This window comes from Candidatus Formimonas warabiya, assembly GCF_002777255.1.
Taxonomy (GTDB): Bacteria; Bacillota; Dehalobacteriia; order Dehalobacteriales; family Dehalobacteriaceae; genus Formimonas; species Formimonas warabiya.
The window spans coordinates 115,344-173,014 of record NZ_CP017634.1; the positions used below are offsets into that span (position 1 = coordinate 115,344).

At 43.7% G+C, this 57,671-nt stretch carries 55 protein-coding genes and 3 pseudogenes (2 of these 58 cut by a window edge); 46 read left to right on the forward strand and 12 right to left on the reverse strand.

The genetic code is table 11. The features are described 5' to 3' along the window. The 17 genes from pyk to DCMF_RS00580 all read left to right on the forward strand — a co-directional run. Positions 1-686, forward strand: partial view of a pyruvate kinase gene (gene pyk, locus DCMF_RS00495; RefSeq protein WP_148132616.1) — the 3' portion only. 655 nt of this gene lie to the left of the window's left edge; only the last 686 of its 1,341 coding nucleotides appear in the window; the start codon falls outside the window, past its left edge; the stop codon is at positions 684-686. A 455-nt stretch (positions 687-1,141) separates the two neighbouring features. Beyond that, on the forward strand, positions 1,142-2,185 hold the full coding sequence (locus DCMF_RS00500) for a tripartite tricarboxylate transporter substrate binding protein (RefSeq protein ID WP_148132617.1): 1,044 nt from the start codon (positions 1,142-1,144) through the stop codon (positions 2,183-2,185). A gap of 36 nt (positions 2,186-2,221) precedes the next feature. Further along, on the forward strand, positions 2,222-2,686 hold the full coding sequence (locus tag DCMF_RS00505) for a tripartite tricarboxylate transporter TctB family protein (RefSeq protein ID WP_148132618.1): 465 nt from the start codon (positions 2,222-2,224) through the stop codon (positions 2,684-2,686). A 14-nt stretch (positions 2,687-2,700) separates the two neighbouring features. Further along, the gene (locus DCMF_RS00510; RefSeq protein ID WP_214658990.1) at positions 2,701-4,188 is read left to right on the forward strand and encodes a tripartite tricarboxylate transporter permease; all 1,488 of its coding nucleotides are present in this window, start codon (positions 2,701-2,703) and stop codon (positions 4,186-4,188) included. A gap of 20 nt (positions 4,189-4,208) precedes the next feature. Next, a complete protein-coding gene (locus DCMF_RS00515; protein ID WP_148132619.1) occupies positions 4,209-4,697 on the forward strand; it encodes a tripartite tricarboxylate transporter TctB family protein in 489 nt (162 codons plus the stop codon). Positions 4,698-4,718: 21 nt separating this feature from the next. After that, complete coding sequence (locus DCMF_RS00520) at positions 4,719-6,209, forward strand: tripartite tricarboxylate transporter permease (protein WP_148132620.1); 1,491 nt, start codon at positions 4,719-4,721, stop codon at positions 6,207-6,209. Positions 6,210-6,262: 53 nt separating this feature from the next. Next, the gene (locus DCMF_RS00525; RefSeq protein ID WP_148132621.1) at positions 6,263-7,255 is read left to right on the forward strand and encodes a tripartite tricarboxylate transporter substrate binding protein; all 993 of its coding nucleotides are present in this window, start codon (positions 6,263-6,265) and stop codon (positions 7,253-7,255) included. Positions 7,256-7,402: 147 nt separating this feature from the next. After that, a complete protein-coding gene (locus tag DCMF_RS00530) occupies positions 7,403-8,659 on the forward strand; it encodes a nickel pincer cofactor-dependent isomerase, group 22 (RefSeq protein ID WP_148132622.1) in 1,257 nt (418 codons plus the stop codon). 59 nt (positions 8,660-8,718) lie between these two features. Continuing rightward, entirely contained in the window at positions 8,719-10,503 is a 1,785-nt protein-coding gene (locus DCMF_RS00535) for a sigma-54-dependent Fis family transcriptional regulator (protein WP_236860152.1), read from the forward strand. Between the two features lie 352 nt (positions 10,504-10,855). Beyond that, positions 10,856-12,313, forward strand: coding sequence for an NAD(P)/FAD-dependent oxidoreductase (locus DCMF_RS00545; RefSeq protein WP_148132624.1), 1,458 nt, complete (start codon positions 10,856-10,858; stop codon positions 12,311-12,313). After that, positions 12,310-13,557 carry an NAD(P)/FAD-dependent oxidoreductase gene (locus DCMF_RS00550; protein ID WP_148132625.1) on the forward strand — a complete coding sequence of 416 codons (1,248 nt, stop codon included), beginning with the start codon at positions 12,310-12,312 and terminating at the stop codon, positions 13,555-13,557. Before DCMF_RS00545 ends, DCMF_RS00550 begins: the two co-directional genes overlap by 4 nt. Continuing rightward, positions 13,554-13,919 (forward strand): DUF1667 domain-containing protein, encoded by a 366-nt coding sequence (locus tag DCMF_RS00555; protein ID WP_148132626.1) that lies wholly within the window; start codon positions 13,554-13,556, stop codon positions 13,917-13,919. Before DCMF_RS00550 ends, DCMF_RS00555 begins: the two co-directional genes overlap by 4 nt. Before the next feature lie 264 nt (positions 13,920-14,183). Beyond that, positions 14,184-15,698, forward strand: coding sequence for a CoA-acylating methylmalonate-semialdehyde dehydrogenase (locus tag DCMF_RS00560; protein WP_148132627.1), 1,515 nt, complete (start codon positions 14,184-14,186; stop codon positions 15,696-15,698). 83 nt (positions 15,699-15,781) lie between these two features. Beyond that, positions 15,782-16,726 (forward strand): NAD(P)-dependent oxidoreductase, encoded by a 945-nt coding sequence (locus tag DCMF_RS00565; RefSeq protein ID WP_214658991.1) that lies wholly within the window; start codon positions 15,782-15,784, stop codon positions 16,724-16,726. 31 nt (positions 16,727-16,757) lie between these two features. Further along, positions 16,758-18,419, forward strand: coding sequence for a dihydroxy-acid dehydratase (gene ilvD, locus DCMF_RS00570; RefSeq protein WP_148132629.1), 1,662 nt, complete (start codon positions 16,758-16,760; stop codon positions 18,417-18,419). Between the two features lie 80 nt (positions 18,420-18,499). Beyond that, positions 18,500-19,870 carry an FAD-binding oxidoreductase gene (locus DCMF_RS00575; RefSeq protein ID WP_148132630.1) on the forward strand — a complete coding sequence of 457 codons (1,371 nt, stop codon included), beginning with the start codon at positions 18,500-18,502 and terminating at the stop codon, positions 19,868-19,870. A 12-nt stretch (positions 19,871-19,882) separates the two neighbouring features. Next, the gene (locus tag DCMF_RS00580; RefSeq protein WP_148132631.1) at positions 19,883-21,124 is read left to right on the forward strand and encodes a (Fe-S)-binding protein; all 1,242 of its coding nucleotides are present in this window, start codon (positions 19,883-19,885) and stop codon (positions 21,122-21,124) included. A gap of 184 nt (positions 21,125-21,308) precedes the next feature. Here DCMF_RS00580 and DCMF_RS00585 read toward each other — a convergent pair whose 3' ends face one another. The 3 genes from DCMF_RS00585 to DCMF_RS00595 are packed head-to-tail and all read right to left on the reverse strand — an operon-like array spanning position 21,309 to position 23,886. After that, a complete protein-coding gene (locus DCMF_RS00585; RefSeq protein ID WP_148132632.1) occupies positions 21,309-21,581 on the reverse strand; it encodes a hypothetical protein in 273 nt (90 codons plus the stop codon). A gap of 23 nt (positions 21,582-21,604) precedes the next feature. Beyond that, positions 21,605-23,185 (reverse strand): glycoside hydrolase family 57 protein, encoded by a 1,581-nt coding sequence (locus tag DCMF_RS00590; protein WP_148132633.1) that lies wholly within the window; start codon positions 23,183-23,185, stop codon positions 21,605-21,607. Further along, positions 23,185-23,886, reverse strand: a complete 702-nt coding sequence (locus DCMF_RS00595) for a DUF4912 domain-containing protein (RefSeq protein ID WP_148132634.1) — start codon at positions 23,884-23,886, stop codon at positions 23,185-23,187. Before DCMF_RS00595 ends, DCMF_RS00590 begins: the two co-directional genes overlap by 1 nt. 187 nt (positions 23,887-24,073) lie before the next feature. Between DCMF_RS00595 and DCMF_RS00600 the strand changes: the two genes are divergently transcribed. Continuing rightward, on the forward strand, positions 24,074-24,784 hold the full coding sequence (locus DCMF_RS00600; RefSeq protein ID WP_148132635.1) for a CPBP family intramembrane glutamic endopeptidase: 711 nt from the start codon (positions 24,074-24,076) through the stop codon (positions 24,782-24,784). Positions 24,785-24,793: 9 nt separating this feature from the next. Here the strand turns inward: DCMF_RS00600 and DCMF_RS00605 are convergent, their stop codons facing one another. Together DCMF_RS00605 and DCMF_RS00610 are read right to left on the reverse strand one after the other, a co-directional pair. Then, on the reverse strand, positions 24,794-25,870 hold the full coding sequence (locus DCMF_RS00605; protein ID WP_148132636.1) for a hypothetical protein: 1,077 nt from the start codon (positions 25,868-25,870) through the stop codon (positions 24,794-24,796). Between the two features lie 16 nt (positions 25,871-25,886). Next, positions 25,887-26,498, reverse strand: a complete 612-nt coding sequence (locus DCMF_RS00610; RefSeq protein WP_148132637.1) for a hypothetical protein — start codon at positions 26,496-26,498, stop codon at positions 25,887-25,889. Between the two features lie 146 nt (positions 26,499-26,644). Between DCMF_RS00610 and rlmD the strand changes: the two genes are divergently transcribed. The 20 genes and pseudogenes from rlmD to DCMF_RS00710 all read left to right on the forward strand — a co-directional run bounded on the left by rlmD (position 26,645) and on the right by DCMF_RS00710 (position 41,302). Next, positions 26,645-27,994, forward strand: a complete 1,350-nt coding sequence (gene rlmD / locus DCMF_RS00615) for a 23S rRNA (uracil(1939)-C(5))-methyltransferase RlmD (protein ID WP_148132638.1) — start codon at positions 26,645-26,647, stop codon at positions 27,992-27,994. Between the two features lie 79 nt (positions 27,995-28,073). Next, positions 28,074-28,544, forward strand: a complete 471-nt coding sequence (locus DCMF_RS00620; RefSeq protein WP_214658992.1) for a VanZ family protein — start codon at positions 28,074-28,076, stop codon at positions 28,542-28,544. A gap of 85 nt (positions 28,545-28,629) precedes the next feature. Next, positions 28,630-29,055 (forward strand): VOC family protein, encoded by a 426-nt coding sequence (locus DCMF_RS00625; RefSeq protein WP_148132639.1) that lies wholly within the window; start codon positions 28,630-28,632, stop codon positions 29,053-29,055. A gap of 3 nt (positions 29,056-29,058) precedes the next feature. Beyond that, entirely contained in the window at positions 29,059-29,421 is a 363-nt protein-coding gene (locus DCMF_RS00630; protein WP_214658993.1) for a DUF2200 domain-containing protein, read from the forward strand. Positions 29,422-29,953: 532 nt separating this feature from the next. Further along, complete coding sequence (locus tag DCMF_RS00640) at positions 29,954-30,337, forward strand: GntR family transcriptional regulator (protein WP_148132640.1); 384 nt, start codon at positions 29,954-29,956, stop codon at positions 30,335-30,337. Further along, a complete protein-coding gene (locus DCMF_RS00645; protein WP_148132641.1) occupies positions 30,330-31,193 on the forward strand; it encodes an ABC transporter ATP-binding protein in 864 nt (287 codons plus the stop codon). The genes DCMF_RS00640 and DCMF_RS00645 overlap by 8 nt, the downstream gene beginning before the upstream one ends. Continuing rightward, on the forward strand, positions 31,186-32,886 hold the full coding sequence (locus tag DCMF_RS00650; protein ID WP_148132642.1) for an acyltransferase family protein: 1,701 nt from the start codon (positions 31,186-31,188) through the stop codon (positions 32,884-32,886). Before DCMF_RS00645 ends, DCMF_RS00650 begins: the two co-directional genes overlap by 8 nt. Before the next feature lie 202 nt (positions 32,887-33,088). Then, the gene (locus DCMF_RS29945; RefSeq protein WP_250645165.1) at positions 33,089-33,145 is read left to right on the forward strand and encodes a hypothetical protein; all 57 of its coding nucleotides are present in this window, start codon (positions 33,089-33,091) and stop codon (positions 33,143-33,145) included. A gap of 321 nt (positions 33,146-33,466) precedes the next feature. Continuing rightward, positions 33,467-33,784, forward strand: a complete 318-nt coding sequence (locus DCMF_RS00660) for an ArsR/SmtB family transcription factor (protein WP_148132643.1) — start codon at positions 33,467-33,469, stop codon at positions 33,782-33,784. 7 nt (positions 33,785-33,791) lie between these two features. After that, positions 33,792-34,307, forward strand: a complete 516-nt coding sequence (locus tag DCMF_RS00665; protein WP_214658994.1) for an SRPBCC domain-containing protein — start codon at positions 33,792-33,794, stop codon at positions 34,305-34,307. Between the two features lie 167 nt (positions 34,308-34,474). After that, the gene (locus tag DCMF_RS00670; protein ID WP_214658995.1) at positions 34,475-35,092 is read left to right on the forward strand and encodes a TetR/AcrR family transcriptional regulator; all 618 of its coding nucleotides are present in this window, start codon (positions 34,475-34,477) and stop codon (positions 35,090-35,092) included. 44 nt (positions 35,093-35,136) lie between these two features. Beyond that, positions 35,137-35,523 (forward strand): VOC family protein, encoded by a 387-nt coding sequence (locus DCMF_RS00675; RefSeq protein WP_236860289.1) that lies wholly within the window; start codon positions 35,137-35,139, stop codon positions 35,521-35,523. Positions 35,524-35,572: 49 nt separating this feature from the next. Beyond that, complete coding sequence (locus tag DCMF_RS00680; protein ID WP_214658996.1) at positions 35,573-35,716, forward strand: DUF1905 domain-containing protein; 144 nt, start codon at positions 35,573-35,575, stop codon at positions 35,714-35,716. Between the two features lie 10 nt (positions 35,717-35,726). Beyond that, entirely contained in the window at positions 35,727-35,891 is a 165-nt protein-coding gene (locus DCMF_RS30395) for a DUF1905 domain-containing protein (RefSeq protein ID WP_418219637.1), read from the forward strand. 103 nt (positions 35,892-35,994) lie between these two features. Beyond that, on the forward strand, positions 35,995-36,498 hold the full coding sequence (locus tag DCMF_RS00690; RefSeq protein WP_148132649.1) for a pyridoxamine 5'-phosphate oxidase family protein: 504 nt from the start codon (positions 35,995-35,997) through the stop codon (positions 36,496-36,498). A 263-nt stretch (positions 36,499-36,761) separates the two neighbouring features. Beyond that, a pseudogene (locus tag DCMF_RS29475) lies at positions 36,762-37,307 on the forward strand (MFS transporter); the annotation flags it as partial. Between the two features lie 190 nt (positions 37,308-37,497). Further along, a complete protein-coding gene (locus DCMF_RS29480) occupies positions 37,498-38,004 on the forward strand; it encodes an MFS transporter (RefSeq protein ID WP_236860290.1) in 507 nt (168 codons plus the stop codon). A 139-nt stretch (positions 38,005-38,143) separates the two neighbouring features. Then, a complete protein-coding gene (locus DCMF_RS00700) occupies positions 38,144-38,614 on the forward strand; it encodes a flavodoxin (protein WP_148132650.1) in 471 nt (156 codons plus the stop codon). Between the two features lie 341 nt (positions 38,615-38,955). Next, positions 38,956-39,569: pseudogene (locus DCMF_RS00705) on the forward strand (response regulator transcription factor). Then, the gene (locus DCMF_RS00710; protein ID WP_148132651.1) at positions 39,566-41,302 is read left to right on the forward strand and encodes a sensor histidine kinase; all 1,737 of its coding nucleotides are present in this window, start codon (positions 39,566-39,568) and stop codon (positions 41,300-41,302) included. Before DCMF_RS00705 ends, DCMF_RS00710 begins: the two are co-directional and overlap by 4 nt. Before the next feature lie 154 nt (positions 41,303-41,456). Here DCMF_RS00710 and DCMF_RS00715 read toward each other — a convergent pair whose 3' ends face one another. From DCMF_RS00715 to DCMF_RS00745, 7 genes are all read right to left on the reverse strand, one after another. Next, entirely contained in the window at positions 41,457-42,080 is a 624-nt protein-coding gene (locus tag DCMF_RS00715; protein WP_148132652.1) for a DedA family protein, read from the reverse strand. A gap of 100 nt (positions 42,081-42,180) precedes the next feature. Beyond that, on the reverse strand, positions 42,181-42,798 hold the full coding sequence (locus DCMF_RS00720) for a hypothetical protein (protein WP_148132653.1): 618 nt from the start codon (positions 42,796-42,798) through the stop codon (positions 42,181-42,183). A 12-nt stretch (positions 42,799-42,810) separates the two neighbouring features. After that, complete coding sequence (locus DCMF_RS00725) at positions 42,811-43,134, reverse strand: PadR family transcriptional regulator (protein ID WP_335582378.1); 324 nt, start codon at positions 43,132-43,134, stop codon at positions 42,811-42,813. Between the two features lie 426 nt (positions 43,135-43,560). After that, positions 43,561-44,328 carry an ABC transporter permease gene (locus DCMF_RS00730; protein WP_148132655.1) on the reverse strand — a complete coding sequence of 256 codons (768 nt, stop codon included), beginning with the start codon at positions 44,326-44,328 and terminating at the stop codon, positions 43,561-43,563. Continuing rightward, on the reverse strand, positions 44,329-45,090 hold the full coding sequence (locus tag DCMF_RS00735; protein ID WP_148132656.1) for an ABC transporter ATP-binding protein: 762 nt from the start codon (positions 45,088-45,090) through the stop codon (positions 44,329-44,331). Positions 45,091-45,103: 13 nt separating this feature from the next. Then, positions 45,104-45,970, reverse strand: coding sequence for a pentapeptide repeat-containing protein (locus tag DCMF_RS00740; RefSeq protein WP_148132657.1), 867 nt, complete (start codon positions 45,968-45,970; stop codon positions 45,104-45,106). 14 nt (positions 45,971-45,984) lie between these two features. Then, the gene (locus DCMF_RS00745; protein ID WP_148132658.1) at positions 45,985-46,314 is read right to left on the reverse strand and encodes a PadR family transcriptional regulator; all 330 of its coding nucleotides are present in this window, start codon (positions 46,312-46,314) and stop codon (positions 45,985-45,987) included. A 346-nt stretch (positions 46,315-46,660) separates the two neighbouring features. Here DCMF_RS00745 and DCMF_RS00750 point away from each other — a divergent pair, with 346 nt between their 5' ends. The 8 genes and pseudogenes from DCMF_RS00750 to DCMF_RS00785 form a co-directional block, all read left to right on the forward strand. Continuing rightward, the gene (locus DCMF_RS00750) at positions 46,661-46,981 is read left to right on the forward strand and encodes a PadR family transcriptional regulator (RefSeq protein WP_148132659.1); all 321 of its coding nucleotides are present in this window, start codon (positions 46,661-46,663) and stop codon (positions 46,979-46,981) included. After that, positions 46,974-47,225: a DUF2812 domain-containing protein gene (locus DCMF_RS00755; protein ID WP_148132660.1), complete on the forward strand. Its 252-nt coding sequence runs from the start codon at positions 46,974-46,976 to the stop codon at positions 47,223-47,225. Before DCMF_RS00750 ends, DCMF_RS00755 begins: the two co-directional genes overlap by 8 nt. 23 nt (positions 47,226-47,248) lie before the next feature. Further along, the gene (locus DCMF_RS00760) at positions 47,249-47,848 is read left to right on the forward strand and encodes a putative immunity protein (RefSeq protein WP_148132661.1); all 600 of its coding nucleotides are present in this window, start codon (positions 47,249-47,251) and stop codon (positions 47,846-47,848) included. A 374-nt stretch (positions 47,849-48,222) separates the two neighbouring features. After that, positions 48,223-49,431 carry a macrolide efflux MFS transporter Mef(A) gene (gene mef(A) / locus DCMF_RS00765; RefSeq protein ID WP_418219615.1) on the forward strand — a complete coding sequence of 403 codons (1,209 nt, stop codon included), beginning with the start codon at positions 48,223-48,225 and terminating at the stop codon, positions 49,429-49,431. Positions 49,432-49,681: 250 nt separating this feature from the next. Next, a pseudogene (gene ppsA, locus DCMF_RS00770) lies at positions 49,682-52,293 on the forward strand (phosphoenolpyruvate synthase). A 161-nt stretch (positions 52,294-52,454) separates the two neighbouring features. Continuing rightward, positions 52,455-56,270: a helix-turn-helix transcriptional regulator gene (locus tag DCMF_RS00775; RefSeq protein ID WP_148132662.1), complete on the forward strand. Its 3,816-nt coding sequence runs from the start codon at positions 52,455-52,457 to the stop codon at positions 56,268-56,270. A 257-nt stretch (positions 56,271-56,527) separates the two neighbouring features. Continuing rightward, a complete protein-coding gene (locus tag DCMF_RS00780) occupies positions 56,528-56,887 on the forward strand; it encodes an acetolactate decarboxylase (RefSeq protein WP_148132663.1) in 360 nt (119 codons plus the stop codon). Between the two features lie 215 nt (positions 56,888-57,102). Continuing rightward, positions 57,103-57,671, forward strand: partial view of a carcinine hydrolase/isopenicillin-N N-acyltransferase family protein gene (locus DCMF_RS00785; protein WP_148132664.1) — the 5' portion only. Its footprint extends 565 nt past the window's final position; 569 of the gene's 1,134 nt are visible here — the first part of the coding sequence; the start codon lies at positions 57,103-57,105; its stop codon lies off the right edge, out of view.

A 57,671-nucleotide genomic window follows, 5' to 3' on the forward strand; every position in this document is an offset into this window, starting at 1 on the left:
AACAATACAATTCATTAAAAAATCTGGATGAAATTATAAAAGCCTCCGACGGCATCAGTATTGCGCGAGGAGATCTGGCTGTCGAGCGCCCCCTGGAGGAACTAGGGCTGATTCAAAAAGAAATCATTAGGCGATGTAACATCGCCGGTAAATTTGTGATGGCTGGTTCCGGAATATTACAAAATCTTAGAAAAAATTTATGGCCTACGAGAGCAGAAGTGAATGATGTTACGGCACTTATATTTGAAGGAATCGACGCGATCTCGTTTTCCGATGAGACGGCAATTGGTGATTACCCGGTGGAAAGCGTTCGTACCTTGGCAACTATTATCGAAAGTGTAGAAAAGGTGATCCTCACTCATCATACGGCCTCAGATAGTTTTTATCGAAACATAGATGCAAATTTTACATATGTTCAGGGGAAAGAGAGTCTGGTTTTGTGTACCGATACTTTGGAGCCGGTGGTGAAATTAGCAAAAATGCATTACACAGCTCCTCTTTTAGTAGGCACCAAATCCTCAAATGAGGCAAATTATCTTTCGAATTATTGGGGCGTGTATCCTATTTACTGCCCACCGGAATTAATGGGGCAGGAGATGTTTGACTATGTGGTCAATAAAGCAATTGCCCTGGGAATTATTGATAATAAAAACCCGATCATTAATTTGAATAATTATTGGGGTTGATATGATGGACTAATGCTCTTTTGGCAGCGGATGACATCGGCTGGAAAAATCAGAATTTATCATAACATAGAAAATTCCGACAAACCGGAGGGTTCCGAATATATGGAATCGCCGGCAAATATTTTTAGTAAGGTATGTGCGGAAATATGTTGGTATTACTGGAATAGAGGCTTCAGGGCCAGCGGATTGTTATCTGGCACGCAAATTGCATAGTATCATGAGTAACCAGTCTAACCTGCTTAAATGAAACGGGTTAGGCAAAACAAATTATAAAATTTTAAAATGGTTAAGGAGATGGTGCATGATTTTATAAAGAGATAAATTGATTTGATTCAGGCGGTTTAGTAGAAAAGACTGTATACTGTATTTCTCTATCAAAAAAAACGTGCAAAGGGAGAATATGTAAAATGTTGCTTTTATGCTCGATGGATTAATAATAATTGGGGGGTAAAGTAATGTTCAGAAATAAAAGGAATTTCCTGTTTAATTTTATAGGGTTACTGACATTAATTGCTTTGATGGTATTGGTTGCCGGATGTGGCTCGTCTGAGAAATTGGAAAATGAAGCAGAGCAGCAGCCGGAAGCTCAAGCGCCAGCTCCCGAGTTCCCGACTAAACCAATTACATTAGTTGTCTCTTGGGGGGCTGGCGGCGGTAACGATATTGTAGCCAGGTCTATTGCCGCTATAGCAGAGAAAGACTTAGGGCAACCGGTTAATGTCGTTAATGTTCCAGGTGCCGGTGCTGAGATTGGCTTCACGCAAATTGCCAAAGCCGAGCCGGATGGTTACACAATCGGCATGATTGCCACCCCAACTATTGGGCTGAATACACTAGACCGAGAAACAACTTATAAACTGGACGACTTTAAAATATTATTGGGACTGGCTTCTGATCCCCGCGTTATTGCGGTAGCAGCGGATAGTAAATTTCAAACGATTGAGGACCTGATCAAATATGGCAAGGATAACCCGGGAAAATTGCGCATAGGTCACGGCGGAGTTGGTACCCATGCCCAATATGCCGCCCTTGATTTCGGTGAGAAAAATGGCTTAGATATTATTGATGTTCCTTTTGAAGGCGCAGCAAGTGCGATAAGTGCCGTACTGGGAAAACATGTAGAAGCTTCTTGTCCTGCGGTTGGTGAAGTTTTATCTAATGTAAAGTCAGGTCAGATGAAAGTCCTCGTCGTTCTGGAAAATTCACGTTCTCCGGAGCTTCCTGATGTACCGTGTGCCAAAGACCTAGGCTGGGATATGGCCCATACTTCTGTCCGGGGTTTGATGGGCCCCAAAGATATGCCTCAAGACGTCGCGGATATTCTGACAAATGCATTTAAGAAGGCAATGGAAACAGAAGACTTTCAGAAACAGATGAAGGATGCGGGTGTAACGGTTCAGTATATGACTGGTGATGATTTAACTAAATTAGTACAGGATCATGTTGTGATCTATAAACCTATTGTTGAAGCTGTAAAGGCAAAACAGGAGAAGAAATAGTTTAATCTTAAGTCTTTGAAAGTGGGTTTATAAACGATGCATATGAACAAAGATATCGTATCATCAATAGCACTTTTGGCACTCGGCGCAATTTATAGTGTGTATTCCCTGCAATATAAAATTGGGGATATTATCTATGCGCCGGGTTCCGGTGCCTTCCCCCTTCTTATTGGGATTTTATTAATGCTATTGTCCGCGGTTTTGTTGTTTTTGAGTGTTAAAAAACAAAGAGCCATAAAAGAAAGGGCTGCTAAAGAGGCGCACAAATTTCATCTAAACAAAGCCTTTTGGCTCACCTGCATCGGCTTATTAATTTATACTTTCGTGATGCCTTTAATTGGATTTTTTCTTGCAACAGTTATATTGAATTTTTATTTAATTCGCGTATTAGGCGGCAAAGGATGGTTGGTCCCTTTGGTTATTTCATTAGCCCTTGGAGGATTACTGTATTGGCTCTTTGGCATGATGCTTAAAATTCCGGTCCCAACTTTTGGAATCTAAGGGGAGGTGAAATAATGCTTGAATCTTTATGGGCGGGGTTTGTTAATGTGATGCATCTTACCCCACTTTTGGCCTGCTTCGCAGGAGTTCTTATGGGCACACTGGTTGGTATATTACCTGGTATAGGCCCAAGTGGCACGATGGCTTTGATGCTTCCTTTTACCTTTTCCCTGGATCCGACCTCAGCTTTGATCATGCTGGCAGGTATCTATTATGGCGCCCAATACGGCGGCTCAACGACAAGTATTTTGTTGAATTTGCCTGGTGAGGCGTCTAGCGTGATGACGGCAATAGAAGGTTACCAGATGGCGAAGAAAGGCCGTGGCGGGGCCGCTTTAACCATCGCTGCCGTAGGTTCGTTTATAGCCGGTACGGTATCGATTTTTGGCTTGATTTTTCTCGGCCCGCCTTTAGCCAAGGCCGCATTAAGTTTTGGCCCTCCTGAAATTTTTAGTATCATGGTCCTTGGTTTTGTGATTCTTTCTACGATCAGCGGGGGGTCTACACTTAAATCGGGCTTAATGATCCTGGTAGGGTTGATGGTAGGAACCGTTGGATTTGATAATATTTCAGGGGTTGTTCGGTTTACCTTCGGGTCAACAACTGCCATGGATGGCATCGAATTTATTCCTGTTGTGATGGGTATATTCGGCATTGCCGAGATATTATGGTCATTGGTAGGTAACGAGGAAGAGATTAAGCCTGCCTCAATCCGCCTTAGGGATTTATATCCCAATCGAGAAGAAATTTCGCGTAGTGTTGCCCCTGTATTCCGAGGTAGTATTTTAGGCTTTTTAATTGGATTAATCCCGGGACCATCAGCAGTTATATCGACGATGGTTTCATACGCTGCGGAAAAACGATTATCTAAGCATGGTAATTTTGGACAAGGTGCCATTGAAGGTATAGCGGGACCTGAATCAGCCAACAATGCCACAAGTACCGGAGCACTCATTCCTCTCTTGGTTTTGGGCATACCTTTTGCACCACCCACCGCCATTCTATTAAGCGGCCTGATGTTGCAAGGCATTATTCCGGGACCATTGCTATTTACCCAGCATGCGGATATTTTTTGGGGCTTGGTAGCAAGCATGTATATTGGCAATGTCTTATTGTTGATTTTTAACTTACCATTAGTGGGTGTATTTGCCAGTCTCTTAAGAATTCGCCCTGCTTACCTGAATACACTGATTATCTCCCTTTGCTTAATAGGGGCCTTTAGTCTTTCGAATAGAATGTTTGAGATGTGGATAGTTGTTGTGTTTGGTATTATTGGTTTCCTAATGCAGTATTTTGGCTATAAAGGGGCACCATTGGTGTTGGGAATTGTTCTGGGGCCCATGCTGGAGACAAATTTTCGCAGATCACTAATTATGTTGGCAAATCCGGCGGCATTTTTAGAAAGGCCGATTACAGTAACTATTTTGCTGATCGCGACACTGATTATCATACTTCCTTTTGTTTTGGAGCGGATCAGAAAAACGGGAGAAAAAAGAGCTTAATAGCAGAGGGAGGGCTATATATGAATAAAGTTGTGGACGGACTGTTGTTATGTCTAGGTGCTTACTTTTTCTGGAACTCTAACGCCTTTGATATTAATAACGTTACAGGGGATGTAGGCCCTGCCTTCTTCCCTAAGTTAATGGCTGTATGTCTTCTGATACTGGTAGTAAGTGATCTTTATTTAAATATTCGTAAAGATCGCAAGATGAGGAAAGTAGAAAAACCCCAAAATAAGGACATAAACTTACCTAGTTTTTTACCAAAGGCAAAAAAGGTATATGCTTCATTAGGGATACCGAATGTTACTCTAATTATGATTGCCTTGACCATTGTCTATTTATTGTTATTACCCCTGATGGGCTTTGCCATTAGTACAGTAATATATACAATAGCTATGATGCTTATTTATGGAGTTCATAGTAAAAAGGTTTTATTCTGGGGAGGTTTTTTTAGCATTATAGTTATCTATTTAATATTCAGCAAGTTATTGTTGGTACCTCTGCCATAAAGAGATTAGGAGGTGGACAGTTTGTTGGAAAACTTATTGACGGGGTTAAGCTTAGCCATGCAGTGGGAACAGCTGCTTGCGATAGTAGTAGGCGCAATAGCGGGATATTTTGTAGGTATTGTACCAGGTTTGGGGTCGGCAACAGGAGTCGCTATTATAGTCCCGTTTACCTTTGGATTGGATCCTCTTGTGAGCCTGGCTATGTTAACCGCTTTATACGGTGCAGCTGAATACGGAGGGTCAGTAACAGCGATTTTACTTAATATCCCCGGTGAAGCGTCAGCCGCTGCAACTTGCTTTGATGGATACGCTTTATCTGAAAAAGGATTCCCCGGTAAAGCCCTGGGAATATCAATAACTGCATCGGGATTTGCAGGTGTTATCGGCACAATAGGCCTGGTTGCTTTGTCCGCGCCCCTGGCTAAATTTGCCTTAGCTTTTGACTCTGCCGAATATTTCATGCTTGCTCTATTTGGGATTACCGTAGTAGGCGCACTTTCCGGCGAAAATCTATTGAAGGGTTTTATCTCTGTATTTTTTGGGCTGCTTTTAACAAGTGTAGGTATTGATCAAATTACGGGTCAGATCCGTTATGCTTCTATGCCGGAAATATTTGATGGGATCCCTTTTATTGTTGCATTAATAGGTTTATTTGGCATAAGCGAGATTCTCATTAGTTTAGAAGAAAAGCAAGAGAAAGGAGGACTGCGCACTGTAGGGCAACTTCCAAGTCTCAAGGAAACTATTCATTGCCTGCCGGCTATGACGAGAGGAAGCATAATTGGTTTCTTATTGGGCATATTTCCAGGCGCCGGTAAGGCGGTGGCCTCTTTCATTGCATATAACGAGGAAAAAAGGGCCTCTCGTTATCCTGAAAAATTCGGTACCGGGGTTCTTGAAGGAGTTGCCGCGCCGGAAGCAGCCAATAACTCCGTTGTAGGCGGTGCCTTTGTTCCCCTTTTAAGCCTGGGTATTCCTGGCTCGGGTACAGCGGCCGTTATTCTTGCCGCGTTTTTAATTCATGGATTGCAGCCGGGTCCTTCATTATTTACGAAGCATCCGGATATTGTGTATGGCCTTTTTGCCTGTTTGTTAATCGGAAACATTGTTATGGTTATGATGGGCTTGGGCTTAGCAGGCCAGTGGGGAAAGCTTACTTTGATACCGAAAAATATATTACTTCCCATTGTGATGGTAATCTGTGTTATCGGCGCCTATACTGTGACCAATAATATGGTGGCTATTTGGATTGCCCTTATTTTTGGTATCATTGGTTATTTTTTCCGCAGAGTGGATATACCTGTAGCACCTATCGTATTGGCCCTGGTTTTAGGGTCCATGATAGAAAGCTCTTTCAGGCGTGCTCTAGTATCATCTGTGGGGGATTACAGCATATTTTTTACCCGGCCCATAAGTCTTGTCCTTTTCTTACTAACAGTGCTATCAATAGTTTCTACATTCTTACGCTTACGTAAACAAAGAAGTCGAGAAAAAGATGGAGGTGAGTCCTAGAGATTTTAATGTGTAGACTATGGTGATGAAGAATAAAAGGGAGGTAAAGAGGTATGCGTAAGTTAAGTATGGTTGGATTAACGATTTTGATGGTTTTCGCCTTAGTTCTGACGGCGGCTTGTTCAAGTGGGACACAAGAAGGAAACGACACCAGTCAACCGGCAGAGCCGGAGAAAATTTCCTATCCCGAGAAGCCCATTGATTTTATTGTGCCTTTTGCAGCCGGGGGAGGCACTGATTTAAATGCCCGTGTCATTGAAAAACTTGCAGAGAAATATCTGGGTCAACCTGTGGTAATTGTAAACAAGGAGGGAGCAGGGGGGCAAGTAGGTTACGAGCTAATCGCTCAGGCGAAGCCGGATGGATATACCATAGGTTATCTAAATTTACCCGGTGCCATCCAAATTGCTGCTGACCGGGAAACGAAATATGATCCCTTAAATAGCTATGAACCCATCATCATGCAAGTATTAGAGCCCAAATTGGTAGCAGTACGTAAAGAGGCACCTTGGCAAACAATGCAGGAATACATTGATTATGCAAAAGCCAATCCTGGCAAATCAAAAGCGGCTAATAATGGGCCCGGTAGTGCTAATGAGCTTGCCATGAAAATGTTTGCTGATAAGGCTCAAATTGAGGTAACCCATGTTCCTTATGATGGGGCAGGAAAAATGATGGCTGCTTTACTAGGAGGCCATGTGGATATTGCACCTTTGGGGGTTTCTGAATTTAATACCAATGCGGAACAATTAAGGGTGTTGGCAGTCTTTAGTAAGGAAAGAATTAAAGAATTAAAAGATGCCCCAACTGCTAAAGAGCAAGGGCTGGATTTAGACCTTTCAGCGCGCAGAGGCATAGTAGCACCAAAAGGGACACCCCAAGAAATAGTAAATTTCTTACATGATAATCTGAAAAAAATGTGGGAAGATCCGGAGTATATTCAAATGATGGAACAGATTAACGCCATCCCTCTTTATATGAATGGGGAAGATTTCACGAAACGTATTCAAGAGGAACAAAAAATGATTGATGAATTAGCCAAGTAAAGAAGATTCCATTGTTAAAAGGGCTCCATTTTATCCGTTCGAAATATACATTTATTTATGTGAAAGTAGATATCTTTATGTAATAAAGACTGTCAATGAGTCCTTGTTGACAGTCTTTATTAAACCGATACGTGTGGAGGTTTAATTATGAAATTTCCTTTTTTTTATGCTGTACAGAAATTATTTCGACAGAAACAAATTTCAGACGTAGTTGGAGAATTAGATCAGGCGCTTCAACAAGTGGAATTTAAAAGTATGTTTACCCCCGGAGAAAGAATCGCAATTACTGTCGGGAGTAGAGGGATTGATAACCTAAGTTTAATCATAAATACTTTGGTAAGCAGATTAAAATTGATCGGAGCACTACCTTTTATCGTACCCGCGATGGGAAGCCATGGAGGGGCTACCCCTGAGGGACAATTAGAAGTGTTAGAAAGTTTAGGTATTTCCCCGGAGACCGTAGGTGCTCCCATTATTTCAGATATGGCAGTTGTGGATCTCGGTAAAACAGATAATGGTGCTATCGTTTACATGGATAAGAATGCTTTTGAAGCGGATGGCATTGTAGTAGTTAACAGGATCAAGCCCCATACAAGATTTAAAGCTGAGAATGAAAGCGGCTTAATGAAAATGATTGCGGTAGGCCTGGGCAAACATAAGGGATGCATTGAAATGCATAACTATGGATTATACCCTACTATTGTCAAAGCTGCGCGGGTGGCATTAGCAAAGGCACCTATCAGATTAGGGATAGGAATCGTAGAAAATGCATACGACCGCACGGCGAGAATTGTAGCTATTGCTAACCAAAACTTTGAATCTACAGATGCATGTCTCCTGAAAAAGGCCAAAAGTTTAATGCCATCTTTACCTGTGGATGATATTGATCTGCTTGTTGTGAAAGAAATGGGCAAAAATATCAGTGGAACCGGTATGGATGTGAATATTCTGGGAAGAGTTACCAGCCCTTTATTAAATGATGTTGATACGCCAAGAATTAAGAGAATTGTAGCATTGGATTTAACGGATGCCTCTCATGGAAATGCACTTGGAATGGGGCTGGCCGATATAGTTCCGCGCAGATTAGCAAATAAGATAAATTTCAATGCAACCTATGCAAATGTTGTATCGGCAGGGGTGCTCGATAGGGGTAAATTGCCTGTAGTATTAGAAAGCGATAAGGATGCTATTGAAGTAGCCTTAAAATCAATAGAGAGGCTAGATTATCAAAAGGCACGGATCGTTATTATCCGCAGTACACTAGAGCTGGGTAATCTAATTGTATCTGAGGAAATATATAGAGATATTACTAACTTATCTGATGTTTGTTTAAGTGAAAATAGATTTGATTTGGCATTCGATGCAGATGGAAATTTAAGTAATAAATGTTTTCTAGCGCCATGATATTATTTTGAAATATATTATGTAATAAATGTAAATTTTGTTTGAAAGGGGGTTTTATAATGTTAGTACAAGATGTTATGCGAATCAATCCCGTGGTCCTTTCTGAAGACAATCAAATCCAGGAAGTTTGTAAAAGATTAACTGCTTTGGAGTCAGCATGTGCGATTGTTCTAAATAGGAAAGGTGAAGTAGCCGGAATTTTTGGGGGAAAAGAATTGATTAAAGTGATAACTTCACCAGAATACTTTCTTTTACCTGTAGGCAGTGCAATGACCGAAGTAAGTCCTGCCCGAATCGGGCAATTTGTTGATGAAGTTATACATGATAGCAATGACATTATTCCGGTTGTGGATGATGCTGATCATCCGGCAGGGTTACTTTATAAAACAGATTTGCTTAGAACTCTCTTAAAGCAGGAAAATGATTATTCAGGTGAAGTGCTCGATGTGACAGAATATAAATACATTTTGGAAACAATTGTAAATAACCCTTATGAAGGTATCATGGTTGTTAATGAAAAGGGCTTTATTATCATGATGAATCAGGCTTATGGAGAATTCTTAGGCAGGGATCCCCAAAAAACTATTGGGAAATTTGTTGGGGATGTAATAGAAAATACCCGTATGCAAATTGTATTGGAAACGGGAAAGGCGGAACTTTTACAGGTGCAGAGAATTAATAACCATGATATTGTTTGTAATCGAGTTCCGATTAGAAAAGGCAATAAACTTATTGGCGCATTTTGTCAGGTGCTCTTTCGAGATGTTGTTGAGTTTAAGAATCTGGCTAAAAATATGGATCAACTAAAATTAGAACTGCAATATTATAAAAGTGAGTTTGATAAGCGACAAGGGACAAAATATACCATTGATAGCATTGTCGGCATGAATGCCAAAATAATAAGACTTAAAGAATTACTTTTAAAAGCAGGACGCACTAACTCAACGGTTTTAATTCAAGGTGAAAGTGGCACGGGAAAGGAATTATTTGCCCATGCTCTTCATAATGCCAGCTACAGGAGAATGGGCCCTTTTATCAAAGTTAATTGTGCCGCTTTACCAGAGACACTGCTGGAGTCCGAACTGTTTGGCTATGACACAGGTGCTTTTACTGGTGCTAAAAAAGGGGGGAGCATGGGTAAATTTGAATTAGCCCAAGGCGGAACCATTTTTTTAGACGAAATTGGCGACATGCCTCTTGGTATGCAAGCTAAAATATTAAGGGTGCTGCAAGAAAGAGAAATTGAAAGACTGGGGTCCGGAAATTCTATACCTGTGGATGTTAGGATAATAGCCGCCACTAACCAAAACTTAGAGGAATTAGTTAAGAAAGGTGAGTTTAGGCAAGATCTTTTTTATAGACTGAACGTTGTGCCCTTAAATATCGTTCCATTAAGGGAAAGGCGAGAAGATATTCCTTTGTTGGTAGAATATTTATTGTTGAAATTAGCCAATAAACCGGGGTTTTCTAAAAAGCAAATTAGCCCTGAGGCTTTGGATATATTGGTCAATGGACATTGTTGGCCTGGAAATGTAAGGGAACTGGAAAATATTTTAGAGCGGGCATTAAATTTTATGGGCGAAAGCAGCTTACTTAAGCCTGTTCATCTTCCGCTGGAAATTTTCAGTAAAAACATGAATAGAAAGCATGATTTTACACAGTTTGTTTCTTTAAAAAATAGTTTAGAAGAAATTGAGCATATGCAGCTGGAAAAGGCTCTAATTGCAACGGAAGGGAATACCATTAAAGCTGCAAAGCTCTTGGATATAAGTAAATCCACCCTTTATGAAAAAATTAAGAAATATGGCATTATATTAAAAGATGATCTTTCAAAGATAGGGTAGTAAAGTAATTATGCGCCAAAAGTAAAGGAGTGTCGTAAAATTGCTTCTTTCATAAGTAGTTAACGATGCTCCTTTTCTTATGAAAAATCAGCTTAGAAATTATATAAACTTTGGCTAAACATAATGGGAAATGTCCGTATGGGCGGAAGATTTCCGAATCAATGGAATCATAACCCCAATAATTTTTATAACATAAAACGATCAAAATATGAGGTAAATAGCGGAATAGAGGTTTACTATTTTGTTTGTTTTATAGTGGCACGCAAATTGCAAATGTTTTATGATCGTGGCGATACAAAGTATCGGAAGCCACAAGAAAAAAATTAAGAATGCGGCTATAAAAGGGGTGAGAATGATACAACAATTCGATGTCATTGTAATTGGGGGAGGGGTGATCGGCAGCGCCATTTCCAGAGAACTCTCCCGGTATAAACTGAAAATCGGCGTACTGGAAAAAGAACTTGATGTGGCTTGCGAAACCAGCGGCCGGAACAGCGGCGTCGTTCATTCCGGTTTTAACAACAAGCCGGGGACACTGATGGCTAAGTTCTGTGTGGAGGGCTGCCTTGGTTTTAAAAAAGTAGCCGGGGAATTGGATCTGCCCTTCAAAAGAACGGGTAAGCTGATCGTGGGTTTCACCCGCGCGGACCTGGATCAGTTGGAAGAGATGAAGGAACAAGGGGACCGGAATGGAACGACTGGATTAAGGATCCTTTCTAAGAAAGAGATTAAGCAGATAGAGCCTAACATAGAAGGAGAAGCAGCTCTTTATTCTCCCATGACAGGCATTGTCAACCCTTTTATTTTCAACATTGCCCTGGCTGAAAACGCCTGCCAAAATGGGGTAAAGTTCTTTTTTAACAATGAGGTTCGGCGTATCAAGCGTATTCAGGATTATTATGCGCTTACAACGCCAAGCGGAACATATCGCGCAAAATGGGTTATCAATAGTGCCGGATTATATGCGGATCGGGTAGCAGAGATGGCTGGAGTTACAGGATACCAGATCTATCCTTGCCGGGGTGAGTATTTTGTTCTCGATAAGGAAGCCAGCCAATATCTGAAAATACCGGTTTATCCCGTGCCTAATAGAAAAGCGGGGGGACGGGGGATCCATCTTACACCCACCACAGACGGCAACGTCCTTATCGGTCCCAGCGTAGAATATATAGAGGAAAAAGATGATTATGCTACAACTCAGGATGCTATAGATATGCTGATCAGAGCGGGGACAAAGCTGCTTCCCCGGTTAAAAAAAGAGTATTTTATTAGAAATTTTGCCGGCGTGAGGCCTAAATTAGTAGATAAGGAAACAGGCGGTTCTTGTGATTTTGTCATCATCGAAAAGGATGTCGCCCCAGGCATGATCAATTTGATCGGGATGGAATCACCCGGACTGACCAGTGCGGTTCCCCTCGCCAGGGAAATCGTTGACAGAATCAGACAGAAAGAAATCCTTCTGGAAAAGGATGATTTCAATCCGTGCAGAAAAGGAATCCTTTGCTTCCAGGAGCAACCTGATGAGATAAAAGCGCAGCTGATCAAAGAGAACCCTAATTATGGGGAGATCATCTGCCGCTGTGAGCATATTACCAAGCAAGAGATCCTGGAGGCAGTCCATAACCCCCTGGGTGTGGATACGATCGTCGGCATGAAAAACCGGACCCGGGCGATGATGGGACGGTGCCAGGGGGGATTTTGCCAGTCAAGGATTGCTGAAATCATTCTGCAGGAAAAAGGAAAAAATGCTGACGATATCATGTATGCCAGAACCGGCGGGAAAATGTTTTATGGGAGTGTAAGGCCATGAATGAAATAAATATAGAAGAAAAAGATGCCGTTATCATCGGCGCCGGTCCTGCCGGACTAGCTGCAGCCCTGATGCTGAAGAAAAAAGGAATTAAAAACATTGTGATCCTGGAAAGAGAAAAAAATCCCGGCGGCATTCTGCGCCAGTGCATTCATGACGGATTTGGCCTGGTGCGGTTTAAAGAACAGTTAAGCGGTCCGGAATATGCCCAAAAATTTATTGATGAAATATTGGCTCAGAATATTTCTCTGTACACGGGAGCGGCCGTTACCGGTCTTACAAAAGACCGCTTAGTAACGGTTGTGACAAAAGACGGCTTAAGAAAGTACCAGGCAAAAGCAGTGATTCTGGCCATGGGGTGCAGGGAAAGGACCAGGGGCGCACTGGGCATACCCGGTACCAGGCCGGCGGGAATTTATACGGCAGGTGTGGCGCAAAGTTTCATTAATTTGAAAAATCTGATGGTGGGTCACAAAATCGTCATCCTGGGGTCCGGGGATATCGGTTTGATTATGGCACGAAGATTGACTTTAGAAGGTGCGGAAGTCTTGGCCGTCATTGAAAAGCTTCCTTATCCCAGCGGGCTGCCCAGAAATATTCAACAGTGCCTCAATGATTACGGGATCCCTCTTTATTTACGGCATACTGTTACGGATATAAAGGGCAGGGGGCGGGTGGAGAATGTTACCGTCAGTCAGGTGGATGATGCTGGATTACCGGTACCGGGAACTGAGAAAGAGTATGCTTGCGATACAGTGGTTCTTTCTGTGGGTCTGATACCGGAAAATGAATTAACAAAACAGGCGGGTATTGCTATCGATCCGAGGACAAATGGGCCTATTGTTGATGAAAATATGCACACGAGTGTGGACGGTATCTTTGCGGCGGGGAATGTACTGCACGTTCATGATTTGGTCGACTATGTTTCCTGGGAGGGCGAGAAACTTGGCCAGGCAGCGGCGCGCTATATCACAGGGCAGACTCTGCCGGCCCCTTTGATTAAAATTTTGCCGGACAGCTCTATCGGAAACATTGTGCCCCAGGTCATCAGCGGAGGTCAGGATGTGGAGATTTCTTTAAGAGTGGGCAGGCCGTGGCGTGATCGCGCTATTGTTTTTAAACAGGGGGATGCAGTGATTAAAAAAGTGAAGCAAAAGAGGTTGAATCCACCGGAGATGGTACATGTCAAATTAAAAAAAGATAGCCTAAAGAGCGGAAAGAACATAATGGTGGGAGTGGAATGATGAAGAAAGAAATTACATGTATCATATGTCCGAACAGTTGCGGGATTGCCATCGAGATGGAAGGCAATGAAATAAAAAGCATTGCCGGAGAAAGTTGTAAAAAAGGCTTGGCATATGCACGTCAGGAGATTAGGGACCCGCGTAGAACCGTCACGACACTTGTAAAAGTAAAAGGCGGAGATCTGCCGCTGGTCAGTGTCAGAACGACGAAGCCCATACCAAAGGATAAGATATTTACCGCCATGGCTGAGATAAAAAAAATGGAAATTGAAGCACCTGTAAATATTAATCAGGTGATCATCCCTAATGTGGCCAATTTGGATGCAAAGATTATTGCCACAAAAAACGTCCTCAAGGCTTAAAACATATTCCCTAAAGAAACAGTAATAGTAAGGATCGGTAAAGAAGGTCCGGGTAAGTGGAAAATTCCGAATACATGGAAGTGTCCTTTAAAAATTTTTTCGTGGATACTATGAAATTATTGCGTTAACAGCGGAACCGGTTTAACCCTTTGTTGGTTGTGATTATGGCATGAGAATTGCATGGAGAGTTAAAAAAGGACGGAGTAAAGCAGTCTGATGCTAAGGGAAAAACGTTAAAAAAGAAAATAAGAGGAGGCAATTTAATTGGTTAAGAGGCTGAAATATTTTACAAATGGGGAATGGAAAAATTCGAAAACGGAAAAGTATATGCCGGTTTATAATGCAAGTACCGGTGAATTAATGGCGGAAACTCCCTGTTGTACCAGAGAAGAGGTTAATGAAGCAATACAGGCTGCGCAGGACGCATTTCCTGCCTGGTCTAACATGCCTGTACAAAAAAGAACGGAGATCATGTTTAATTTTAAGCATATCCTTGATAATCATGTAGATGAATTAGCAACAATTCTCTCCATGGAAATGGGCAAAAGCCTAGATGAGGCCAGAGGAGAAATTTTCAAGACCATAGAAGTGGTGGAACTTGCTTGTGGGACCCCCATGATGATGCAAGGAGATTCCTTAATGGAAGTATCCGCCGGGCATGATACTGTTTTATATCGGGAGCCAATGGGTGTATTTGCCGGGATAGTTCCCTTTAACTTTCCGGCGATGATTCCTTTCGGTTGGCTGATTCCTTTATGTATAACGACGGGGAATACTTTTGTATTAAAAGCTGCCAGTATGGTACCACAAACAGGTATGAGACTATTGGATTTGTTGGTGGAAGCAGGATTGCCTGCAGGGGTCGTGAACTTAGTAACATGTAGCAGAAAAGAAGCGGAGATTGTTCTTGAGCATCCGGATATAAAAGGGGTTTCATATATAGGTTCTACGAAGGTGGGCAGACACATATATAAGACAGCTGCGGCAAATGGGAAGAGGGTGCAGGCTCTTTGCGCAGCGAAAAATCATGGTTTAGTTTTAAAAGATGCCGTACTTACCAGGGTGGCACGAGGAATAATAAACTCCGGTTTCGGTTGTGCCGGCGAACGTTGCATGGCTTTACCGGTCGTTGTTGTTGAAGAGGAAATAGCCGATAAGTTCGTATCTTACCTGGTACAATTCGCTAAGGAGCGAAAAATCGGATGTGCTTATGATCCAGAGACGGAATTAGGTCCTGTTATTAATGCTGCACATAAAGAATCTGTCAATGACTGGATTGGTAAAGGGATTGAAGAAGGGGCAACTCTTTTATTAGATGGAAGAGATGTTGTAGTTCCGGGTTTTGAAAAAGGCTTTTTTGTGGGCCCCACCATCTTTGATAATGTTACTGAAGAAATGACAATCGGTAGCCAGGAAATATTTGGTCCGGTCTTATGCATCAAAAGAGTAAAAAATTTTGAAGAAGGTCTTGCCCTGATGAATGCCAATGAATTTGCAAATGGTTCTTGTATTTTTACCCAAAACGGATATTATGCAAGAGAATTTGCGCGCCGAACAAATGGTGGGATGGTAGGCGTTAACGTGGGCATCCCTGTTCCGGTAGCATATTTTCCTTTTGCCGGGCATAAGAATTCATTTTTGGGGGACCTGCATGTTTATGGCAAAGATGGGGTGGCTTTCTTTACAGAAGTTAAAGTCGTTACTTCCCGATGGTTTACGGAAGAGGATATCTATGATATCAAGATTAGTACATGGGAAGGAACTATTACTAAAGAATAAATATTACGACAGCTTAATAGGACTAAATACACGTTTTCCGGCTAATTTTTCAAATTTATGTTGTTATGATAGGAGATTTTGGTATGTCTGCAATGGAGGTACTTATGAAAAAAATAATCGTAGTTTCTGATTTAAGAGATGTAGGATTAGAGATTCTAAAGTTAGAAAATCAGGTTAATTATTGTCCGGAAATTACAAGAGAGGATTTGCTTGCACAAATATGTGATTACGATGCACTTATAGGACGGTCTGTATGTCCTATAGACAAAGAAATTATTAAGAAGGGAGTAAAATTAAAAGCAATAGGTGTGCCGGCGGTAGGTGTAAATCATATAGATGTTGATTATGCCCAAAGTCAAAATATCAAAATCTTTAATGTTCCCGGCGTTAACTCGGATTCGGTGGCCGAGTTTACGATCGGACATATGGTAAACTTGTGCCGCCATATTGGGAAGGCCACTTTTGATACCAAAAAAAAGATATGGGATAAAAATTTCTATTTTGGACGAGAGATTGCCAATAAAAACCTTGGAATTATTGGTCTCGGTCGAATCGGTTCCAGGGTAGCGCGTATTGCTAATGCCATGAAAATGAATGTGTATGCGACGGACCCTTATATTGATTTAGATAAATTTAAAGAGGTAAATGCAGAGAAGTTAACTTTGGAAGAATTATTGGCAGTTTCAGATATTATTACAATGCACGTTCCTTTAACTCAAGAGACAAACAACATGATCTCAAAACTGCAAATTAATCTGATGCGCCAAGGAGCCTATTTGCTTAATCTTTGTCGTGGCGAAGTGCTGGATGAAGAAGCTGTAGCCGATGCCTTAGATTCAGGCCATTTGGCCGCTGTTGCTGCGGATGTGATTATTGGTGAACCAAGGCCTGGGGGAAAATTAATAGCCTCCAGGTTATTACAGACAGAGAATTTTATGGTTACCCCACATATAGGGGCTTGGACTATGGAAGCACAAGATAGAGCAGCAAGTATGGTGGCTGAAGCTATAATTGAAGCATTAAAGTAAAATCTGACTGGAATGTCTGAAGGTGAGTTTTATGAATAAAATTGAAAACTGGCGTTCTCTTAGACGTGAATTGCTCTTCTATTCCATGGGATATACCAAAAGTACTGCTAGAAAGCCGCTGATCGCTATTGTTAATAGCTGGAGCGAACTAAATCCGGGACATTATCATTTGCGGGAGTTAGCTGCGGCCGCGAAGCGCGGGGTTTGGCAGGCGGGAGGGACGCCGCTTGAATTTAATACCGTTTCCATCTGCGATGGTTTTGCTTTAGACAAGCGTTATAATTTGCCTTTTCGCGACCTGATCGCATTTACAATAGAGATGTCTTTACGGGCTCATGAGTTTGATGGGGCGGTATTTTTAACTACCTGTGACAAGAATGTTCCTGCCCATTTAATGGCAGCAGCTAGAGTAAATCTGCCGTCCATATTTGTCACAGGGGGACCTATGCTACCGGGAAGGTTTCAAGGGAAAGATATAGTTTGCTGTACAGATGGTCGACCTATGTTTGGGAAGTACATGACTGGGGAATTAAATGAAGAAGATTTTCAGGAATTTTGTCTGGCCAGTCATGGCAGCGTTGGGGCATGTGGAATGATGGGCACAGCGAATACGATGCAGTGCCTTGTAGAAGGCTTAGGTATGAGTTTGCCGGGTTGTGCAACATCTCATGCTGTCTCTCCTTCTAAATACCGGCTGGCTGAAGAAAGCGGCAGACAAATAATGGAACTGGTGGCTAGAAAAATAACAGCATCTGCAGTTATGACAAAAGAGGCTTTCGATAATGCCATAAGATTATTTATGGCATTGGGGGGGTCGACTAACGGAATTCTTCATCTTTTAGCTATCGCCAAAGAAGCCGGTTGTTCATTACAACTTGAAAATTTTGAAAGCATCAGCAATGAAACCCCATTTTTATGTAATGTTAGACCATCCGGTAAATATACTCTTCGTGACTTTGACGAAGCCGGCGGTATTCCCGTAATGATGAAGCATCTGGAGCCGTTACTTAACACAGAAGTGATGACTGTTACAGGGAAAGCACTGAAAGATAATCTGGCCAATATCAGACCCAAAAGCAATGATGTTATTTCTGGCCTGAATGATCCTTTGAGTAATAATGGTGGAATCACAATACTAAAGGGAAATCTTGCCCCGGGAGGTGCAGTGGTAAAAAGAACGGCTTTTCCCAAAAACAGATTTATCCATAAAGGTAGAGCCCGGGTCTTTGATTCCTTGATAAAAGTTGAAGAAGGATTGGAAAATGGAACCATTACATTGGATCAAAGTGAAGTTTTAATAATTCGGTATACAGGGCCCAAAGGGGGACCGGGGATGCCGGAATTGCATATTAGTCCGATTTTTCATGCAAAAGGTCTGCAAGATATGGTTATTGTCACGGATGGGAGGACATCCGGCAGTACAAAAGGGGCGATGATTCTTCATGTAGTACCGGAAGCGGCAGACCATGGCCCTATCGCCGCGGTTCAGGATGGTGATATGATTGAGTTGAATGTTTACGACCATCGCATTAATGTTTTAATTCCTGAAGAGGAAATACTTAATCGACTTCATTCATTAGGCGACTTTAAAGAGGAAAACGATTCATTTTCCACGGGCTGGATGAGATTGTATCAAGCTATGGTTAGCAGTGCTAGTGAGGGGACAATCATGAGTGTTGACAATGAGAAGTAACATGAATGTAGATATATACGCACAAGAAGCTGACTAATCTAGAGTTAGTCTGGGTAACAATCTTGAGAGGAGATAAGTTAATGGAACAGCGAATTATCAAAAGACTGGAGAATATTGTCGGCAGCACTAATATTATTTTTAAACCAGAGGAAAGAATTTGTTATTCTTATGATGGTACTATTCAAAGAGGCACTCCGGATGTAGTGGTTTTTCCTGACGGCACTGGGGAAGTCTCGGAAATTATTAAGCTGGCGAACCTGGAAAAAATACCTGTTTTTCCCCGGGGCGCCGGAACAGGACTAAGTGGAGGCTCTATCCCGCAACATGGAGGGATTGCTTTAGTATTAACTAGGATGAACAGAATTAAAGAAATTAGTAAAGAGGATTTATTGGCGGTGGTAGAACCAGGCGTTATCACGGGAAATCTGCATCAAGAGGTAGAAAGGCTGGGTTTGTTTTACCCGCCGGATCCGGCAAGCCTGAAAACTTGCACGATGGGAGGAAATATTGCGGAAAATGCCGGAGGCCCCAGGGCTTTTAAATACGGTGTTACCCGCGATTATGTTTTGGGTTTGGAAGTAGTAACGCCAACTGGTGATATTATGCAGACAGGAGGGAGAACCGTAAAAAATGTTACAGGCTATGATCTAACCCGATTATTAACGGGAAGCGAAGGTACCCTCGGTGTGGTTACCCAGATTATTGTCCGTTTGATTCCCAAACCCAAGGACAAAAAAACAGCTTTAGTCATTTTTGATGATCTTGATAAGGCAGCTAGTACCGTAAATGCGATCATATCTGAAGGGGTGATCCCAGCCACTCTAGAGATAATGGATAGGATAACCATTGAGTGTGTAGAAAAAACCGCTCATTTAGGATTACCCATTGATGCGGAGGCTGTTCTTCTCATAGAAGTAGATGGTTCTTTAGCTAAGGTGAGTGAAGATATTCAAATTATTGAAGACATCTGTACGAAAAATAGTTGCCGTGCAATGGAGGTTGCCTCTTTACTGGCGGATAGAGAGCGGCTCTGGAAGGCTAGAAGGGCAGTATCGTCGGCCATAGTACAGCTTAAGCCTACCAAGATATCTGAGGATGCTACGGTGCCCAGGAGTAAAATCCCCGAAATGATCAGGCGTTTGCGCGAAATTTCCGAAAAATATAACTTGTTTTTACCTGTTTTCGGTCATGCCGGGGATGGTAATTTACATCCGAATATCATTGCGGATAAAAACGATAAAGACGAAATGGAGAGAGCGGAGAAAGCCGTAGGGGAAATCTTTAAGGCTGCCTTAGATTTAGGCGGTACCTTATCTGGTGAACATGGCATTGGGGTAATGAAAAAGAATTACCTGGAAGGGGAAATGGGTGCAATAGGACTTAATTATTTGCGCGCTATTAAAAAAGCGGTTGACCCTCAAAACATATTAAACCCCGGAAAAATATTTTAGGTGGTATGGATAATGAATAACTATGCTGAGATTCTAAACAAATGCAGTCGTTGTGGAGGTTGTCAGGCCCATTGTCCCCTTTATACGGAAACAGGCCGGGAGCCCTTTGTGGCGCGCGGGAAGATAGAGCTGCTGGAAAATCTCCAGTCGGGTAATTTAGAATGGAATGATACCCTGGCGGAAATTTTCTCCACCTGCTTACTTTGTGGCTCTTGTACGGAAAATTGTCCTAATGGTGTTAGGACCGATAAACTAATCATGTCTGCGCGGAAAGAATTAGTCGACGCACGGGGTTTGCCTATCATTAAAAAGAATATTTTTCACCATTTTTTAAAATATAACGGCAGGTTAAATAAGGCTGGACAACTGTTGGCAATTTACCAGAAAAGTGGCCTCCAAAAGCTTTTGCGTACTTCAGGCATCTTAAAAGTGTTTCCCATGGATCTGGCCAAGATAGAAAGCATCTTGCCGGAGATTTCAGGTAAAAGCTTCCGAAACAATTTACCTATAAGCAGAGGCATAAGCCATCCTAAACTAAAGGTCGCTTACTTTACCGGCTGTGTAACGAATTTAGTAAATCCCCAGGTAGGCTATAGTATCCTAAAAATTTTGGAGGCAAATGATGTGGAAGTCATCGTCCCTGAACAGGTTTGCTGCGGGATCCCTGCTATTGCCAGTGGAGATTTAAAAACAGGACGGTTTTTGGCGGAAGAAAATATTAAGCATTTTACAGGTCTAAGCGTGGACTATATCGTAATGGATTGTGCCAGTTGTTTATCAACCTGGTTGGAGTATCCGGAATTATTCTCTAGCGATGAAGCGGCCGGGCTAATGCCGAAATTAGTAGATATCAACAGATTTTTGGTGGAAATCCTTGATATTAGAATCAACCCGGAAAATGAATTAGGCATAAAAGTCACTTATCATGATCCTTGCCATCTCAAAAGAACCCCAGGTGGCAAAACCAGCCCCCGGGAGCTCCTGAAGAGGTTATCACCCAGCTATGAATTTGTGGAGATGGACATGGCCGATAGATGCTGTGGCTCAGCAGGCTCTTTTAACCTAACCCATTATGTTTTATCGCAAAAGGTAGCTCAACACAAGATCAATGCCATTCTCGATAGTAATGCTAAAATAGTAGCATCGGCTTGTCCCTCCTGTATCATGCAGTTGCAGCACAGCTTAAAGAATAATAATAGTGATATACAGGTAAAGCATACTGTAGAGTTAGTGGCTCAGTGCCTAAACTCTTAATGTTCCCCGTAGACCGGTTGAGAAGGAACAAGCGGCGCATCATAACGCAACGGAATAATCCATAAGAACGGGCATTTGGCCACTGACGATAAGATCAGGCCGGATGCCCGTTCCGCATTCGCAAGCACATGATGGAAGCACAAGCAGCACGGAGCGAATGGCGGCGGCACAGGATGTGGTGCTTTTAATGCTCCAGACCTGCTGAGTAAGTTAAATGTGGGGAATTAGATTCGTTGAGGCGCTGGTATTTATTTAATAAATCATCGTTGCCGGACATGTTTATCATCTGATTTCTGATCACTGCAATATGCTTTTCCTCCGCCTTGGCTAAATTGGCAAAGAGCAGGGCAGACTCCTGATTCCCGCTGTCCTGGGATATCCGCATATACCGGACATACTGAATGAGCGCCTGTTCCTTTTGATCTAATACCTCCTGCAAAAGGCTTAATGTACCCATTGGTCACACCTCTTTTAAAATTTTTACTGAAATACGTGATAGTCGATAAAGGGGAAAATATTGTTTTCTTGTTCCAGACCGGTGAGATAATCAGGATCAATGCTATTTCCTAAAATTTGTCCGTATAAATTATTGAAATTGTTTAAATGTTTTTTGGTCCGATGCACGGCATATTGGACCATGGAGCCGGTCTTCATGATAAATGCCCAGTCGCTGGACTGTGCCAATAGCAACTCCCGGGCCGCTTGATTTAAGGTTCTTCTCAGGCAGGCATCGGCATGGGGAAATTGGGCCGCCAAAGCCGACATTCTGGAAGCTGCCTGGTGCAAATGGGGGTAAATCCATTGATTGGATTCGTCAAGCCAAACATCATGATATCCTTGATCTCCCCAGCTGGACATACAAGGCTCCGTAATTTGGTTCTTGGGATACATGGCCAGGTAATCTAAAGGAGAAATTAATTCCAGGTTGTGCCCATCAGTGGCAATACTCCGGATCAGGTGCTCTAAAAATTGGGGGCCTTCAAACCACCAGTGCCCGAATAATTCGGCATCATAAGGAGAGACAATCAAGGGCTTCCGGTCCATGAAGCAGCTTAAGTATTCAATTTGTTTTTCCCGGTTGAATTTGAAGTTCCGGGCATGCTGGGCTGCTTTGGCAGATGCTATGTCAGGTTGATACACTTCTTTGTCCATGGTTTTTCCCGTAATACGGTAGTATTTGATCCCTGTATTTAACCGGATGCCTTCCGGGTGGATATAGGGCCAAATATAACCGAAATCCAGATCATATCCGATATCCCGGTAATATTCCCGGTAATCGTAATCCCCCGGATAGCCTTCCGTCATGCTCCACACCTGTTTGGATGATTCCGGGTCCCGGGCAAAAGCCGCCACACCGGAGGGGCAAAAGATAGGGGCATAACAGGCATATTTGGGACGGCGGGAAGCATAGAGGATGCCATGGGCATCAACAAAAAAATACTTAATCCCGTGTGCTTGTAATATTAGATCATCGCCTGGAAAATAGCCGCATTCCGGAAGCCAAATTCCCTCCGGGTAACGTCCCAGAAACTGTTGATGGGTATTTACGGCGGTGGCAACTTGGGCTTTTACTGATTTCCTGCTCTCTTCGGCTAAGGGAAAATAAGCGTGGGTTGCTCCCGAGGTAATGATCTCCAGATTTCCCGCCTCCATATGTTTTTTAAAGCCATGAATGAGATTATGGCGGTAAACATCGCAAAAAATACGGCGGTTTTCCGTAAACTTTTGATGGTACATCAAAGCCAGGTTTAAAAATTGGGGCTGGTTTTTCAACCGGAGTAGTTCTTTTTCCGTTAACTCAATTAACATATTGATATGGTTCTGATAACGCTGCTGCAGCAAGGGGTCGCTGAGCATGGTTAAAAGAGGAGGGGTTAAAGACATGGTAATCTTATAGGGGATAGCTTCATTTGCCAGCCGGTCCATCATGTTAATGAGGGGAATGTAGCAATCCGTGATCGCTTCATGGAGCCAGCGCTCCTCCAAAAAATGCGCATGTTCCGTATGGCGGATATAAGGAAGGTGAGCATGGAGCACAAGAGACAGGTATCCTTTTGCCATTACCTTTCCGTCCTTTCCGGTTCTTTTTGGAGTTCCGAAGAACTCATACCATAGGAGAGGTTGCCGAGACGACCATATATATCGCAGGGGATCCAATTTTCATCGATGATTGTCGAGACACAGGCGCGGGGGGTTTTCACAACTGCTGAGCGCAGAATAGGAACAAATTTTCCTCCCGGAAGTTTTCGCCCCAATTCGATAAAATAATGCTGGTTTTCGTTTGGGACATTGATAAACCAGTTCTTGGCCTGAAGGGAGATCTCGATGTCAAAAAGATGGGAAGGACGGCCTTCCCCATCGTCCGGAGTCACTTGATAAATTCTCAGAGTAGGAAGGGAGAGATCCCATTCTTGGGGAAATAAATTTTGCAACGTCTTTAATCTAGCCGGGGATATTTCCCAATAGGCGTAAAGCCAACGGGGATTTTTCACCATCAGCGTTAACTGATCGTCACCATAGCTTTCCGGGAGTTCCGGGGTTGTTAATTTTTTGTTTAAGGATCCTTTCCATTCATAGGCGATGGAAGAGGCATCTGTGGGGGAAGTGCCGTGGGGAAAAATTTCTTCAGCAAATTCTTCCCCCACTTTCATGACGGGTTTATAGGCCTTGCTTGGGCGAAAAAGGGTTCTCAAGTAGGGAAGTAAGATAATTATTAAACCAATTGCTACTACTAAGACCAAAAAATAAGATATAATTGTCATGGGTAACCCTCCTTTACGGGTAAAATAATTAAAATTGCATCATTATTTTCTTCAAGTATTATTCCCTCTTTTGATCCTACTATTTGAAAAATAATTTTACGGCATGTAGGTAATTAATACCTGGTTCTTTGAATAAAACAATAGAGATCTGGGAATTCGGTGAATAATTTTTGAAAGGACGATTTTTTTGAACGAGGAAAAAGTAATACCCCGGTGGAAAATTTGGGAAGGCATTGTGGCGATTGTTTGTATTGTGTTAATCATGACGGTTTTAGGGTATGCGGGGGAGATATTTACCAGGACCTGGAGTAATCGTGAATTATTTTTTGTTTTTTGGGCAAGTTTTGCCCAAACGGTTTTGATGGTAGGGGCATCCTGGTATCTGGCCGTAGTCAAACACGGTCATTCCGTTCAGGATCTGGGATTTGTGCCCCGGGGCATGTTTCCCGCTCTTCCCCAGGGAATAAAATGGGGCATTCTTCTTTTTCTCTTGGTGATGATTTTGGGGATATTGGAAGCGATCATTTATCCGGTTGAGCCGGAACTTCAGGACTTTGCCAAAATTCTTTTGATGGTTGATACGAATGGGGAACTTTTCTTGGCGGTGATCATGGGTGTGGTTCTGGCACCTATCGGGGAAGAAGTATACTTCCGGGGCTTTCTGTATCCGGCCCTGCGCCACCGGTGGGGCGTCACCAAAGGTATTTTAGGCACTGCCTTGTTTTTTTCCGCGATGCATTTTGATCTCTACCGGCTCATTCCCATTGCCGTAGGAGGGATCGGGCTAACCTATTTATATGAGAAAACGGGAAATATTTGGACCAATATTGTCGCCCACGGAATTTGGAACGCGATTATGATTTCTCTTATTTATGTGACTTATCCGGGGGTAAGTTAAAAAAGGAGTTTAATCGATATAGGGTTTAATTTCCGCTTCGACTAACTCCCGCTCCCCGTCAACACAGTACCAGCGGGAGCCTCCGGAATTTATTTTTGCGGGTAAAGCCTCCAGCTTTTTTTCCTTGGCCTCCGTGCTTAAGATGTTTAAGGTGTTCTTTTCCTCAAAATTGTAAGTAATGAGATGGTTTACAGACACCCGGGGAGAACCGAGGGCATAGTAAACATTGCTTGCCTGTTCCAGATCATAAGAAAACTCCATGGGATGTTTTTCTCCCTTGGGGAAAATGAGTAAGCTGGCCTCCGGTTTGAAAAAGGGTTGGTCCTGCGTGATTTCTCCCAAAGGAATGTTTAAATTCCGTGCTGTGGGACGGGGTTTCCCGGTAATAGGATCGGCATCCAACTCGATCAGGATATGGCCAAAAGCGGAAAAATAAACCTGCTCCTGATCCGTCAGGCAAAAGTAATAATGATAATCATCAAAAGGGAGCTCTTCTTTCAGTATCACATGCCAGGAAGCGGGGCCTTTTTTCCGGAGGGCCGGTGTGGGGCGGGCCTGTCGGATGATGGTCCCCACGGAAACGTTGACGTAACTTGATAAAAAGGCAATGCTGCGTAAGTAGCGGGGAGAAGGGATAATTGAGTTAAACATATGGTTGTCTACCGGATTAATGGTGCTTTTGATTAATTGACGGTAAAAAATCATCACGGCTAATATAGCTGCCATGGGCCATAAGTAAATCAAACTATCCCATTGGAAGGGAGAACGGTAGGTAAGGTAGAGCAGCCAGATCCAAAAAAGCACTTCTAAAGCAATGTTGAGGTTGATGTAGGAAATCACAGTTTTGATGGGCTTTACCGGCAGCATATACTGCATTTGATATTTATAGATCAGGTTTTGAATTTTCACGGTGTTATTGGTTCCCTCATCATAGGACAAGTCCAGCAGTTCCTCCAGGATATCCTGGAGCTGGCTCACCCGGCGTTGAATGATCAAAGAAATAAAGATACCTACTGCTCCCAGCAGGCTCAAAAGGCCGGAGGCTAAGTTCATAATGATAAAGAAATAATTGCTTAATTCAAACATAAAACACTCCTGCTCCTTAATTCTCCAAATTTTGCCGCAGGTTCCGTACCAGGGATTCCACCTCGGTGCAAGAGCAGTCTCTGGCATTTAACTCCCAGACCCGGAAGCCGTGCTGCAATGTTCCGGTGCTTAGCCCAGTGCGGGCTGCTTGTTTGCCCAATCCGGCCAGAAATTCAAAAAATAGTAACGATGCTTGGGTGAGGTTATTTCTGATTAAACAGATGCCTACGGGTTTAGCCATGGCGCTCATATCTTCCCAGATTTTTTCAGTATATGGAAAGGATTCTTTGGTGATAAACAGGAAAATCAAATGGACATACTCAATTACCCGGGAAGTTAAGAGAGATTGATTTCCCGGGTTGATTTTTTTTAAATAGGCCTTCAAAATTTCGTTCATTCCTAGCGTGATATTATCTACGAAAAGGTTTTGTGCTTGCTCAATAATGATATTAAAAGCATCTACCAAAGGATCTGCCGGAGGCAGGCTATTGTCTCGAAGCAGGTGGTCAGGACAGACTTCACCTATCGTATCCAGTCTGATGTAATCGTTTGTTTCGGGCAGATCCCATGGGTCGTCTAAAATCTCTTTCAGGGTAGCCGTGAAATTTTGAATACCGGATTTATGCATGGTTTTCCTCCTGCGGATATAATCAGTCAAGACATCTGAATTATAGTTTGATTGGGTGGAGGGGTACTTATGCAACATTTGACGGTTATTCTTTTATTGGGTACACTTACTTTAAGTTCAAAATTTATGAAGGTGGTATAGAATCAATGGGGCTATCTGTTGCTTTGGGGGATATGATCGAGATTCGGATTGAAGGAGTGACGCATCAAGGATGGGGGATTGGCAGGCTCCAAGGGTTTACCGTTTTTGTTCCAGGCACTCTCCCTGCGGAGACAGTGCAGGCCCAAATTGACCAGGTGAAAAAGTCTTTTGCCGTGGCCAGATTGATTCGCATTACGGAAAGTTCTCCTTACCGGATCGACTCAGTGTGTTCTATCTATCACTCCTGCGGAGGTTGTCATCTCCAGCATGCCGCTTATCAGCATCAACTGGAATTAAAGCGCCGGATGGTGCGAGACGTTCTGGCCAGAGTCGGCCATATTTCAGAAATAAAAGTCCATCCTGTGTTAGGAATGAACTACCCCTGGCAATATCGCAACCGGGTCCAGTTTCATGTGCAGGTTACCAATGGCAAAGTTGAGATCGGTTTTTACCGGCCGGGGACCCGGGAATTGGTTCCCGTAGAAAAATGCTCTCTTTTACCTGGCATATTCAACGATATCCGTTTGTTTTTGGAAAAGAAGCTGCAATCCTATTTCCCTGCCGACGACCTTTCCGGATGGAGACACTTTGTTTTGAAAATAAGCCGGGCCAATCAGGAAATTGCCGCCGCTTTTGTGACCTATCGCCGGGAAATGGCAATCTTGGATGATCTGGCAAAAGCTTTAATGGGCCGTTTCCCTCAAGTCGTATCCGTCCTACAGAATATGAACCCGCAAAATTCTGGTGCCGTCTTTGGACCGGAATGGCGATTGATCGTGGGTAAGGAAAGAATAGAAGATAAAATTGGAAAAGTATGTTTTTCTATCAGCCCCGGGTCATTTGTCCAGGTCAACCCGGAACAGACAGAAGTTCTTTATGGAAAAGTCCTGGATTATGCAGCTTTAAAGGGAGTTGAGACAGTGGTTGATGTATACTGCGGAATTGGGACCATCTCTCTTCTCCTGGCCCTACAGGCGGGGAAAGTGTATGGCATAGAGGAGTTCAAAGAGGCGGTAAAAGATGCGGAACTCAACGCCAGGTTGAATGGAATAACCAATACGGAGTTTTTCGCGGGCAAGGCGGAAGTCTTGTTGCCCAAAATGTCTGCGGCCGGGACCAAACCGGACCTAATTGTAGTGGATCCCCCACGCAAAGGGTGTGATCCGGCCGTTTTGGATGCCATTGCCGGGATGAAGCCAGCTAAAGTGATTTATGTATCCTGCGATCCGGCCACCTTGGCCCGGGATTTAAAAATACTTGAGGAAAAAGGGTATAGAACGGAAGAGGTCCAGCCGGTGGATATGTTTCCGCAGACGAGTCATACGGAAGTATGCTGTTTGATCGAGAAGGCATAAAGCCTTACAATTAAGGAGTGTGATTGATATAAAATCGGAAAAATGAAACACGCTTACGCTCGTGTTATTCGCAGTTTATTTGCTGGCATTAGTTTGGCTGATTCTCTTCAAGCTGCAATTCTCTATCGCGGTAATGGATGAAGGACGAGTCGTCAATCTGATTCCGCTTCTCGGGTCTTTCGATGACAACGGCGTCATTCGCTTCAGCGAAATCAGAGTTAACATTCTCGCTTTCATACCTTTGGGAATCTATATTTGTATGCTGAAAAGCAAATGGTCTTTTGCGAAAAAAGTTCTTGCAACTGTCGTTTTAACTCTGGCTTTTGAGATAACGCAGTTCATTTTCGCAATCGGTAGAGCCGACATCACTGACGTGCTTAGTAACACGCTCGGAGGGATAATCGGGATTGGCAGTTATGCCTTGCTGTCCAAGGTTTTGAAAGGTAAGACAAATAAGGTTTTGAATGTACTCGCTGCGGTATTAACAGCTTTAGCAATATTGTTTGTCGTCTTTCTATTGGTAAATCACCGATGGGTGCGTATCAAATAGATATTATGTTGTACAAAATTCAGCAAGCAGGTACAGGGCAGTTGCTGCCTGATTAAGCCAAAACGCAAAAAAAGGAGAGGAAACCATGATTACACCTTACCTTACATTCAACGGGAACTGCAAAGACGCGCTGAACTTCTACCGCGCCGTCTTCCATTGCGACGAGCCAAAAGTCCTGCCCTACGGTGACTATATGCCGGAGGGGTCAAAGACGCCGCCTGAACTGCTGCGCACTTGGGTTATGCACGCCGAGATGGTCATCTGCGGTACGAACGTCTGGTTTGCCGATGAAGCTACGCCGCCCAAGAACGGCGACAACATCAAACTAACCGCCACGGCACCTACGGGCAAGGAAGCGACGGCTATCTTCGACGCGCTTTGTGTGGGTGGCGAGGTGACGCTCCCGCCGACCGAGACCTTCTACAGCGTGTTCCACGCCGCAGTAACAGACAAGTTCGGCGTGAATTGGAATGTCGTCGCTGAAGAAGCGCCGAAGCAAGTGGAGGGATGAAGAGTGAATAACGAACGTGTATACAAAATGAAAATCTCCGGCGTCTACCCTCTGTATATTCAAAAAGCCTTGCGTAAAGGACGCACGAAAGCAGAAGTCGATACCATCATCCAATGGCTGACAGGCTACGATGAACAGGGATTGCAGTCTCAAATTAATAGAGAAGCGGACTTTGAGACATTCTTTGCCGAAGCCCCTCAAATCAATCCGAACGCTTCCAAAATCACCGGAGTAATCTGCGGAGTTCGCGTCGAGGAAATCGAAGACCCGCTTATGCAGAAGATACGCTGGTTAGACAAGTTGGTGGACGAACTGGCAAAAGGTAAGCCGATGGAGAAGGTGTTGAGAAGCATGCAGTCGCTTTAGAAAAGGGGTGAGGGATTTGGCAAAGAAGATCCTTGTAAATGGAACTGGAACAAATTTACAATCGGGATCTTAATTTCCCGGAATTCGAGGGAATTAAAAATGAGGCTGGATTAGACTGCTTTATATTGTCATAATCTGCCGCCAAGGCCCCACCAGCTTCAGGCGGCATCTTTTTTGTACACTCAAGGCATGTGGAGAGTATAGTTTTGATGACGAATAGTGATTCAAAGGACAAATAAGACGTAAGCGCTTAAATCGCTTACAATAAGACAGGTCAACCTAGTGGTTTTGGGGTAAAAAATAATAATCAAAAAACGGACTGAAAAAGTGCAATTCTCAGTCCGTTTTTTTACCCATTTTATAGATGACATCGGAGACGTTGGGGATAATAACCATTATTTTACACAAACATATAAAATCCAAAATAATTGACACAATATAGTGCGGGTGTTATTATACAATACATACAGTAAATACACTAAAGACAATAAATCAATAAAGACACGTTAGGCGTGGATGAGGGTGATTTATATTGCGGATTATTATTAGAAACACATCTGGAAAACCTATTTATGAACAGATTAAAGAACAAATTAAGGAAGCCATACTCAGTGATGAATTAAATGAAGGAGATATGCTTCCATCCATTAGGCAGCTTGCCAGTGAATTAAAAATAAGTGTAGTCACTACAACAAGAGCTTACTCTGATTTGGAGCAGGAAGGTTTTATTGTAAATATACAAGGTAAAGGCTGTTTCGTTTCTCCGAAAGATAATGAACTGGTACGTGAACAGCTGTTTCGTAAAATTGAAGATGGTTTTGCGGCTGCCATAAATGCCGCAAAGATAGCTAAATTGCCTGAAAAAGAATTATTACAAATACTTAAATCTATGTTGGAGGGAAATCCATATGAATAATGCTATTGAAATACAAAAGCTTTGTAAAAACTATAAAGATTTTTTATTGAATAATATCTCTTTTTCTTTGCCGATGGGCTATATTATGGGATTTGTCGGTCAAAACGGCGCCGGTAAGACTACCACAATCCGCCTGATCCTAAATATGATTAACCAGGAAAGCGGTGAAATAAAAATATTCGGTCTGGATAATGTGCAGGACGAGCAGAAAATCAAGCAGGATATTGGGGTAGTTTTTGATGATATATATTTTGTTGACAGCTGGAAAGTCAGGGAAGTAGAAAGAGCCGTTAAGAGCTTTTACAGCAACTGGAGCAGTAAATTATTCGATCAATACGTGAGCAGCTTTCATCTGCCTATGGACAAAAAGGTGAAAGAATTGTCCCGCGGTATGAAGATGAAGCTGATGCTGGCTGTTGCGATGTCGCACGAAGCCAGGCTGCTGATACTTGACGAGCCGACAGGCGGGCTGGATCCTGTTGCCCGCGACGGGCTGCTTGAAATATTGAGCAAGTATATCGCTGACGGTCAGAAAAGCATTCTTTTTTCAACACATATTACCTCGGACCTTGAAAAGATCGCCGATTATATTACGCTGATCGATCATGGGAATATCTTTTATTCCGGAACTAAAGATGATCTGCTGGAAAGCTTTTGCATCGTCAGGGGCGGCCCGCATGACCTGACGGATTCACTGAAAGAAAAAATCATCGGGCTCACCACAAATATAGCCGGATTTGCGGGACTATTGCCGACTCCCGAGATGAAACATTTAGCTCCAGAGATTGTTACGGAAACACCTTCAATAGATGAGATCTTAGTATCAATAAGCAAAGGAGACAGAAACCATGAGTAACATTCTCAAATCGATAAAACTTGATCACGATATAATGAAGTCGCGTTATCCGATGTTTATGATTGCTTACATTCTCGGGATTTTCCTCGCTGTGATTTCAAAAACACCTATTTTTGGCGCCTTGGTTGTCATGGTCATTTCGGCGCCCCTTACCGGTCAGTACTTTTCCATATATGAAAAAAACAACCTCGAAAAACTGTATGGAGTATTGCCGCTCAGGAAATCCGAAGTCGTCATAGGCAGATATATATACGCCCTGTGCGTCATCGTCATAAACGGGATTATCGCCGTGTTAATTGCATATATCATTTCGTTTTTAACCAACAAGGGCATGAGCAGCGCTGAATCATTGACCTATTTGTCCGCCGCGTTCTTTTATGTCTGCCTGATGATCGCGGTGATATTTCCGCTGTATTTTAAATTTCCATTCTCCAAAGTATATGTCTTTTCCAACCTGCCATTTTATTTGATTTTCATAATCACCTTCGCCTTTACGAGAAAAACGAATGTTCTTCAACATACCGGTCCAGTAGTCCAGTCTCTCGCCTCCAACTTCATTATAGTGGCGATAGGGTTTGGCCTGGGATTAGTCCTGCTGGCTCTTTCAAGCTTTTTATCATGCGCTCTTGTTGAGAGAAACCAAGCGGCAAGCCTTCCGGCGGAAAAACCCGGGCAACGCCTGTACTTTGCCGACAACCTGCGCACGTGGATGGTGATCCTCGTCGTGCTGCAGCACCTGGGCGAGATTTTCGGCTTGTATTTGTTCCTGATGCTGAACCAGGCATACTTCATGGGCCTGCTCTTCCTGCTCTCGGGGTATTTCACGCCCGGGTCGTATGAACGCAAGGGGCCCAGCAAATTCCTTATGGACAGGCTGCTGCGGCTCGGCATACCCACGCTCGTTTACGTCTTCATAATCAGACCCCTGGAGGTCTGGGGAAGCCATCAAATAACGCATAGGCCCATCGGGAATCTGTTCGCCCTGGATCAGATGTGGTTCGTGGTGATGCTGCTCGTATTCGACCTGGGCTACCTCGCGTGGCGGACGATTGTGAAAAACAGGCCGGAGCGCCTGGCGGACGACGCGCCCAAGAAGCTCACGTTCCCCAAGGTCGTCCTCTTCACGCTGGCGCTGGCGGCTGCGAGCTACCTGCTGAGGATCGTCATTCCATACGGCATACCCGTGCTCGAATTCCCGTCGCTTGGGTATCTGGCCCAATACCTGAGCTTTTTCCTGATCGGAATGATTGCCTTCCGGCAGGGCTGGCTCCGGTCGATTCCAGGTTCGCTCGGGCAGCTTGGCTTCGTTTTGGCTGTGCTCGCAACGGTCATACTGTTCCCCACGGCGGTGTTTATCGGCTCCGGCAGCAAGTGGATAGGCTACGGGAGCTGGCAGTCGGCCGTATTCGCTCTGTGGGATTCGATCTTCGCCGTGGGAATAAGCCTGGCATTGATTACTTTCTTCCGTCGCTTCCTAGACGGCGGGAAGAAGTTCGGCCGGTTCCTCTCCCAGCATTCCTTCGCCGTGTACGTCATCCATGTGCCGGTCATCGTTTTCCTGATGCTGGCGCTGTCCGGCTTACAGATGGCGACGCTGCTGAAGTTTGGCCTGGCGGCGGTCGTGTGTCTGCCGGTCTGCTTCGGTATAGCCTTGCTTATACGGAAGATACCGTATGTGGAGAAAATAGTATGAGGAGGCTGTAAAATGGGTTGCGGAAGAAGCGGGGTATTGACGGTGACGAAAAGACAGCGCGGGGCCTGCCGCCGGTAGACGTCTTCTGGTCGATCTCGATGACCGACGCAAAAAACCGCATGGTTTCAAATCCCATCAACCGCACAGCGTCGGCGACCGCTCAGGGCTCGTATAGAACGCCGACGGTTCGATCGACATCTATATCCAGAATACGGCCCCGACCGGCCACGAACAGAACTGGCTGCCGGCGCCGAAATAAGGATGCGGAGAAGGGTTCGGTACCCGCCGGCGGTAAATAAGGCATGTCAACCACTATTTGTAGTGGTTTTGGAACGAAAAACAGGCGAAAATCGGGTTGGAAAAATGCATTTTTTGACCCTTTTTTTGCCTGTTTTATAGATGATATTCGGTATTTTTGAAATGATAGCCCCAATGAGACATCAAGTTTTTAATGGATAACAACCATAAAACGGCATAGTATTTATATTTAAATAAAACAATATTTATAGCGATCCTATATGAATTGACAGTTATATAACCGATGGGTTATAATAAAATTTAGCAGAAGGAGGTGAGGGCAGTGCTCGATACTTATGCTGTGGTTGCAGAGCCATCTCGTCGAAGAATCCTGGACCGGCTACTACAGTCCGATTCCAGTGTCACAGAGTTGGTCAATGATCTCGGTTTGTCGCAGCCCTTGATATCTAAACACCTGCGGACACTCCGGGAATGCGGCCTTGTACAGGTTCAGATCAAGGCTCAGCACCGCATCTATTGTCTGAATGCTGAGCCGCTCGCGGAGATTGATGAGTGGTTAAATGCCTATCGGAAGATGTGGAATAAGCATATTGACGCCCTGACTGAGCACCTAGATCAGAAAAAAAATCATGGGAGGTAATCATATAATGAGTTCACATGTTTCAGAAAATCCTTATCTAATTCAAGAGAACGGGGAATGGATTCTAGTGCTTGAACGGTCTTTGGAACATCTGCTTGAAGATGTCTGGGCCGCACTTACCAAGGCCGAAGAGATCCCCAATTGGGGACCATTCACGGCGGATAGGGATCTGACCACGACCGGAAAGGTACGACTGGCACATATCGATGCACCCGAGGCCGATGAAAGGCAGGGTTATGTTCTGGAAGTCAACGCACCGCACTTGCTCATCCTTCGATGGGGATCCGACATCCTGCGATGGGAGCTCAGTGGCAATGGAGACAAGACTGTCCTGATTCTTCGACACCGCTTTGCAAATTATCAGGACGCGCCTTCCTACGCAGCGGGTTGGCATCTCTGTCTCAAAGGCCTTACTGGAACTTTGGCCGGTGAGAAGATACCCTCCATGGTGGGAGAAAATGCACTCAAATATGGATGGCAGGAATTGTACGAGCGGTATTCAAAGCAATTTAGGAAGAAATAGTAGAGAGTCTTCACAAGCCAGACATGCTAGATATAAGAGGTTGCCATAAAATATTGGGAAAATTGAGCCATCTCAAAAACTTAGGTTTACTTGGGAATTGACAATAGTATATATACATGTTATATTGACATACACGCATGTCAATATAAAAATAGAGGTGAGAAAGGTTGCCACGCACTCCGGATAAAAATGATGCAATACGTAAAAAAAGAATGGAACAGATTATTCAATCAGGAATGCAAGTATATTTGGAAAAAGGCATCCACAGGATGGAGATGGGTGATGTAGCTGAAAATGCTGGAGTAGGACGTGGAACAGTATATCATTATTTTGACAATAAGTATGATTTGCTACAAGAAGTGTTCATCAGAATTATGGAAGATGGTAAAGCAATTGTTGATGATACTCTAATGATAGGAGCAAAGCCTATTGACCGTTTAGAATTATTTTTCAAAAGGCAAGCAATAATAACTGCCAAAAATCCTTTTTTGTTCAGGTTTTATAAGAATATCTTTGAAGATGTTGCATTAGTCTTTGGCGACAAATCAAATAAAATCTTCAATAATTTTCAATCTAATCTGTATGAGCCTGTAATTGATACAATCCGTGAAGCAATAGATATGGAGCAAGTTATATCGATTGAACCGACCAGATTGTCTCAAATACTATGGGGTGCACTGGTAGGTGCTGTAACCACCTATGTAAATACTGATGTTACAAATGATAATTCAATAATAGAGGATATAATTGAAATTTTATTTAATGGTATAAAGGCAAAGCCTTAAAATTACTAATAATATGAGAGGAGCTAATTCGCATATTACAAAAAATTGGACATGTAACCGTACTTGTAAAAAATTATGAGGAGGCAGTAAAGTATTACACAGAGGTACTTGGGTTTGAACTAAAATCTGATACGCCCTTTGGTAATGGAATGAGGTGGGTTACCGTTGCGCCGCCCAAGCAAAAAGAATTGGAAATTGTTTTCGTAGAAGCTAATACCCAAAGTATGTCAGAAAGGGTTGGTAATCAAGCAGCGGAACATGTCTTTCTTGTTCTGGAAACTGACGATTGTATGAAAGATTTTCACACTTTGAAGTCAAGAGGTGTTAAATTCTATGGGGAGCCACAAGAAATGCCCTGGGGAATTGAAGTTGTATTTGAGGATTTATATGGGAACATATATGACTTATTGCAAGTGAAAAGTTTTGAATAAGTATTTTTATTGAATTATATGTAACGAAAAGTTTACGGAGTATATGAACATGAAGAAAGAATTTGAAGCAAAACTCGAAAGGCCGGATGGTGTTGGTACCTGGACATTTCTGGCAATTCCTTTTAATATTGAGGAAACGTATGGTGTTAAATCACAAGTCAGAGTTAAAGGAACAGTGAATGGTATACTATAAAAGTTCCTTAATGCCTAATGGCGACGGAACGTATTTTTTAGTGGTCAACAAATCAATCCGTGATGCCGCCGGGGTAAGCTCCGGGGATAGTGTTCATGTAGTTATGGAACAGGATACGTGCCATCCTTATTTCTCTGTTATGGGGGAAAAACACATGTTTTTATGGTATACTTAATATTAAATTTGCCGCCGGGTAAACGTCTTTTATTCATTCCGTTAGGCCTTTGAAGGAATGAGCATCAGGCGTTTTATTGTTTTATTTTCGAAAGAGGTGCTATATGTTTAGAGAAATGCGTCGCAAAAAACAGGTTTTAACCTTAGAGGAAAGTATTCAAGTTATGAATCGTGGAACGTCGGGTGTGCTAGCTGTATCCGGGGACGATAATTACCCCTATGCTGTTCCGCTTAGTTATGTATATCACGACAATAAGATTTTCTTTCATTGTGCCAAAACAGGCCATAAACTGGACGCCATTGCCAGAAACGAAAAAGTTTCCTTTTGTGTGATTGATAAGGATCAGGTAGTACCAGACGAATATACCAGTTATTTTCGCAGTGTTATTGTCTTTGGCAAAGCCCGTATTCTGGAAGATGAAGCAGAAAAAAGAAGAGCTCTTGAAATTTTAGTTGAAAGATATTCCCCTAACCATGAAGAAAGCCGTCGCTTGCAGGCAATTGAAAAGGAGTTTAGCATTGTGTGCATGATAGAACTTACAATTGAATACATGAGTGGCAAAGAAGCAATTGAATTGGTGAAAGCAAAACGCCTTCAAACCAATTAGGTTAATAAAGATAAACCAAAACACCGCCTTTATGTCCAGAAGGGTGTTGTAAAGTGGATTAAATGAGCGCAGTATTTTATTTGCTTATAGCTGTAGATTCTGAATGACGGTTGAGGCTGCTACAGGTTTTATTATGCGATTAACCACAATAACATACGGTGACAAATTTCCAATTTATAGGTAACAGGGTATTGCAGGTGGAACATATTGCCGCCTGCTCAAAATTAGCAAAAAAATATACCTGAAACCTGGAGAAAATGCTTATGAAGAAAAACCAACAGAATAAGTGGAAGCGGGATTTCCTCACCATAGCCGGCGGGCAGACGGTATCGCTCATAGGCAGCGCCGCCGTGCAGTTTTCCCTGATCTGGTGGCTGGCCAGTGAAACGGCGTCACCTATCATGATGTCAATCGCGGGCGTATTCGCCTTTTTACCTCAGTTGGTTCTCGGCCCCTTTGCAGGTGTGTGGGTCGACCGCCTAAACCGAAAAACCGTCATTATAGCGGCAGACCTTTTCATTGGACTAGTGGCCCTTGTTTTCGCCTTCTTCTTCCTGTTTGGCAATCCGCCCTATTGGTCGGTTTGCTTGGTACTGGGCATCAGGGGGGTGGGCAATGTGTTCCACAGTCCGGCCATTCAAGCCGCGGTACCTATGCTGGTGCCGCAGCAGGAGCTGGTGCGCGCCAACGGCTGGAGCCAGTTCATGCAGTCGGGCGCCTTTCTGCTGGGGCCTGTATTGGGCGCGGCCATGTACACCGCCTTGCCCCTTTGGATCATATTGCTGTCCGATTTGGCGGGCGCGCTTGTCGCCAGCGCCACGGTGGTACTTGTTAAAATACCCGACCCGGAGCGGCAGATAAAACAAAGGCCACGATTTTTCTATGAAATGAAGGAAGGAGCGGCGGCTATTTGCCAGGACAGAAAGCTGTTTATTGTGACGGCGGCCACACTTGTTCGGCATGGTGTTTTACGCGCCTCTGTCGACTTATTATCCACTCATGACCAGCGACTATTTCCGAGCCGATGCCTGGCATGCCAGCATGGTCAACTTTGGTTATGCGACGGGCATGATGCTCTGCGCCATATTACTGGGAAAGTTCGGCACCATCAAAAACAAGTTTCTGGTTATCCATCTGGGACTTTTGGGCATGGGAACATCCTCATTGCTATGCGGTCTGCTGCCTGCGGAGATGGTCTGGTTCTGGGTGTTCGCGGCGTTGTGCGCGCTGCTCGGAGCCAGCAGCAACCTGTACAACATCCCCTATATCGCCTATATGCAGGAAACCATCGCCCCGGAACGGATGGGGCGTGCTTTTTCCCTGATCGGAAGCCTCAGTTCAGCGACTATGCCTTTGGGATTGCTCATAGCAGGCCCAGTTGCCGAAAACAGGGGAGTATCGTTGTGGTTTTTTGTTTCCGGGACCGTACTCCTGCTGCTTACGCTGGTCAGCGCCCTGCTCGTCCTTCCGCAGAAGGTGGATAAGGCAGGAAAGAGTGCAAGTTGAAACCAAGACGGTCAGCAAACAGTTAATTCGAGATATTTTAATGATACAACAAAGTAAGGTCAAATTCTAATTTGTGTGACATGGAATTATTTATAAATAACCGAATAAATTAGAATTCTACGAAAGGGGGATAGTAACCATGAACGATACATTGATTGTTTATTATTCGCTTTTCCATAACACAAAGAATTTAGCATTAGAAATAGCAAAACAGACAGGGGGTACTTTGAGAGAATTAATTCCGGAGAACAATTATTCCTTTGACTATAATACGGCCGCTAAAGAAGTAAGAAATCAAATTACTCGAGGATTTTGTCCTAAGCTAATATTTGGAAACGAGTCAATTGATGATTATCGGACAATATTTATAGGTACACCTAACTGGTTTAAAACAATAGCCCCGCCAGTGTTGAGCTTCCTTAGACAACATGATTTTGCGGACAAAACAGTAATTCCCTTTTGTACTCATGGCGGCGGTGGATTTTGCCAAATTGAAAATGATATCGCTAAAGAATGCTCGAAACCCAGAATTCTACCTGGCATTGCTGTAAATGGTGCTATTGTACCGGAAGAGGTCACAAATTGGCTTGAGGCAATTGGTTACTTATAAAAATCAAAAAATCTAAAGGCATCGGAATCTTTTAAACAGAGAAAGAACAACAAGAATTGAGAGTACCTAAACAATGAGATATAACTGCTTGCTTTTTTATGTTTTTTAAACATACTACAAAGAGAACAGTTAATCGCTACCGGTGAGTGCTGTCAATAACAAACCAAAGCTGTGATGTCAGGCAGCGAATGAGTAGCAATCGGTACTTCGCCAGACAGAAATTTGTCGTTGATGATTGTTTATACCTGCTTCTGTCATGTACCTGGATAGCAGTAAAGAAATAAACCTTACTGAGTTTTACTTTTAATAAGTCAGTAAGGACACAGGATGGCGGTTATATGATGAATAAAATATTGGTTGTTGAAGATGAAGATATTTTACGTGAAGTGATAATGGACTATCTAATCGAGGATGGATATCAAGTATTAGAGGCCGCAGATGGAGAGAAAGCTTTAGAACTGTTTCAATCTAATTCTGTTGATTTAGTTATACTGGATATTGTCCTGCCGAAGCTTGACGGCTGGTCCGTATGCCGCAGAATACGAAAAATTTCCGGTATCCCTATCATCATTTTGACCGCGCGTTCAGATGAGGACGATTCTCTTCTGGGATATGAGCTGAGAGCGGATGATTATCTGATCAGACCATATAACCCTCGGGTCCTTATGGCAAAAGTGAAACGGTTTCTTGAAAAATACTCGGGCACTGCGGATGGAATGCTGATATCGGCCGGCGGTATTGTCATAAATATGCGTTCAAGGCTTGTTTCTATTGACGGAAATACAATTAATCTGACTCATACGGAGTTTGAAATCCTCGCCTGCTTAATGCAAAACAAAGGGATTGTAATTACCAGTGAACAATCAGAAACCTGCGTGCCAAATTGGGCAGCAAAGGCACCTGCATTGTTACGGTTATCCGTTCGGGATATAAATTCGCCGAGGAACAGCTATGAAAAAAAACATTGTTTTTAAATGGGCTGTGCTGATAGCTCTACTATTCTCTACGATGTTGTTGTTCATTGGAATCTTACAAAATTACTTTTTCGAAGAATTTTATATTAATAAGAAATCGGATACGCTCGATACGTATATGAACGAGTACTTAAGCTTGGCAGCGGAAAAAGGAACGGAGGCAGCATCTGAGGATCTCTATAAAAATAACCAGATATGGATCACGAAATTGGATGATTATGGACGTATCTGCGATGTGGAAAATTACTATATTGAAGTGACATTGAAGAATGAATCACAGGATATCATGCGAATCCCAATGTATTCCTTTAAAGGGGAATTCTCTTCCGATGTACTCTCTTCACTAAAAGTCGGCGATGAAGTGATTATTGATACAGTAAATATAGCAGACGAGAGGATACCTTATCAGATACAGACTGGCTCAACGGGAGTCGTAAATTTAAATCTTGCAAGCAAACTGAATGGTCCTAATGCCGATAAGGCTTATAGTCATCTTGAAACTGGCCTGTATAAGGGAACGATAACAAAAACTGTATTTCCGGAACAAATGGAGGATATTTCATTTCCTTACGATGATAGCTTTTTTTTAAAACAGGTAAATGAATTTCAAACAGATCTGTTGGCTGCTAATGCGAACCCCCTTCAGCATACAGAAGAACTCAGTGCGACAGAAAATTTTGCGGAATATAAGATAATCATTAAGCCGGTTGTTGAAAATCGAGTAGCGGGATATATTTTTGCTATGACCTCTCTTCAGCCGGTAGATGAAGCGATATCGGTTATGGGGCAATTCTATCCTTACCTTTTTGGATTTGCTTTTCTGTGTGTTATAGTTTTAGCATTTATTTTTTCTAAGTGGCTGGCCAAACCTTTGATATCTATCAACCAGGTCACGGGGAAAATAGCAAATATGGATTTTACAGAAAAGCTGCCGGTGCGTTCCGATGATGAAATTGGTCAGCTATCCCAGAATATCAATTATCTGTCGAACCAGATGGAGGCGTATATTGGTCAGCTGAAACAGGAGCTTGATAAAGAGAAAAAGCTGGAAGACACACGGAAGGAATTTATTGCCGGGGTATCCCATGAATTGAAAACACCGCTTGCTGTTATGAAAAGTTGCCTGTCTATTTTAAAAGACGGAATCGCGGCTGAGAAAAGGGATCATTACTTTCAGGCGATGGAAGACGAAATACAGCGGACGGACTTGCTGGTTGTTAATATGCTGGATCTGGCTAAGTTTGAATCCGGTACCTATAAGCCTGAAATGGCCCCTTTTGAAATAGACAAAGCGATTACTGAAGTATACAAGTCGCTGGCTCAGCCAATACAGGAGAAAAATCTTTCGGTTTCATTAAGACTTTGTCCTCAGATGGTAGTGGGGCATAAGGGGTTAATCAGCCGCGTTATTACTAATTTTCTCAGTAATGCAATCCAGCATACGGAGAATGAGCATGCGATCGTAATTACCGTAAGAAGCAATGGACAGTCAGCAGAAATCAGCGTAGAAAATCAGGGAAACCCGATATCGAAGGAAGACATGAAAAAGATATGGAAACAATTCTACCGTGTTAAGGCGAGGTCATCCAAATCAGGTACGGGTCTTGGGCTTTCCATATCCAAGGAAATACTGGAACTCCATCATGCGCCTTATGGTGTGGAAAATACGAAAGATGGCGTCCGCTTTTTCTTTTCACTGCCGGTACAGCCATAAAGCATTGGTTATATTTTCTTAAGAAAGATATATCCTTGTTTGAGATACTCATATGCAAATCCGTTGTATTAGATGCTGAATGAATCACTCGATGTTTCATTTATGCTGGACATGGAGAGTGTAGATTTTTTGATCCGGTTTTTTTTAGCTGATGTTAAAGCTTATCTCTTTTAAGAAACCTCTTTTTAACGAAGATTGCAACAATCAAAATAGCAACCAAGGCAAAGAAAGCGGCGGCTATCATCGCATAAATGTCAACATAATGCACTATTGTTTCCCATGCGTTTCCCGCAATCCTGCCGAGGAAAACCAATACCGCATTCCAGATGAAAGTACCGATAATGGTCAGAGTTAAGAACGAACTAAATTTTATTCTTGCGACCCCTGCCGGTATGGATATTAAACTGCGTACAATAGGAATAAACCGACAAAAGAAAATCGCTTTATTTCCTCGTTTCAAAAACCATTTTTCCGCTCTTTCAACATCTTCTTTTTTTAGCTGAAGAAGCTTCCCTAATTTACTGTCAAATAGGCGTTCAAGGCGTTCAGTATGAAAGACTCTTCCAATAACATATAGAATTATTGCACCCATAACCGAACCGGCCGTTGCGGCCAGAATGACACCCCATACTTTCATTTTGGCATAGGTTGTCATAAACCCGCCAAAAGTTAAAATGACCTCAGATGGTATCGGCGGAAAAACGTTTTCTATCGTTATTAATAGGAAAATGCCAATGTAACCGAATTGATTTAGTATTCCAATAATTATCTCCTGCATGAGTAACCCCCGGATGCTTTAATATGTTAATTACATAATATAATTTAGTACATGAATAAAAAATCGGCAACCTTTCAAACGAAAAGTTGCCTTTTCGCAGTTATTTCTTAGATATTAAAACATCAAGCAGTTTGTAAAGGAAAAACAAGCAAAAGAATGCAATACTATATAGTACTAACATGAAACTTGCTGCCAACATTATAAATGGGACTGGGAATATAATATTCAAACACTGTATGATAAGGATAACGCCTACAAAGATTGATACATATCCCAATAGATAATAGTGTGTTGGCTTTTCAAATAAATCGCTGGCCTGTGCCGCTGTAAACTCTTGAACCTGAAAATGGCTGATAGCTTTTTTAACGGCATTTTCGTGTGTATCGCCCTTTTCTTCCAAGTCTTTTACAAAGTCATTTAGATATTGGATAAGCTCAATTTTTTCGTCTCTTTTCATTGACATATGCTCGACAAAGACGGTTAAGTCATCATGTCTTTGGTATATTGTATTGAGCCTCAAATGACTGATATAATTCAGTATACTCCATATCAGAGCAACAGCAAAACCCGCACCATAAATTACTATCTCTATATTTGAGTCAATATTAGGATGAAGCCTGTGAAAAGATAATGATAATATAAACATCACCATAGAAAGCAACAAAAGCCACGGATATTTTATGTTAGTCAGATTATAAATCCTTTTTAGCTTATTCATAGTAAAACCTCCTTAGATAAATTTATCCACTAATTGAACGGTTTGTTTCCAATCAGAAATGGATTTATCTAATTGTTCTTTGCCAAAATCAGTTATTCTAAAATACCTGCGCCTGCCGCCGCCGGTTTCATCACCCCAATATGCCTCTATTGCTTTTTGTTTCTCAAGCCTTTTAAGCGCAAGGTACATAGTGGCTTCCAATATCTCAAATGAATCATCCGATTTTTCTTTAATTGTTTTAGATATTTCATATCCATAGTTATCCTTTTCTAATAGTACACTGAGTATGAGGATATCAACCGTTCCTTTCAGCATTTCTTTGTTCAAAAATCTCACCACCACATTATACTAAATAATGTTATATACTAAATTAATGTGAGTATACCCTAAGTACTTAATAGTGTCAAGTACTTTTGTAATTACAGGCAAAAAGCCGTAGCTTTTTTGCTATAGAATAAAAAAGAAGAGCAAGTATTTGGCTATTAACAGACGACATTTTCTGATATATACCCTGTCACCAAGGCACTGCGTGACCAATTGAGGTGGACGCACAGATGGTAAAAGCATTCTGGAATACACTAATGGTTTTGTGCCGATTTTATTCGATAATTATATACAGTGGTTTCTTAGTAGAAAATGATTAAAAAACGGACTGAAAGAGTGCATTTATCAGCCCGTTTTTTTGAGTGTTTTGTGTTTTTATAAATGAGATTTGGGAGTTGCCTCTATATACTCGAGATTCGATACAAAAATGTTGAATTTTTACACCCGCTTTTTATACGCTCTCATCGCGAAGATATATGCCACAAGCGTAATTCCGATACACCACGCAAGTGCGACCCAGATATCATTGCCCACCGGCTGACTTGACAGTAGTGCACGGATGGCTTCTACGATAGAGGTCACCGGCTGGTTTTCAGCAAAGGCACGAACGACTGATGGCATCGTCTCGGTCGGCACAAAGGCCGAGCTGATAAATGGCAGGAAGAGAAGTGGATAGGAAAAGGCGCTTGCACCGTCCACTGATTTTGCGGACAGTCCGGCAATCGCCGCGATCCAAGTCAAGGCTAGCGTAAACAGCGCGAGTATACCGGCTACAGCGAGCCATGACAGTACCCCCGCCGACGAGCGAAAGCCCATAACGAGTGCTACGAGAATGATGACGACAACAGAAATGGCGTTGGATACCAGCGAGGTCAGCACGTGCCCCCACAGCACGGTGGAACGCGCAATGGGCATAGAGTGGAACCGCTCAAATATGCCCCGTTGCATATCCATAAACAGGCGGAAAGCCGTATAGGCTATACCGCTTGCAATAGCGATCAGCAGGATACCGGGCAACAGGTAATTCACATAGTTTTCTGTACCGGTTTGAATTGCGCCGCCGAACACATAAACGAACAACAACATAAATGCGATCGGCATGATGGTGACCGTGATAATGGTGTCCATGCTGCGCAAAATATGGCGCATGGAACGTCCAAGCATAACACCCATATCGCTGAAAAAGTGCTTCTTTATCGCTTCCATTTATTTTTTCTCCTTTTTACCGATGATTGCGAGGAAGGTCTCCTCTAATGTAGGTTGTTTTTCAACATATTCCACCTTAGCAGGCGGGAGCAGCTTCTTTAGCTCCGCGAGCGTACCGTTGGCGATAATCCTGCCCTCGTGCAGAATGGCAATCCGATCGGCAAGCTGTTCAGCCTCCTCTAGATACTGTGTGGTCAGGAATACCGTCGTACCGCCGACGGCAAGCTCTTTTACAATCTTCCAAACCTCGATGCGCGCCTCTGGGTCAAGCCCGGTTGTAGGCTCATCTAAGAAAATGAGCTGCGGTTTTCCCACAAGACTCATGGCAAGGTCCAGCCTGCGGCGCATACCACCCGAATAAGTAGACACCCTGCGGTCGGCGGCGTCTGTTAAGCCGAAGCGTTTCAGCAAATCGTCCGCAACCTGACGCGGATTTTTGAGATGCCGCAGTTTGGCAATCATGATCAGGTTTTCCCGCCCAGTCAAAATCTCGTCCACGGCCGCAAATTGTCCGGTAAGACTGATCGACTGCCTCACATTTTCAGACTTTGATACAACATCGAATCCGTTTACGGTGGCAGTTCCGCTGTCTTGTTTCAGCAACGTAGTGAGAATTTTTACAATCGTTGTCTTGCCCGCGCCGTTGGAACCGAGCAGGGCGAAAATATTTCCCCTTTCCACCTCAAAATCTACGCCCTTTAGAACATGAAGCTGTTTATAAGATTTTTGCAATCCTTTTACTTGAATTGAATTGTTTGGCATATTCTTCTCCTCCTTATATGACAGTAACCTTTGATAAATCAGCCTCCATGCCTTTGAGCGCGGCATAGGTCAGCTTATCCATCATCGCGCCGTCAAAGCAGATGGTTTTAATGGCACGGTAATATTTCTTGGAAAAGGTATACCCTGAAAGAAAGGACACATTTTTGAGTGTCGCACCCTTAAACGTAACATCGCTCAAGGCGGCTTTGTCAAACTTAACGCTGATAAAGGTCTGCCCGTCAAAACACAGCCCCCGCAGGTCGGAATACTTGAAATCCACGCCGTTAAAGATACAACCTTCAAAGAATGTTTTTCTGAGGTCGGTCATGGTCAGATTGACGTCGGTGAGTTTTACGCCCATGAATTTTGTTCTCATCAGCCCCGACATGCTGAAGTTGGTGCGCACAAGGATGGATTTACGGAAGCTCGCACCCACAAGGTCAATGGCGGATAGGTTGCAGTCTGTCAGATTTGTGCAGTCAAAATTAGCTTCACGCACATCGCTGCCCATAAACGAGCTTCCGGTTAAGTCCGCACCCGCAAAGTCGGAGCCGCGTAGCGCACTCCCTGTGAATTTTCCTTTATGCGCGATAACACCCGCAAAGTCGCTCATTGGCAGATTGCTCGCACTAAAGTTTGTCAATACCTGACGCTCCAGAAAGCGGGAGAGGTTAGCGACCTCCTGCACCGTTTGCTCAATGTCACCGATGCTGTCAATGGTCATCTCAAAAGCTGTTTCATCGTCCTTGCCCTCGGCCTTTAGCTCACGGAACCGCTCCTGCAAATCGGAGAGCAGATCGTCCTTTAGTTCGGCGACGCTTTTTACCCCGTCGTAGGGCGCAAAAACGCCGTTCAAATAGTTTATTAATTTCTTACTCATCTCATCACATCTCCTTACAATAAGTTATCCAGTACGCGCTTTGCGTACTCCCAATTGCTTTTATTGCTGGTGTAAGTGGCCTTACCCTTTGCGGTAATCCGAAAATACTTACGCCGTCCGCCCTGGGATTCATCGCCCCAATACCACTCGATATCGCCGTCTGCCTCAAGCCGCCGGACGCTGGAATACATCGTGGCTTCCTTTAATTCATACTCACCGCCCGAGCGCTCGGCAATCAGCTTGACAATTTCATAGCCATAGCGGTCCGCTTCGGATAAGAGCCGTAAAATCATCGTATCGGTGTGCCCGCGCAGCAGGTCGGATGTGATTTTGTTCTCACTCATATTATCACCTCTGTATCAGCATTATACATCACAGTACAATGACTGTCAAAGTAATGTTTCTATTATTATACCATGAAAGATTTTACACATAATGAAAGGTAGCTATGCCGGATGAATTTACCGCCAACTCCAACGTACACGGCAGCACCTAAATTACATTTGGAAGTCAAGATTCCGCATTTGTTGTCATGCCGAATTTCAACATATTCGTAGATTACATTAAGGATTTTTAATAATGAATCTCTATTGACACATTTACACGTTGCCATTAATATTATGTTATGCGATATATCGCATAACATAATATTAATGTATCATGGAATAAATTTAGTGAGGAAGGTATCCTATGCCATATACAAGCGGGCCGATGACGGAGGCAATGTATTACGTACTTCTTGCGCTGATGAACCCCAATCACGGTTATAAGCTCATAAATGCTATATCGCAGGTGTCAAACGGACGTATGCAAATGGGTCCGGGAACCCTATACGGTGTGCTGACCAGGCTTCAGAAAGACGGGCTTATTGTCATTGTACAAGACGACGGAAGGCGGAAGGTTTATGCTATAACCGAAACTGGTAAGACAGCCCTTAAAGATGAATATAACCGGCTCATTGCCATGGTACAAGACGGTATTGTGCTCAAGGGGGAGAACGAGGATGAGTAAAACAGTCAGAAGATTTATGCAGGACGATATCTGGAACCTGGGAAGAAATGAATCATGGTTCTCCGATATGGCTAAGAAGGGATTGCATCTGCGCCGAATTGGGCTTTTTTTCGCTACCTTTGAGAAGGCAGAACCCCAAAAAACAAAATTCTCGTTTGGAAATGAAGTCATCTATGTAGAGTATTTTGGCAAGGCGCAGGCGGAGGATATTATTGCGTTGCTGCCACAAGCGTTCGCTAAGTAAGAGTCTGGGAGGAAATTAATACTATGTTTTCAGATGTAGAAATCAAATTGAAGAAAAGAAATAAAATACTGTTTTCCCGTGACAGTCAGTGCTTACAAGGGTTGATAAAACTAATTCAATTACAGAATCACCGAACTCTTGTGATGTGGGCATTGGATTGTGCAAAACTGCCTTTGGAGCAATTTGAAGCAAAGTATGCCGATGAACGAAGACCCAGAACCTGTTTAGAGCTTTGTGAGGCTTGGGCAAGGAGTAGAATCAAAATGCCAATAGCTAAGAGAGCTATATTAGATGCACATGCTGTAGCAAAAGAGATTAACGATGACGAATACGGTGCATTATCTCACGCAATTGGTCATGCGGGTGCTACCGTTCATGTTGAAACACATGCTTTAGGTCTGGCTATTTATGAACTAACGGCTATTGTTTTGAAGTACTGCAGGGATGAATACCAAAAACCTGTTAGCGAAAAGATTGATTACTATTGTCAGCGCCTTCTTTATTGGCAAAACAATACCGATATACTTGGATATGAGTGGGCTGACTTTTTAGCTGATGATACCCGTCCGAACAAGGAAAAATTATTAAGCGAAAAACGAAAGTCGCAGCAACAAGGATTGTGAGCATAATCCTTTTTTTGTATTTTTTACATAATATCAATTTTGAATTGACAGTAATATTATATTGATGATAATATATTTTGGAATTCAGAGAATTAAAGGAGGACATTTATCTATGTATTCTGTTCGTTTAAGATAAGCAGGCAATAAAAAGTGGTAAAAACATCCTTAATGGTGGGCTTTTTTGTTGTGCTTATTTTGCGAATTGAGACATAGATAGGGGTGAAGTGTAACCATCTGAGGTTATACGTTTTTTACCAATGTCTTTTTAACGTTAATATGCAGACTAAAGCCCGCATTACGGATTTTAGCCTGCATTTTTTATTGCCAAAAATCAGAATGAAAACAACATTAAAAAGTGCAAGGAGAGAAAAGATATGATAAATAAAACTTCAAAATGGAAACAAGATTTTTTTACAATATGGGCGGGACAGGCAATTTCACTTATTACTAGTGCCATCCTGCAAATGGCGATAATTTTTTATCTTACAGAAAGCACAGGATCTGCGCTGGTGCTATCAATTGCTTCGTTAGTTGGGTTCCTGCCATACGCAGTCTTTGGGCCTGTGATAGGCGTATTTGTCGACCGCTATGATAGAAAAAAGATAATGATTGGTGCTGATTTAATTATTGCTGCAGCTAGCGCTCTAATGGCTATTATTGCTTTGTATATGGAGTTACCGGTCTGGATGGTTATGATAGTATTGTTTATCCGGAGCATTGGAACAGCTTTTCATTCCCCAGCACTAAGTGCTGTTACGCCTCTATTAGTACCAGAAGAACAGCTAACCAAATGCGCAGGTTACAGCCAGTCATTGCAGTCCATAAGCTATATTCTTAGTCCTGCTGCTGCGGCGTTTTTATATTCTGTTTGGGAATTAAATGCGATTATAGCCATCGATGTGCTGGGTGCTGTGATAGCATGTATCACGGTGGCGCTTGTACGAATTCCCAAGCTAAGTCTAGAGCAACAAAGCTTGAATCGAAATTTTATGAAAGAGATGAAAGAAGGACTTGTTGTTTTGAAAGAAAACAAAGGATTATTTGCATTGCTGCTTATAGGCACACTATATATGTTTGTTTATATGCCAATCAATGCACTTTATCCTTTAATCAGCATGGAATATTTTGCTGGAACACCGATACATGTCTCTATTACCGAAATCGCTTATGCTTCCGGTATGTTGGCAGGTGGTTTGCTATTAGGACTATTTGGTAACTTTAAAAAGCGAATCATATTAATAACAGCATCTATTTTTATGATGGGAGCTAGTTTGACCATTTCAGGGTTACTTCCCCCAAGTGGATTTGTGATATTTGTAGTCTGCTGTGCAATTATGGGACTATCAGTTCCGTTTTACAGCGGTGTTCAGACAGCTCTTTTTCAAGAAAAAATTAAACCTGAATATTTAGGACGTGTGTTTTCTCTGACTGGGAGCATCATGTCTCTGGCTATGCCCGTTGGTTTAATCCTTTCTGGATTCTTTGCTGATAAAATCGGTGTAAATCATTGGTTTCTAATATCGGGTATGTTAATTATCGGCATTGCTGTCATTTGTCCGTTGGTGACCGATATTAGGAATTAGTCCTCTCCACTTTAATTATAACATATAAAAAATTGTAAATGCAGACTATTTGTTCCGGTGTGCTACTGCTATAATGCAATAGTATCTTAATGAGATTTATAAACAACCTCAAGAAAGAAATTGATGGGGTATATAGAATATTTGCAAAAGGTACATTATAGATAGGCTAGTACAATACTCCGGTTAATCGTCTTAGCCCGAAGGATGTCATCAAAATTATCAAAGAAGAATTGCCAAAGGAGGTAAACATATGAGTTCCTATGTGCTTGGTTTTCAGGGCATTGACAAAACAAAACTCATGGTTGTTGGGGGTAAAGGCGCGAACTTGGGGGAACTTTCGAAGATTGAAGGAATACGCGTACCGGATGGCTTTTGTATTTCCACTGAAGCCTTTAAAAGAATCATTGGGGAAACGTCGTCGATTAACGAATTACTTGATCAGTTATCGCTTCTAAAGGTGGAAGACCGGGATAAAATCGGCGAACTCAGCAGTGAGATTCGCTTACGTCTCGAAGGGATAGCCATCCCTGAAGACATTCATGAAGAGATTACCCGCCTTCTCTCCGGGCTTGGAGAAAAAAATGCCTATGCAGTACGATCCAGCGCAACTGCAGAGGATTTACCGACGGCCTCCTTTGCAGGCCAGCAGGATACGTATTTGAACATTGTCGGCAAGAAAGCAATCCTAAAGCATATCAGCAAGTGCTGGGCATCGCTGTTTACCGAGAGGGCAGTAATTTACCGCCTGCAAAACGGCTTCGACCACCGTAAAGTCCACCTGTCTGTGGTTATTCAGAAGATGGTCTTCCCGCAGGCGGCAGGAATTTTGTTTACTGCCGATCCCGTCACTTCTAATAGGAAGGTGCTATCCATTGATGCCAGCTTCGGACTTGGCGAGGCCTTGGTCTCCGGCCTGGTGAATGCTGATATCTATAAAGTGTGTAACGGCAAGGTTATCGATAAGAAGATATCAACCAAGAAGCTGGCTATTTATGCCTTAAATGATAGCGGTACGAAAGAACAGGAGATTGAGCCTGAGCAGCAGAATAGGCAAGCGCTGACGGATGCGCAGATTCTGGAGCTTGAGCACATGGGCAGAAAGATCGAAGAACATTTCGGCTGCCCCCAGGACATCGAATGGTGTTTGGCTGATGATATATTCTATATTGTCCAGAGCCGGCCAATCACTACTTTATACCCCATCCCTGAAGCAGATGATCAGGAAAATCACGTTTATGTATCTGCCGGTCATCAACAGATGATGACCGACCCCATAAAACCATTGGGATTGTCTTTCTTCCTGTTAACGACTCCTGCACCCATGCGTAAAGCTGGGGGAAGGTTGTTTGTTGATGTTACACATATGCTGGCTTCACCTGACAGCAGAGAAATTTTTTTAGATACCATGGGGCAACACGATCCGCTCATGAAAGACGCGCTCATGACCATTATAGAGCGAGATTTTATAAAATCGTTGCCAAATGATAAAAAAGAACCTAGCCCCGGTAAAAGAAATAAAGTTATGTCGACTTCGGGTTTTCGAACACAAATCGAAAACGATCCGACAATCGTTTCTGATTTGATTAAGCGCAGTCAAACATCGGTAGAAGAGTTAAAACAAAACATCCAAAGGTCATCAGGATCGGATTTATTTGATTTTATTCTGGAAGATATCCAGGAGTTAAAGAAGATTTTATCTGACCCGCAAAGTTCGAGTGTGTTTATGGCTGCTATGGATGCTTCGTCATGGCTCAATGAAAAAATGATGGAGTGGCTAGGTGAAAAAAACACAGCAGACACCATTTCTCAATCTGTACCAAACAATATTACTTCGGAAATGGGTTTGGCGCTATTGGATGTGGCCGATGTGATTCGTCCTTATCCGGAAGTAATTGATTATTTACAACATATTAAAGATGATAACTTCTTGGACGAACTGGTTAAGCTTAATGGTGGACAGGAAACCCAAGACGCTATCTTTGCTTATCTCAACAAATACGGAATGCGATGTGCCGGGGAAATCGATATTACGAAAACTCGTTGGAGCGAAAAACCAACTACCCTTATCCCCATGATTCTCAGTAATATCAAAAACTTTGAGCCTAATGCCGGCCATCGGAAATTTGAGCAAGGGCGACAGGAAGCTTTGAAAAAAGAACAAGAGTTATTAGTTCGATTGAAGCAATTACCGGATGGTGAACAAAAAGCCAAAGAAACAAAACGAATGATCAGCCTCATCCGGAATTTCATCGGTTATCGTGAATATCCCAAATACGGCATGATTAATCGCTACTTCGTTTATAAGCAGGCTTTACTGAAAGAAGCCGAACAACTCGTTCAAGCCAGCGTATTCATGAAAAAGAAGATATATACTATCTCACTTTTGCAGAACTCCACGAAGTCGTGCGCACAAATAAACTGGATTATCAGATCGTAAGCATTCGAAAGGACGAGTACAAATTATATGAAAAACTAACTCCCCCACGTGTTATCACGTCTGATGGTGAAATCATTGCAGGAGCGTACAAACGAGAGAATCTCCCAGCGGCCGCTATTGTAGGTCTGCCTGTTTCTTCCGGAGTAATAGAGGGACGAGCACGTGTCATCTTAAACATGGAAGAGGCTGAACTGGAAGATGGAGATATATTAGTTACCTCCTTTACTGACCCTAGCTGGACACCATTGTTTGTATCCATAAAAGGCTTAGTCACCGAGGTTGGTGGACTGATGACCCATGGAGCAGTTATCGCACGTGAATATGGCTTACCGGCAGTTGTCGGAGTAGAAAATGCTACCAAACTGATAAAAGATGGGCAACGAATCTGCGTGCATGGAACAGAAGGGTATGTAGAAATCCTATAAGGGGGAAGATGTTGTCTTCCTCCTGGTGAAGTTCAGGATTGATGTTGCGATGCATAGCTGAATTAATTACTAAAACGACAATATTTATTAAAATAATCATGAACAGTTCCCACATATGGTAAAATGAGAGAAAAGCGTAAAATTCCGGGGGCCTTTGTGGGATGAATAATACGTGTCTTGATCCGAACAAAAAAGCGAATGAAGAAGTTAAGGAAAGAATCAACCGGATCATGGTCGGCCGTTTCGGGGAGATGAAAATGTTCCAGAAACAGTTCGACCGGGTTCTGGAAGGCGGGATGGGCTTAACCGTTGTTTCTGGGCGGCCGGGTATCGGCAAGACTTTTTTCGCGGAGCGGGCCGTTTCTCTGTCTACGGGCGGCAACGCCACCTACCTGCATGGTAAATTCCGGCAGTACGAAAACACGCCACTCCTCACCGTATCCGAAGTGATCGAACAGGCGGTAAAGCATCTTCTTACCCTGCCCGCGGAACCCTTAAGACGCATCCAAAACGATTTAAGCCAAAGTTTAAATACTGACGCGGCCATCATCCTGGCGGTCTGTCCCTACGCGGGTATCCTGCTGGGGCCGCGCAAGGCCATAAACACGGATAGCCTGGAGCAGCTCAAATACAGGGTCAGGAAAGCGGTGGGCAAGTTTCTGGAGATTGTGTCCACTGCGCTCTTCCCGCTGGTCATCTTCTTCGACGATCTGCAATGGGCCGATACCCTTTCCCTTTATGTGATCAAAAGTTTTTGCCGGGATTACGGGTATTTCAACCTGCATCTGATTCTGGCCTACAAGGATTCAGCCGCCGGCAAAGTAAATATAGACCCGGCTAAATTCCCGGCAGGCGAAGATAGTTTTATCGGGCTCGGCGGGCTTGACCTTGAAGACATTGAGCGCTACCTCCGGCTGGTCTTTCGGCAGGATATCGAGCACAAAGACTATTTGACCAGAATCTTATACGGGCTGACCCTGGGCAATCCCTTTAACCTGGACAGGATATTGAGACTGCTGCTCAAGGAAAACGCTGTCGTTTATTCCCAGGCCCAAAAGTGGCTGGTCCGGCCGGATAAGATAGACAAATTAAATTTACCCGCCGATATCGAGCGGCTCCTCCAAGCGCAGATCGACGGACTAAAAAGTGAGGACAAAAAGCTCCTGGAGCTCATTGCCTGCTGCGGCGGGGAAGTCAAGCTCGGGCTGCTGGCGCGGCTAACGGCGGGGGATGGTGCAGCGGATAATACCCCGGCGGTGGACGCTTCCTTGAAGAAACGGCTGGACCGGTTGTGCCAAAATTCCCTGCTGGCCGTGAACCGCCAGGGCGGCGGATTACAGGCGGAAACCGGCTACGGATTTCCCCACGATATTGTTTTACGGCTTGTTTATCATATGCTCACGCCTGAAGAGAAATCCGGCCTCCATTACCATATCGCCGGGATCTTAAGCGCGCTGAGCGATGAGAGCGCAGAGCCGATCGCCGGACCGTCCGCCGATCTGGCTGTCGCCGGCCACCTTTTACATGTCGACAGGAATTTACTAAGAAAAGACGATGCCTCCAAATGGATCGGCACGCTCTACCGGGCCGGCCGCGCCGCAAGACAGGGGGCGGCGGTGGAACAGGCGCTGGAGATTTTCGGGCGTTGCGCCGAACTCCTCTCCGCCGGCGATGATACGGCGGCCGCTGACCTGGTGCTCGACGTCCGTCTGGAACTTGGGGAATGCCAATATATTTGCGGGCAGGCGGAGGAAGCCGGGCAAAGCTTCGAAGCACTGATAGCCGAATACCCGGCAGTCGCCTGCCAGGTCAGGATCAAACGGAAGTACATCAACCTCTGCGCCTTTAACGGCGACTTCGAGAAAGTCATGGCTCTGGGGCTTGAAATCCTTAACCACCTGGATTTTAAGGTTGACCTCAAATCTCTGATTCCCGACCTGATCAAAAGCCGGCTGCTGCTTAACAGCCGCAAAATCCGCTGGCTTAAAGACGCGCCTGCCATCACGGATGAAAGATTGCTCGTGATCCTGGAAACCCTGACGGTGATGGCGCCGTCCGCCAACCGCATCGGGGACAGGATGTCCGCGCTCATCGCCCTAAAACTGACGATCCTCTCCGCGCGGCACGGGAATTCCGATTACGCGCCGGTAGCTTATGCCTCTTATGTCTATGTCCTTTTCCATCTCTTAAAGGACCCGGAAAAAGGCAGAGAACTGGAGGATGTAACCCTTACGTTTCTGGAGAAGAGCGAGAGCGTATCATCCAGGTACGTCGCCCTCTGCATCATTGGCTCGCTTACCCGCCACTGGGCGCATTCTCTGGCGGACACCATCGCCTGCCTGGAGCGGTCCGTCACGGAAGGAGAAAAGGCGGACGCCTCCCTTTACAGCAGCTATGCCATTACCTTCAGCGTTATCACGCGCTTCATGACGGGCGCACCGCTGCGGGAATTAAAACAGTACATCGCCAATAACCGCAGCCGGCGGAAAAGACTGGAGCATTATCTTACCAATCATATCTATGCCGTCTACGAAAATCAGATCCGCTGGCTTGAGGAAGGCGCTGCCGCGGGTGACGAAGCCTTGTTTGCGGAGGAAGACCGGGATAAGAAGCTGTTTGCCGACACCATCAAATTAAACGGGGATATGATCCGCCTGCAGCGGCTGTACCTGGAGGGCCAAACGCGGGAAGCCTATGGTCTGGCCGAAGAGATTGGGCCGGAGGTGAGTCTGCACAAAGGTTTTGTTTTAAACGTGGAATTCCTTTTCTATAGCATCCTCTCCCGGCTGGCCGTCCACCGGGATTTGAGCGGGACGGAAAAGCGGCGCAATAAACAATTGATGAAGAGACAATTAAACGAACTGCAATACTGGATCCGGGTTTATCAGGGCAACCATAAGGCCAGGTATCTTTTGGCGCGGGCCGAATACGATGCGCAGTTTAACGGGGGAAAACTTGCGCCCGGACTTTACCGGGAAGCCATGGAATTCGCGCAGCGGCAGGGGAACCTGGCGCTTGAAGCGCTGGCCAATCTGCTGGCGGCCAGGTTTCACCGCGCCGACCGCAAGCTTTCCGGGTTTTACGCCTCGGAAGCCGCCGGCCTGTACCGAAAATGGGGCGCCTCCGCGCTCGCCGCCGCGGTTGCGGCAGGCTGGAAGCTGGAGGCTTCCACGGCAGAAAATCCTGCCGGACTGAGTGAAGATGCCGCCTCCTCCGAAATGCCCCCCGCGGCCAAAACGTACGCCGACGACAGAGATATTTTATCTCACTTGGGCCGGATAGAAAAAATGGACGAAGACGAGGGATACCTGTACCTGCTCGACCTGCTCATCCGGCGGGGCGACGTTGATTACTGCGCCGTCTTTTTTGAGAAGACGGAGGATATGTACCTGAAATATGAGCAAAGAAAAACAAGCGGGCCGCAAATTCACCAGGAGCCCATAAATATGAACCACTTAAGCGGTTTTCCCCATAAGATCATCCGCTACGCAGCCAGGACGGAAACGGAAATCCTGTTGGGAACAAAAGATCGGGACGGATTGTTTGCCAACGATCCTTACCTTGCGGCTGAAGATCAGCTGTCTTTGGCCTGTCTGCCCTTAAGATACGCCGGCGTGCTCGCCGGGATCATTTACCTGGAAAAAACAGACGGGGAAGGGTTGGGAGGCAGCCTGCCGTCCTTTGTAAAAGGGTTCGTCCCGGCGCTTTTAGCCAAAAGAGTTAACGGCAGCGCCATATTTACAGAACTGAGGCCAGAGTCACCGGCCGTCCGGAAGACGGAAGAGCTGACCGGACGGGAGCTGGAAGTCTTAAGGATGGTGGCGAAGGGGATGTCGAATTCCGAAATCAGTAAGAAACTTTACATCACCTTAGGGACGGTCAGGAACCATCTGAGCAGTATTTACGCCAAACTGGAAGTGGATAACCGGGTCAAAGCGGTGATGAGGGCCAAAGAGCTGCAAATTATTCATTTATAACTTCGCTGGGATGTCCTCCACCTCTAAGCTTTAGCGTAGGTGGGGGTTCCGATTTGCGAACAAGCGGTGGGCATATCCCCCGCTTCGTTGAAACGCGCAGAGGTAAGAAAAAATTTCTACAAACGAAATTTTTTCTACCGTTGCGTTATAAAGCTATTAACCCTGCCGGAAAGCGCAGGGGTATTTTTTTATAAAAATATGATTTTCGTCACATGTAAATAAAAGAGGCGTTATCTATAATTTAAAGAGTCAAAGCCATGAATGCCGCGGGCTACCACCTGCATTTCCTGACGGAAGACGGTACGAAGGGCGGCTATGTCCTGGAATGCGCCCTGTGTGAAGGGATGGCGGCGGCGGACCTGACGGCCGGGTTTGCCATGCTGCTGCCGCAGAATGAGGCGGTAACTGAGCCAAGAGGGGAGGATACAAAGATGGATCCGAAAGAGAAAAAAATCAAACGCCTGGAAATCGAAGATTTGGCTGACGTACGCGGCGGGTCGTTCATACCTCTGCCCGGCTGTCCGGACCAGGGAACGTCCAAATGCACCGAAAACCCCTATACCTGCGGCACGCAGGACAAAAACAAAAACCTGTGCACCTTTGAAGCGCTGTCATAGGACCGTCCCCGCGATTCCCCCGTGCAACCTGCTTTACAAAAGGAATATAATTGCAAATATCATAGGACCCTTGAGGAGATAAAAAGATGGCATACGATAAAAAAGCGAGAATAGATGAGCTTATAGAAAAATTATGTTTGCAGCCAGTTTGGCAGTGACTACATCAATTTATTAGGTTATACTTTTTACAGTAATAGGTATTGGAGGGGGAAGCCTTGAAAATAAAAAAGAAATATATCATTATACCGGCAGCCACCATACTGATATTTGCTGCAATGCTATTATCTTTTAATTTTGATAAAATTGCTTCGCTAATCATTCCGACACTTATGGAAATTAACGTTTCATCTCTTAATTCGGATGAAAATAGGACGCTTGACAGCCTGAGGAAAGTTGACAACCACCCGCTTTATGTGATGGATTTCTATGGTGATCACTCGCAGTACCTAAAGCTCAAAGACAAGTACTATTGGTATATGGGCATACCAAAACCGAAATGCAGCACTTTCGCAATTAAGGGTCCAAATGGGGATTCTTTTTTCGGCCGCAATAACGATAATGTGGATTCCCCTGTCCTGCTAATTTTTACCCACCCAAAGAACGGATATGCTTCGGTGAGCATCGCTATGATCAACGATCTATATGGTTTTGATACCGGAAATAAAACGCCGCTGGATTCCAGAGAGGTTTCCACCCGGTTACTGTATGCGCCGTATACCATAAGCGATGGGATGAACGAATGGGGGCTGACGATCGGCGACATGTCTGTGCATGTAGATCCTAA

Coding starts and splice junctions, on each gene's coding strand:
- DCMF_RS00515 (WP_148132619.1), top strand. CDS start 4,209: ATGAATAAAGTTGTGGACGGACTGTTGTTATGTCTAGGTGCTTACTTT.
- DCMF_RS00740 (WP_148132657.1), bottom strand. CDS start 45,970: ATGAGTAAGAAATTAATAAACTATTTGAACGGCGTTTTTGCGCCCTAC.
- DCMF_RS00500 (WP_148132617.1), top strand. CDS start 1,142: ATGTTCAGAAATAAAAGGAATTTCCTGTTTAATTTTATAGGGTTACTG.
- DCMF_RS00750 (WP_148132659.1), top strand. CDS start 46,661: ATGCCATATACAAGCGGGCCGATGACGGAGGCAATGTATTACGTACTT.
- DCMF_RS00535 (WP_236860152.1), top strand. CDS start 8,719: ATGTTAGTACAAGATGTTATGCGAATCAATCCCGTGGTCCTTTCTGAA.
- DCMF_RS29480 (WP_236860290.1), top strand. CDS start 37,498: ATGACCAGCGACTATTTCCGAGCCGATGCCTGGCATGCCAGCATGGTC.
- DCMF_RS00625 (WP_148132639.1), top strand. CDS start 28,630: ATGATTACACCTTACCTTACATTCAACGGGAACTGCAAAGACGCGCTG.
- DCMF_RS00565 (WP_214658991.1), top strand. CDS start 15,782: ATGTCTGCAATGGAGGTACTTATGAAAAAAATAATCGTAGTTTCTGAT.
- DCMF_RS00780 (WP_148132663.1), top strand. CDS start 56,528: ATGAATGCCGCGGGCTACCACCTGCATTTCCTGACGGAAGACGGTACG.
- DCMF_RS00760 (WP_148132661.1), top strand. CDS start 47,249: ATGTTTTCAGATGTAGAAATCAAATTGAAGAAAAGAAATAAAATACTG.
- DCMF_RS00510 (WP_214658990.1), top strand. CDS start 2,701: ATGCTTGAATCTTTATGGGCGGGGTTTGTTAATGTGATGCATCTTACC.
- DCMF_RS00585 (WP_148132632.1), bottom strand. CDS start 21,581: ATGGGTACATTAAGCCTTTTGCAGGAGGTATTAGATCAAAAGGAACAG.
- DCMF_RS00595 (WP_148132634.1), bottom strand. CDS start 23,886: ATGACAATTATATCTTATTTTTTGGTCTTAGTAGTAGCAATTGGTTTA.
- DCMF_RS00605 (WP_148132636.1), bottom strand. CDS start 25,870: ATGTTTGAATTAAGCAATTATTTCTTTATCATTATGAACTTAGCCTCC.
- DCMF_RS00775 (WP_148132662.1), top strand. CDS start 52,455: ATGAATAATACGTGTCTTGATCCGAACAAAAAAGCGAATGAAGAAGTT.
- DCMF_RS00665 (WP_214658994.1), top strand. CDS start 33,792: ATGAGTTCACATGTTTCAGAAAATCCTTATCTAATTCAAGAGAACGGG.
- DCMF_RS00650 (WP_148132642.1), top strand. CDS start 31,186: ATGAGTAACATTCTCAAATCGATAAAACTTGATCACGATATAATGAAG.
- DCMF_RS00710 (WP_148132651.1), top strand. CDS start 39,566: ATGAAAAAAAACATTGTTTTTAAATGGGCTGTGCTGATAGCTCTACTA.
- DCMF_RS00645 (WP_148132641.1), top strand. CDS start 30,330: ATGAATAATGCTATTGAAATACAAAAGCTTTGTAAAAACTATAAAGAT.
- DCMF_RS00755 (WP_148132660.1), top strand. CDS start 46,974: ATGAGTAAAACAGTCAGAAGATTTATGCAGGACGATATCTGGAACCTG.
- DCMF_RS00530 (WP_148132622.1), top strand. CDS start 7,403: ATGAAATTTCCTTTTTTTTATGCTGTACAGAAATTATTTCGACAGAAA.
- DCMF_RS00700 (WP_148132650.1), top strand. CDS start 38,144: ATGAACGATACATTGATTGTTTATTATTCGCTTTTCCATAACACAAAG.
- DCMF_RS30395 (WP_418219637.1), top strand. CDS start 35,727: ATGCCTAATGGCGACGGAACGTATTTTTTAGTGGTCAACAAATCAATC.
- DCMF_RS00680 (WP_214658996.1), top strand. CDS start 35,573: ATGAAGAAAGAATTTGAAGCAAAACTCGAAAGGCCGGATGGTGTTGGT.
- DCMF_RS00690 (WP_148132649.1), top strand. CDS start 35,995: ATGTTTAGAGAAATGCGTCGCAAAAAACAGGTTTTAACCTTAGAGGAA.
- DCMF_RS00550 (WP_148132625.1), top strand. CDS start 12,310: ATGAATGAAATAAATATAGAAGAAAAAGATGCCGTTATCATCGGCGCC.
- DCMF_RS00525 (WP_148132621.1), top strand. CDS start 6,263: ATGCGTAAGTTAAGTATGGTTGGATTAACGATTTTGATGGTTTTCGCC.
- ilvD (WP_148132629.1), top strand. CDS start 16,758: ATGAATAAAATTGAAAACTGGCGTTCTCTTAGACGTGAATTGCTCTTC.
- DCMF_RS00590 (WP_148132633.1), bottom strand. CDS start 23,185: ATGGCAAAAGGATACCTGTCTCTTGTGCTCCATGCTCACCTTCCTTAT.
- DCMF_RS00730 (WP_148132655.1), bottom strand. CDS start 44,328: ATGGAAGCGATAAAGAAGCACTTTTTCAGCGATATGGGTGTTATGCTT.
- DCMF_RS00505 (WP_148132618.1), top strand. CDS start 2,222: ATGCATATGAACAAAGATATCGTATCATCAATAGCACTTTTGGCACTC.
- DCMF_RS00720 (WP_148132653.1), bottom strand. CDS start 42,798: ATGAATAAGCTAAAAAGGATTTATAATCTGACTAACATAAAATATCCG.
- DCMF_RS00715 (WP_148132652.1), bottom strand. CDS start 42,080: ATGCAGGAGATAATTATTGGAATACTAAATCAATTCGGTTACATTGGC.
- DCMF_RS00610 (WP_148132637.1), bottom strand. CDS start 26,498: ATGCATAAATCCGGTATTCAAAATTTCACGGCTACCCTGAAAGAGATT.
- DCMF_RS00555 (WP_148132626.1), top strand. CDS start 13,554: ATGATGAAGAAAGAAATTACATGTATCATATGTCCGAACAGTTGCGGG.
- rlmD (WP_148132638.1), top strand. CDS start 26,645: ATGGGGCTATCTGTTGCTTTGGGGGATATGATCGAGATTCGGATTGAA.
- DCMF_RS00735 (WP_148132656.1), bottom strand. CDS start 45,090: ATGCCAAACAATTCAATTCAAGTAAAAGGATTGCAAAAATCTTATAAA.
- DCMF_RS00545 (WP_148132624.1), top strand. CDS start 10,856: ATGATACAACAATTCGATGTCATTGTAATTGGGGGAGGGGTGATCGGC.
- DCMF_RS00580 (WP_148132631.1), top strand. CDS start 19,883: ATGAATAACTATGCTGAGATTCTAAACAAATGCAGTCGTTGTGGAGGT.
- DCMF_RS00575 (WP_148132630.1), top strand. CDS start 18,500: ATGGAACAGCGAATTATCAAAAGACTGGAGAATATTGTCGGCAGCACT.
- DCMF_RS00745 (WP_148132658.1), bottom strand. CDS start 46,314: ATGAGTGAGAACAAAATCACATCCGACCTGCTGCGCGGGCACACCGAT.